We start from the raw sequence: 57,020 nt of genomic DNA on the forward strand, positions 1-57,020 counted from the left end.
GTCCGTCTCCGGCCCCGCCGCGTACGGGGCGGCCAGGTCGCACAGCTGCTGGACGTGCGGGAGCGCGGCGGGGTCCGGGACCTCGACGGGCGCGAGATGGATGTTCAACGGGGAAACCTCGGGATCGGTCATGGGGCGACCTCGGCCAGGGGAAGGGGCAGGTAGGTCGAGGTCCAGGCGGTCAGGTAGGCCGGCAGGTACGGCTGGAGCGGGCTGCCGACGGCGGTGGTCCTGAAGTCGATCTGACGGCTGGTGCGGGACAGCACGACGTAGTCGTGGAAGCGTTCGCCGATCCGGCGCATCGCCGGGTAGACGGCGCTGGGGATGAACCCGGCCGCCAGGAAGGCGTGCAGACCGGCGGTGTCGGACAGCGGCAGCAGCGTCTCGACGTAGTCGGCGCCCGCGCGGGTCACGGCCGCCATCAGCGGCTCCAGCGCACCGGTGACGGCGGCCGGGGAGGGGTGCACCGCCACCAGCGAGCAGCTCGCCGCGACCGGGTCCAGGTCGGCGTACGCCTCGAACGCGCCGTCCGGCGGAGTGAGGACGGCGTTCGGGACGTGCAGCGGGAAGAACCGCTGCGCAGGGTCGGGGAAGAGCTCCAGGAACCGGCGGCGGACGAAGGCGGGCGCGGTGATCAGCTCCATCGGCGCGGTCACCGGGGCGCTGCGCCCGCCGGGGGCGAGGGGGCCGTCCACCGGCTGCGGGTCGCCGTAGTGGACACCGGTGCTCTGCCTCGCGGCCTCCAGCAGGGGGAGCAGGGCTCCGGGCACCAGGTCGACGCTCTCGCGTCGGGCCAGGACGCCGTCGGCGTGCCGGGCGAACAGCGCCAGGCTCTCGCAGCCCGCCACCTCGACGGCGTTCGGCAGCAGGCCGAGGGCGCGGAAGCCGTTGCGGGCGAAGACCTGTTGCGGGCCCGGGGTGACCACCCGCACGGTCGCGTAGATCGAGTCCTGGGCGCCGCTCGCGAAGGCGTCCGCGCAGACCGCGGCGGTCAGCCGGCCGGCCAGGCCGCCGCCGCGCTGCTCGGGGTGGACGGCCAGGCCGACCAGCTTGCCGATCCGGCTGCCGGGGTCGGTCTGCACGGCCACCGACCCGACCAGGTGGCCGGTGTCCTCGCGGCGTGCGGTGAGCCAGTGGGTGTGCGGGTCGGCGATCAGGCGGCGCATCTCGGCCGGGTCGCTGCCGAGCGCGACGGGATAGCCGTGGCCGTAGACGTCGAAGTAGAGCTGGCGCAGCTGGGCGACGTCCTGGGGGGCCGCGGGGGCGATCGTCACGGGCATCGGGCGTCCTCGATCGGTTGCGCGGCCGGGGCTCCCTGCGGGGCCGGCGCGGGGTCGGGGGTGGCCGGTTCGCGTCGGCCGGTCCACCACAGGGCGGCGGCGACCGGGAGGACGCCGAGGGCCTGGACCAGGCAGAGCGTGCGCGGCGAGAGGTGGTCGCCGAGCAGGCCGAACACCAGGGAGGACACTGGGAAGGTGGCGCCCAGCAGTGCCTGCATCACGGCGAAGAAGCCTGGCCGGTCCCCGGTCGGCACCAGCCGCTGGAACAGCGCGACGAACCGGACACCGATCACGCCCACGCACCAGCCGGCGACCGCCATCGACCCCACCGCCGCGGCCTGGCTGTCGAGCAGGCCGGGCAGGCCGAGTGCGACGGCCAGCAGGCCGAGGCATCCGGCGCCGACCGCGGTGGGGGAGCCCGGGACGCGGCCGCCGGTGAACGAGCCCACCAGGGTGCCGGCGCCGAGGGCCGCCTCCAGTGCGGCGACGGTCGAGCCGTCGGAGTGCAGCACCGCGCGGGTGAACAGGGGCATCACCACGAACACCGCCGTGGTGAACAGGTTCGCCGCGGCGAAGCAGAGCAACACCCGCCGGACGAAGGGGAGTTCGGCCAGGATCCGGCGCAGTGGCCGTGGCGCGGAGGGTCCGCCGCCGTCCGGGGCCTGGGCGTCCGTGGCCTGCTCCGCGGCGTGGGCGTCCGGGCCGGTGGGGAAGCGGGTCGCGCCGATCAGGGCGGCCGCCAGCAGGTAGGCGCCGGCGCACCCGGTGATGATCCCCGCCGGCCCGGCCGCGTCCACCACCAGCGGGCCCAGCAGCCCGCCGGCCAGCCCGGCCAGCGACTGGGTGGCGAGCTCGAAGCCGGTTGCGGCCTCGATGTCGGCGTCCTCGACCAGCTCCGGCACGGAGGTGGTCAGACAGGGGTCGAAGAGCGCCTGGCAGCCCGCCAGCAGCAGCGCCGCGCCGTAGGCGACGGCCATCGGCAGCGCCGTGGTGTACGTCCACACGGCCGTGCCGAGGGCGACCAGACCGGCGGCGGCAGCCGAGCCGCCCAGCACCGTCCGGTGCGGGCAGCGGGCGATGACCCTGGCCACCAGTGGCGCCAGGGCGACCGCGGGCAGGGTGCTGACGGCGAGGAAGAGGCCGGATGCCAGGCCGCGGTCCGCGCCGCCGGCGTATCCCACCAGCCACCACACCGCGCCGACCTGGAACATCCGTCCGGCGGCCTGGGTGAGGACCTGGGCGGCCCAGACGGCGCCGAACCGCCGGTTGCGCAGCACGAGGGGCAGGCGGCGGCCGCCCGCGGCGGGGGCCGCTCCGGGGCCCGCATCGGGGGCTGTCCCGGCGGCCGTTCCGGTGGCTGTCCCGGGAGCCGGTCCGGCGGCCGTTCCGTGGGCCGTCACGAGTGCGGCCGTTCGTCGAGGACGCGGATCAGTTTGCCCGTCCGCGGGTTGACGGCGAGTTCCTGCTGGCGCACCCAGCTGACGGACAGCGGGTGGACGTAGCCGGCGGCGACCGCCTCCGGGTACAGCGGTCGCGCCGCGTGGATCCCGGCCTCGACGGCGGCGGCCAGCTCGGGGAGGCCGCTCGGGTTCCCGTCGCAGGCCAGCCGCAGCACCAGGCCGTCCCGGCCGTCCCAGCGGCGCACGACCAGCTGCACACCGGTGACCCGGCCGGCCGGGTCGGCGGTCCGGACGAGGTCGAGCACGTCCTGGGTGTACAGGGACACCGGCCCGACCCGGACTCCCTCCTGGGCCCGGCCGAGGATGCGGAACCGTCCGGCGGCGGGGTCGGTCCACTCGGCGCGGTCCCCGACGGGGTAGCGCAGGACCGGCATCAGCCGTCGCCGCAGGTCCGTCACCACGACCCGCCCCGGCACACCGGCCCGGGTGATCGGCTCGCCGGTGTGCTCGTCGAGGATCTCCACCACCGTCTCCGGGGTGAACACCCGGTGCACCCGGGTGTCCTCCCCGGCCACCGGTCGGCCGACCAGCCCGGCGTCGACGGCGGCGTAGCCGATCGAGGAGATCCGGGCGTTGGGGAAGACCTTGCCGAGCAGCGGTTCCTGGTCCTGGTACAGGCCCTCGCCGCCGAACAACAGCAGCTCCACGGAGGGGAGTTCGCGGCCGGTGGCCAGCAGGTGGTCGGCCAGTCCGCACAGCGTGGTCGGAGTGCCGGCCACCACCTCGACCGCGAACTGCTCCAGGGTCTGCGCGGTCGACTCCAGCGGCGCGGCCCCGCCGATCGGCAGCCGGACGTTGGCGACGGGCGAGCGGTGCAGGGCGTCGAGGATGAAGGTGTAGCTGGCGTACAGGTCGCCCGCGTAGAAGAGGTCGGCGACCCGGTGCCCCGGGCGCAGTCCGGCATCGACCAGCCCGGCGCCGAAGGAGGTGGTGAACTCCCGCCACTCCTCCCGGCTGTAGAACGAGAACTTCGGCGAGCCGGTGGTGCCACCGCTCTTGAAGACCACCGCCTCCTCCAGCGGACCGGTGAGCAGCCGGTTGTCGCGAGGCGTGTTGGCCTGCCAGAAGTCGGCCTGCGGGACGACCGGGAGGTCGGTCAGCCGTGCGGTCCGGTCCGGCAGACCGGCGTACAGCTCCGCGTAGAAGGGCGAATTGCGGCGCGCGAACCGTACGAGTTCCGCTATTGGTTGAACGGGCATCAATTCCTGCTCTGAGGCTGTGAGGAGAACGGACCGAGCGTGCCGCATCACGAATCCGGATGCGCACAGATCATTCGGTCGACACTGAGGCGAAGTCAGGAGGAACTGGCCTCCTACTCGCAGGAAGAGAGGCTAGCACCTTGATGGGCCTTCGGATCCCAGTCGACAGCCTGCCGTTGGGTTGGTGATGACGCGAACTGAGGCTTCATCAGCAGGATTTTCCGGCAGTCCGGAATGGAATGGTGACCTGCGTCTCAGTCGAGAATTCGACAGCCGCACATGAAATGTCTCGAATTCAACTAAAGCTAATCGCGGAGGATTTCGGCCACGCTCGGGGAGAGCCGGCCGCCCGGGGTGGGTGTCAGCAGGCGGCGGCGAGCGAGTCGACGAGGATGTCCAGCCCTTCCCGGGCCTCGTCCTCGGTCAGGGTGAGTGCGGGGGCCATCCGCAGGGCGTGGCCGTGGAGGCCGCCCTTGCCGATGAGCAGGCCCCGCTCCTTCGCGCGCTCCAGCACCCTGGTGGCCAGCGACGGGCTCGGCGATCCCGTGCCGGGGTCGATCAGGTCGACGGCGAACATCAGGCCCTTGCCCCGGACGTCCCGCGCGATCGGCAGCCGTTCCGCCGCCGCCCGCAGGCCGTCGATCAGCAGGCGGCCGAGCCGGTGTGCGTTGGTTTGGAGGTCGTGGGCGAGCAGGTAGTCGAGCGTGGCCCCGGCCGCCGCCGTCGCGATCGGGTTGCCGCCGAAGGTGGAGATGCCGTTGGCCGGGAGTGCGTCCAGCAGCGCGCCGTCCGCGACGACGCCGCCGATCGCGAAGCCGTTCCCCAGGCCCTTCGCGAAGGTCATGGCGTGGGGTGTCACACCGTGGGCCTGGATGCCCCAGAAGTGCTCTCCGGTACGGCCCCAGCCCGTCTGCACCTCGTCCGAGACCAGCAGGATCCCGTACCGGTCCAGGGTCTCCCGGTACCTCGCGAGGAGCCCGTCCGGTGCGGCGGTGAAGCCTCCGACGCCCTGGACGGGCTCCACGATCAGGCAGGCGACGTCGGTGGCGGTGGCCGTGTCGAGGACGTGCTGCAGGTCGTCCGCGCAGAAGGCCAGGAACTCCTCGTCGGACAGGTGCGGGAAGCGTGCGCGGTCGGCGCCGTGCAGGTAGTGCACGTTGACGGGGGAGAGCGAGGAGTTCTTCCAGCTCCGATTGCCCGTCACGGCCGTGGCCGCGTACGAACGCCCGTGGTAGCTGTTGCGCAGGGCGAGCACCTGGTCGGACCGGCGGGCGTGGGTGGCGAGCAGCAGTGCCGTCTCGTTGGCCTCGGTGCCGGAGTTGGTGAAGAAGACCTTGGCGTTCGGGATGCCCGACAGTTCCGCGATCCGCTCGGCCAGCTCCACCTGGGGGCGGATGAGGTACAGCGTCGAGGTGTGCGCGACCCCGGTGCGCAGCTGCCGTTCGACGGCCTCCCGGACCTCGGGCACGTCGTACCCGAGCATGTTGGTGAGGATGCCGCCGAAGAAGTCGAGGTAGCTGCGCCCGTCGGAGTCGGTGACGCGGCGCCCCCGGCCGCTCACGATCTCGATCGGCTCGTCGTAGTAGAGCGACATCCACTTCGGCATGACCGCGCGATGGCGGCCGAGCAGGTTCGACATGCGGGGCTCACTCTCCCTGCGACGGCATCGACTTGGTGTTCGACCGGACGGCCGGGACGCGTGGACGGCTGCCAGGGAAGAGAAGCTACCCGACCTCTGCTCCGCAAACCGGTCAAATCGGGCGCGACACGGGCCGCGGCTCCACCGGCCGCGACCCGCTGCCGCCCGGTTCCCCGGCCGGATTCGGATCAAGGGCGGGAGCCCTTATGGGCTTTGGTGCGATTTGTCCGTATTGAGAGAAAAGTGGTGGCTCGCAAGCCCGGTCGGGGAACGACTTGTGTGCCGAATCACAGCCGGCCGATGGCGGCATCCCGAAACCCCGCCCGACCAGGAGACTTGGCCAGGTGCATGATCAATGCCGCCGGTCCGGCCGGGGCATCGAGCTTGCATACGGACCATCCCTCCTTCAGGCTGCTGCGAGTCCACAGCCGAGGGGGGAACGAAAGGGTCCTTCCTCGTATGGCGAAACACTCGAAGCACCGCCGCAGCACGTCCGGCGGGCGCCGCTTCCTCGCGCTCGGGATCGCGCTGGCCGCCACCGGAACCGGCGCAGCCGCCTGGGCCATGCCCAGCAACTCGACGGAGCCGGTCGTGGTCGACTCGATCTCGGTCACGCCGACCGGTTCCGCCGCCGGCAGCCCGGTCACGGCCACCGCCAAGCTGCACGCCACGCGCCAGACCGCGGTCCAGGCGCTGACCATCGCGGTGCGGTCGGCCAACGGCGCCCACTACGACTTCCGCGGTGCGATCCCGGCCACCCTGACCTCCTCGCAGCTCACGTTCACGCCGGAGAGCCGCACGTTCCCGGCGGGCACGTACACGTACTTCGTGGCGTACGAGAGCGCCAACCGCTGGCACAACCTGAGCCCGGTGAACACCTTCACCTCGGGTGCCCCCTCGGCCCCGGCGTCGAGCCCGTCGCCCACGGCCACCGGGTCGGCCACCGCGTCGCCGTCTCCGACCGCCACCGCGAGCGCCACGCCGTCGCCGACCGCGACCGCCACGGCGAAGCCGTCCCCGACTGCCACGGGTACGCCCTCGCCCCCCGCCACCGCCACGCCGTCGCCGACCGCGACCGCCACCGGCACGCCCTCGCCCAGCGCGACCGCGACAGCGACCGCCACGGCCACGCCGTCGCCGACCGCCACGCCCACGGCGACCGGCGGCGCCTCCGCCGGGCCGGTCGGGGTCCCGGGCACCTGGCACCAGGTCTTCGCGGACGAGTTCAACGGCAGTTCGCTCGACGCCGCCAAGTGGAACCCCAACTGGTTCGGCTGCAGCACCTGCACGACCCAGCCGGTGAACTCCCAGGAGTCCGCCGCGTACTCCCCGTCCCAGGTCGCGGTCAACGGCGGCAGCCTGCACCTGACGGCGGTCCAGAAGCCGGCCACCGTGAACGGCAAGACCTACCCGTACACCTCGGGCCTGATCAACACGAACGGCAAGGCCCAGTTCACCTACGGTGCGTTCGAGGCCCGGATCTACCTGCCGCCGTCCGGCTCGCAGGTCGCCAACTGGCCCGCTTTCTGGACGGACGGCCAGAGCTGGCCGACCGACGGTGAGATGGACGTGATGGAGGGCCTGGGTGGCGAGGCCTGCTACCACTTCCACTCCGACGCGGGCGGCCCCGGCAGCTGCGCCCACGGGGACTACAGCGGCTGGCACACCTACGGCGCGGAGTGGGCGCCGGGCTCGGTCACCTACTACTACGACGGCGTGAAGGTCGGGCAGATCACCACCGGCATCACCTCGGCGCCGATGTACCTGATCCTGAACAACGCGGTCGATTCCAAGTACCCGGCCGTCACCCCGGCCGACATGCAGGTCGACTACGTGCGGGTGTGGCAGCACTGACCCACCGCCCTGACAGCGGCCCGGCCGCGCGGACTCCCACCGCGCGCCCGGGCCGCTGCGTCACACGTGCCGGCGCCGACGACCCCGGCCCGCGACGGCCCCCGTCCCGTCGGGACCCGCCCGAGGGGGCGGGCGAGGGCCTGCGACCACTGCCGCCGGTGCCCCGAGGGCGGCGGCCGGAACGAACCGGAACCGATCGCCCCGCCCGCACGTCATCTCCCGCGGGGTGTCGAAGACTTGACGTCCCCGCAGCTCTTCACCGCCGAGGCCCGAGGAGATCCATGGTCGACACCGTCAGCTCCCTGACCACCCGTCTGCACGAAGTGCTGGTGGAGTTCCTGAGCAAGGGGCCCGGCGTGGGGACCAGGGGCCTCCACGACGTCGTCGCCCGCGCCGGGGCGCTCGGCCCCGCGGGTGCCTGGCTCGCCGCGTCGGGCCACGCGAGCCTCGCCGGGCTGGCGTGGTCGCAGGGGCAGGTGGACACGACCGTCCTCCACCTGGAGGCCGCGGTGTCCGGGGGCTTCAACGACTGCGTGGCGCTCCACATGGCCCCCATGCTCCCGCTTCACCGGGACCCCCGCTTCCGGGCCCTGTACGAGCGGATGCGCATCACCCAGGCCGACCTCGACGAGTACTTCTGGCTGCACCGCGAGATGCAGATCATGGTGAGGGACGCCCAGGACGCGACCGTCGACAACATAGGCCGCCTCGACACCGGGGTGTCGCTGCTCCCGCAGGCCCCCCTGCCGACCCGCGAACCGAACACCCCGGGTGTCCTGATCACCCGCCTCGATGTCGCCGCGGCCCAGACCGCGATCCAACAGGCCGCCGTGAAGGCGGAGTTCCAGCGCAGCGCCGGCAACACCAGCCTCGATCTGATCGACGGCTCGTGGGACCAGCCCCGTGCGATGCGCGACGCCTGGTACGCGGACGAGCTGGAAACCCGGCGCCGGCGGGCCGCCGAGGCCCGGGCCTTCGTCGAACGCCCCGGCGCCGACACCACGCTCGTCCCCTGCCCACCGCTGGGCTCGATCACCTACCCGGGCTGATCGCCGCGGCCCGGCCGGGCCCCCGCAGCCCTGCGGGGGCCGCGGGGCGGTCACTCAGGCTCCGGTCAGCCACTCTTCTTCGAGACCGTGGAGAACGAACCCGTTCTCGAAGCGCACCTTGTACGTGATCCGAGCACCGGCGCCGCCGTCGTACGCCGAGTACTGGATGACTCGCTGACGGAGGTTGTCGATCAGGCTCGCCGCGAAGGGGTCGAACTGTTGGCCGCGGATCTGCTGGTCGAAGCTCGCGAGGTGGTCCTGGGCACCGCCGCCGGCCTCCTTCGCCGAGCCCGTGACGATGCCCTGCAAGCCCCCGGCCAGGAACAGCGGACCGGGGGAGCCGTCCCCGGCCACTGCGCCGTCCGCGGTGACCTGCACGTCCCTGGTCAGTTTCACCCTCGCGCCGGTCTCGTACGGCATGGGTGGTCCCCCCTCGTTCGATCGTGGCCTGACGCAGGCAAGCGTAGTCGGGGAGCCGTGGCGGGAAAGGGCGTTCGACGAGTCGGCGGCCCGTGGTCCGCGCCGACCGTGAGGTTGAAGACGAAACGACCGTGGGCTGCAAGGAGGGCGATCCCGCCGGGTGGGCCCGGGCCCGGGCTCCCGGGCCCCGTGGCGGACGGTCGCCTGGTCAGGGCGGGTCCGGCGGTCACATCGCGCGCGCGGGCCGAACATACCGGACAGTGGCAGCAGAAGGACTTTCATCGGACGGAGTCCGGCAGACCTTCGGAGAAACGGCATGGAGCGCTACCCACTCATCGCCGACCACGGCCTCGTGGGGGACCTGCAGACCACCGCGCTGGTGTCCGCGGAGGGCGTCATCGACTGGTTCGCGGCCCCGAGATTCGACTCGCCGAGCGTGTTCGCCGCGTTGCTGGACCACGACCGGGGCGGCTACTTCCGCCTGTCGCCGGAGCATCCCGAGGACACCCGCAGGCAGCTCTACTACCCGGACACGGCCGTCCTGGTCACCCGCTTCATGTCGCCGGACGGCGTCGGCGAGGTGGTGGACTGGATGCCGCCCGACCGCACCCAGCGCCCCACTGACCGGCACACCCTGGTCAGGCTGGTGCGGGCGGTGCGCGGCAGGGTCCGCTTCACCCTGGAGTGCCGGCCGCGCTTCGACTACGGGCGGGCCTCCCACGAGCTGCGGCTCGGCCCCGAGGGCGCCTCGTTCCGCGCACCGGGCATCGCCGCACACCTGCAGAGCACCTTCCCCCTGGTGCGGGACGGGGACGACGTCCGCGGCGAGGTGGTCCTGGACGCCGGAGGGTCCGCCGGGGCCCAGCTGACCGTCTGCGGACCCGACGGCGAGGCGCCCGCTCCGCTCGACCTCGGCGCACTCCACGAGCAGATGTGGGAGGTCGGCGAGTTCTGGCAGAACTGGGTGCGCACCTCCCACTACCGCGGCCGCTGGCCGGACATGGTGAACCGCTCGGCGATCACCCTCAAGCTGCTCACCTACTCGCCCACGGGCGCGCCGATCGCCGCCGCCACCATGGGCCTGCCCGAGCAGGTCGGCGGTGAGCGCAACTGGGACTACCGCTACTCCTGGGTCCGTGACGGCGCGCTGTCGGTCCGGGCGTTGCTGGACCTCGGGTTCGTCGAGGAGGCGGCCAGGTTCACGAGGTGGCTCGGGGACCGGATGCACGACCGGGCGGACTCCCCGGGGGAACGCCTGCAGATCATGTACCGCGTCGACGGGGACCCCAACCTCACCGAGGAGATCCTCGACCACCTGGAGGGCTACCGCGGCTCCCACCCCGTGCGGGCCGGGAACGCCGCCGCCGACCAGCTCCAGCTCGACATCTACGGCGAGGCGCTCTACGCGCTGGCGGAGGGGCAGGAGCTCGGCGCGCAGTCGGGCTACCACGGCTGGAAGGGGCTCGCCCGCACGGTGGACTGGCTGGCCGAGACCTGGGACCGGCCCGACGAGGGCATCTGGGAGACCCGCGGCGGGCGTCAGAACTTCACCTACAGCCGGGTGATGTGCTGGGTCGCGTTCGACCGGGCCCTGCACGTGGCCCAGCAGTACAGCAGGCCCGCGGACACCGTGCGCTGGACGGCGGCCCGCGACGCCATCCTCGAACAGGTCATGGAACACGGGTGGAGCCAGACCGAACAGGCGCTCGTCCAGCACTACGACGGCGACGTCCTGGACGCCTCGCTGCTGCTCATTCCCCGGCTGCGGTTCATCGCCCCGAAGAGTCCGGGCTGGCTGAACACGCTGGACGCCATGGAGCGCAAGCTGGTCTCCGACAGTCTGGTCTACCGCTACGACCCGGCCGCCTCGCCGGACGGCCTGCGCGGCTCGGAGGGCACCTTCAGCCTGTGCACGTTCCTGTACGTGGACGCGCTGGCCAGGGCCGGGCGGCTGCGCCAGGCGCGCTACACCTTCGAGAAGATGCACACCTACGCCAACCACGTCGGTCTGTTCGCCGAGGAGATCGGGCCCAGCGGCGAGCAACTGGGCAACTTCCCGCAGGCGTTCACCCACCTCGCGCTGATCATGGCCGCCACCACGCTGGACGAGGCGCTCGACAAGCAACAGCGGCGCGGATGACCGCCCGACAGGCCGCGCAGAGCGCAGCCGACTTCGGCGAGCTGTACCGGGCGCTGCGCTCGCGCTCGGCGTGGGCCGCCGGCGAGCGCGGCGCGCTGGTGGCGCTCACCCCCGCGCGCGTGGCGGCCGCCGCCGCCGAGGTGCGGACCGGTCGTGCGGTCGGCCTCGCCGCGCCCGTTCAGACCCGGCCGGGACCGGACGACCCCGAGCCGGCGCAGCACAGCATGACGGCGGTGCCGGACGGCCGGACGGGCGGGCTCGACTTCGCGATGGACCGATTCGCCATGAACGTGCACGGCGACGCCGACAGCCACCTCGACGCCCTGTGCCACGTGGTCTACGACGGGACGCTGCACGGCGGCGTGCCGGCGGACGTCGTCACGGCGTCCGGGGCCGCGGCGCTGTCCGTCGAGGCGGCCCGGGACGGGATCGTCGGCCGCGGTGTCCTGCTCGACGTCCCGAGGCTGCGTGGCGTGCCGTGGCTGGAGCCCGGCGACCACGTCGGCGCGGAGGACCTCGCCGCGGCCGAGGTCGCCCAGGGCGTCCGGGTGGGCGAGGGCGACCTGCTCCTCGTCCGGGTCGGCCACCGCAGGCGCCGCGCCGAGCTCGGGGCCTGGCCCGCCGCGCGGGCGCGGGCCGGGCTCCACCCGTCCGCGCTGGAGTTCCTGGCGGACCGTCGGGTCTGCGTGCTGGGCGGCGACGGGAACAACGACACCGCCCCGAGCCCGACGGAGGGCGTCGACTTCCCGGTGCACGTCCTGGCCGTGCACGCGATGGGGCTGCACCTGCTGGACTACCTGTGCTTCGAGGAGCTGGCGCCGCTCTGCGCGCGGGAGGGGCGGTGGGCGTTCCTCTGCGTGGTGGCGCCGCTGCGGCTGCCGGGCGCCACCGGGTCCCCGGTCAACCCGGTCGCCGTCCTGTGAGGGCCGTGGGGGTTGTGAGGGCCGGGGCTGTGAGGGACCGTGAGGCTACTCCGCCGACGTCCGGAAGTGCGCGGTGGTCAGCCGCAGCCGGAACACGTGGTACGTCCAGCCCTGGTAGGCCAGGACGACCGGCAGCAGGACGGCCACCACCACGGTCATCACCTTGAGCGCGTAGTGACCGGACGCGGTGTTCTGCACGGTCAGGTCGAACGCGGAGTCGGTGCTCGACACCATGACCCTGGGGTAGAGCTCGACGAAGAGCGAGATCACCGTGGTGGCCATCCCGACCGTGGTGGCGGCGAAGGCCCAGCCCTCGTGTCCGGCGCCGACCAGCCAGGCGGCGGCGAACACGGCCAGGACCGCGGCGAGTTCGGCGAGGTTGATCAGGACGCCGCGGCCGGCGGTGGAGTGCGTCCAGGTGACGAACGCCAGCACCACCAGGCCGACGACGGGGGCGGACCGCCGGGCCAGCAGGTTGGCCCGGCGGCGGAGGTCGTCGGTGCTCTTGAGCGCGATGAACGTCGCCCCGTGCAGGACGCACAGCGCGACCAGGGTGATGCCGGTGAAGACGCCGTAGCCGGTGAACAGGTCGGCGAACGACCCGGTGTACTCCTGGTCGGCCCCGATCGGCAGGCCGTGCAGCAGGCCGCCCAGCGCGATCCCGATCACCAGCGGCACGATCAGGCTGCCGGCGGTCAGCAGGACGTCCCAGGTGGAGTGCCAGCGCGCGCTGTCGACCTTGCCCCGGAACTCGAACGAGACCCCGCGGACGATCAGCCCGGCCAGCAGCAGGACCATGGCCAGGTAGAAGCCCGAGAACATGGTCGCGTACCAGCTCGGGAAGGCCGCGAACATCGCCGCCCCGGCGGTGATCAGCCACACCTCGTTGCCGTCCCACAGCGGCCCGATCGTGTTGATCGCGGCCCGGCGCCCGGCCTCGTCCCGCGCCAGCAGCGCGTGCAGCATGCCGACGCCGAGGTCGAAGCCCTCCAGGACGAAGAAGCCCGTCCACAGCGCGGCGACCAGGATGAACCAGAAGACGGCGAGTGCGTCCATCACGACCTCGGGGTGAGTCGGGACCTCAGTAGGTCACGGCGGGGACGGGCTGGTCCTCGTTCGGAGCCGCAGCGGCCTCCTTGCGGGCGTACCGCGCCAGCAGCACGCCGGCGACGGCGGCCAGCGCGGCGTAGAGCAGGAAGAACACCAGGATGCTGATCACGACGTCGGTCGTGTCGACGGACGGGGAGACGGCGTTCCTGGTGAGCTGCATGCCCTGCACGATCCACGGCTGGCGGCCGCTCTCGGTCAGCAGCCAGCCCGCGGTGTTCATGAGGAACGGCAGCACGACCGCCCACTGGGCGACCCGCAGGAAGAGGCGGGACGAGCCCAGTCGTCCGCGTCTGAGCAGCCACAGCCCCCAGACGCCGACCAGGAGGGCCAGCGTGGCGAGGTAGGCCATGACGCGCATCGACCAGTACTGGATGAAGACGTTGGGCACGTAGTCGCCCGGACCGAACTCCTGCTCGTACTGGCTCTGGACGGTGTTGAGCCCGAGCACCTGGCCGTTCCAGCTGTTGGTGGCCAGCAGCGAGAGCAGGTGCGGGATGGCGATGAACTTCGTCGGGTCCTGGTCGTTCTTGCCGCCGCCGATCTGGAAGACCGAGAACGCGCACGGCTGGCAGGTGTCCCACTGCGCCTCGGCCGCCGCGATCTTCATCGGCTGGTACTTGCCCTCGGTGACTCCCAGCTCGCTGCCGACGAGCATGGCGAACAGCAGGGCGGGCGTCAGCGCGACCAGGGCGAGCCGGGCGGACGGCCGGAACAGCCCGGGGTCGGCCCCCTTGCGCAGCTGCCAGGCCGAGACGGCGAGCATGACCATGGCCCCGGTCACCAGTGAGGCCAGCAGGGCGTGCAGGTAGCCCCGCAGGAACACCGGGTTGGTGAACAGGGCCCAGACGTCGCTCAGCTGCGGCCGGCCGGTGGACGGGTCGATCGTGTAGCCGACCGGGTGCTGCATCCAGGAGTTGGCCGCCATGATGAACGCCGCCGACAGCGCGCTGCCGCCCGCCACCGCCCAGACCGTCGCCAGGTGCACCCGCTTCGGCAGCTTGTCCCACCCGAAGATCCACAGCCCGAGGAACGTCGACTCCAGGAAGAAGGCCGCGAGCCCCTCCATCGCCAGCGGTGCGCCGAAGACGTCCCCGACCGTGCGCGAGTAGCCCGACCAGTCCATGCCGAACTGGAACTCCTGGACCAGGCCGGTCACCACGCCGACCGCGACGTTGATCACCAGGAGCGTCCCGAAGAAGCGGGTCAGCCGCAGGTAGTCGGGCCGTCCGGTGCGGTACCAGACGGTCTGCAGCAGGGCGATCAGGAACGCGAGGCCGATCGTCACCGGGACGAAGAGGAAGTGGTAGATCGACGTCATCGCGAACTGCAGCCGGGCGAGGTCGAGCTGACTCATCGTCCCAGGCAAGCAGCCCGGGGCGGGAGACGTGCGGTGACACGGCGAGCTCCGGCGGCCCGCCCACCGGATGGCGCAGCCCGCCCCACGCAGCCGGGCGCCCACGCAGCCCGCCCCACGCGGTCGACGTCACCGTCGGCGGTGCCGGGCGCGGCCGCGGGCCCGGTCGCGGGCCGGATCCGGAGCCCGCGCCGGGCGATCAGGTGAACGCGGACGCCCGCGGGGCCCGTCGCGCCCTGCCCCGCGCGAGCGCCCGTTACCTTCCGGTCTTGCAGTGAATGTCCGATGTCCCCACCGGCGCGAAGGGCGGGCCCGCGTGGCCGACGACCAGCACTACGACGTCATCGTGATCGGCACCGGCGCGGGCGGCGGCACGCTCGCCCACCGGCTCGCCCCCACCGGCAAGCGCGTCCTGATCCTGGAACGCGGGGACTACCTGCCGCGGGAGCGGGACAACTGGGACTCCACCGCCGTCTTCGTCCAGGGCCGCTACCGCGCCCCCGAGTTCTGGTACGACAAGCACGGCGACCGGTTCCCGCCCGAGGTGAACTACTACGTCGGCGGCAACACCAAGTTCTACGGCGCCGCGCTGTTCCGGCTGCGGCCCGAGGACTTCGGCGAGCTCCGCCACCACGGCGGGATCTCACCCGCCTGGCCGATCCGCTACGAGGACCTGGAGCCGTACTACACGCAGGCCGAGCACCTCTACCTGGTCCACGGACGACACGGCGAGGACCCGACCGAGGGCCCGTTCAGCGCCCAGTACGCCCACCCGCCGGTGGAGCACGAGCCCCGCATCCAGCAGCTCAGCGACGACCTGGAGAAGAAGGGGCTGCACCCGTTCCACCTGCCGATCGGGGTGAACCTCACCCAGGACGGCGACGGCAACGCCACCCGCACCAGCGCCTGCATCCGCTGCGACCGGGTGGACGGCTTCCCGTGCCTGCTCGGCGCCAAGTCCGACGCCCAGGTCATCTGCGTCGACCCCGCCCTGGAGCACGGCAACGTGTCGATGGTGACCGGCGCGAACGTACGGCGGCTGGATACCGACCCGACCGGACGCACCGTCACCGGGGTCGTTGCCGAGCTGACGGACGGGACGGTGACGACCTTCCGCGCGGACATCGTGGTGGTCGCCTGCGGAGCCGTCAACTCAGCAGCCCTGCTGCTGCGTTCGGCCAACGACAGGCATCCGGGCGGCCTGGCCAACAGCTCGGACGTGGTGGGCCGCCACTACATGCGGCACAACAACCTGGCGCTGATGGCGGTCTCCAGGGAGCCCAACCCCACCCGCTTCCAGAAGACCCTCGCCCTGCACGACTGGTACCTGGGCGCCGACGACTGGGACTACCCGCTCGGCGGCGTCCAGATGCTCGGCAAGTCCGACACCGACCAGATCCACGGCGAGGCGCCGCGCTGGGCGGGCACGGTCACGCCCGACCTGCCGTTCGAGGTGCTGGCGCACCACTCGGTGGACTTCTGGCTGTGCGGGGAGGACCTCCCGCTGCCCGGGAGCCGGGTCACCCTCGACCGCGACGGCGACATCCACCTGGCCCTCGACGAGAAGAACAACACCGCCGGGCTGGAACGGCTCCGGCACAAGCTCCAGGGCATGCTCGGCCACCTCGGCATGCACGAGCACCACCTGCTGCCGCACAGCATCTACCTGCACAAGGGCATGCCCATCGGCGCCACCGCCCACCAGGCCGGCACCGTGCGCTTCGGCGACGACCCCCGCAGCTCCGCCCTCGACGTGGACTGCAAGGCCCACGACCTCGACAACCTCTACGTCGTGGACACCAGCTTCTTCCCCAGCATCGGCGCGGTGAACCCGTCACTGACCGCCATCGCCAACGCCCTCCGGGTCGGTGACCTCATCGCCGCCCGACTGAAGTAGAGCAGGAGAGACCGAGATGGCGACCGATCGGATGGACGCGCTGGTGATCTTCGGTGCGACCGGAGACCTGGCCAAGCTGGAGACCTTCCCGGCCCTGGTCGGCCTGGTCGAGCGCGGGGTGCTCGACGTCCCCGTCGTCGGGGTGGCCAAGAGCGGATGGGGCCTGGAGCAGTTCCGCGACTACGCGGCGGCCTCGCTGCGCCTCAACGGCATGGACCCGGACACCGCAGCCGCGCAGAAGATGCTGGGACTGCTGCGGTACGTCGACGGCGACCTCGACGACGACGCCACCTACGCGGCGATGTCCGAGGCCATGGGCCCCGGCGGCAGCGCCCTGTACTACCTGGAGGTGCCGCCCCCGCTGTTCGGGCGCATCGCCCGGGGCATCGCGACGGCCGGCCGCGCCAAGGGCGCCCGGGTGATGGTCGAGAAGCCGTTCGGGACGGACCTGGAGAGCGCCGGGCGGCTCAACGCCACCATGCACGAGTACTTCCCGGAGGACGCGATCTACCGGGTCGACCACTGGCTCGGGCTCGACCCGGTGGAGAACGTGCTGTTCGCCCGCTTCGCCAACTCGGTGGTCGAGCCGCTGCTCAACCGCACCCACGTGGAGAGCGTCCAGATCACCATGGCCGAGGCCTTCGACGTCTCCGACCGCGGCCGGTTCTACGACCGCACCGGCGCGATCCGCGACGTGGTGCAGAACCACATGCTCCAGGTCCTGGCGAGCGTCCTGGCCGACCCGCCGTCCGGGTCGGGGCTGTCCTCGTGGCGGGACGCGAAGGCCCAGCTGGTGTCCTCACTGCGCCCGCTCAGCCCCGCGACCACCGTGCGCGGCCAGTACGAGGGCTACCAGCAGGTGCCCGGGGTCGAACCGGGGTCGACCGTGGAGACCTTCGCCGCCGTCCGGCTCGCGTCCGACTCCTGGCGCTGGGCGGACGTGCCGATCGTGATCCGGGCCGGCAAGTGCCTGCCGGTCACCGCCACCGAGGTCCGCCTCAAGTTCCGTGCCGCGCCGCACGACGTCTTCGGCCTGCGGCCGGGGCCGGCCGCCAACGCCCTGAGGTTCCGGGTCTGGCCGGAGACCCAGGTGGCGCTCACCCTCGCCGGGAAGCGCCCCGGTGCGGGCTGGGCGGCCCAGCACGAGGAACTCTCCTTCGCGCAGCAGCCGGGATCCGACATGCGCCCCTACGACCGGCTCATCGGCGCGGCCCTCGACGGGGACCGCTGGCTGTTCGCCAGGCAGGACACCGTGGAGGCCGCCTGGCGGATCGTCGACCCGGTGCTGGGGGACGCCACCCCGGTGCACCCGTACGCCCGGGGCAGCTGGGGCCCCGGGGAGGCGGACGCGCTGCTGCCCGCGGGCGACGCCTGGTACGACCCGATCGCCTGACGCCCGGCCCGGCCCAGCCCGGGTCAGCCCGGCCCGGCCCCGGCAGGCCGGGCCGGGCCGAGCAGGACCAGGACGTCCCCGGCCTCCTCGGCCGGCGCGCGGCCGCCGACGACCGGGGCGAGCGAGCCGTCGGAGCGGATCCGGAACAGCAGGTCGTACCCGGCGGGGACGGTCCCGCCACCGGAGCTCGCCACCACCGGCGCCCCGTCGGCGTACCGGCGGTCCAGCGCCGGCCGGACCAGGGCTTCGCCGAAGAGGATCTCGCCTCCGGTGTACGGGGCCACCACCCCGTGGCTGCCGTGCGGCGGCCCCAGGCGGTAGACCGGGCCCTCGACGCTGCCCTGCAGGATCGTCGAGGCGAGCGCGTTGAAGTCGTCCTCGTCGGTGAGCAGCAGGACGGCCGTGATGCCCTCCAGTTCCGCGCCCTGCCCGGTGGCCGCCGCCAGCAGCTCACCCGGCGCCAGCTGGAGGCCGGACTCCCTGATCCGTTCGCGCTCCGGTTCGAGGCCGGCCCACATCAGCACGTCCAGGCCCGCCGACCGGAGCACCCGGCCGAGTTCCACCACCCAGTGCGCGCCGCCGACCAGCAACGGCCGGGAGCGGGCGGAACGCCTGACGTCCAGCAACCGGGCGGCCGGCACCGCGGTGAACCCGTAGACCGCCACCGTGGTGACGATGACCAGGAAGGTCGCCGGAAGGATCTTCGCGGCTCCGCCGACGCCGTCCGCGACCAGCGTCGTGGAGAACGTCGAGGCCGTGGCGGCCGCGACGATGCCGCGCGGGGCCATCCAGCCGATGAACGCGCGTTGCCCCTGCGGGAGGTCCGTTCCGAGCGTGGACAGCGCCGCCACCAGCGGTCTGACGACGACGACCAGCACGGCGACCAGGCCGAGCGTCGGGAGCACGACGTCGACGAGCGTGTCGGGGGTGATCGTCGCCGAGATGGAGATGAACAGCAGTCCGATGATCAGCTGGACGAGCGTCTCGAAGAACGGGTTGCGGGAAGGGACGTCGAAGGACGGGACGTTGACGACGGCCATGCCCATCACCACGGCCGCGATGAGTCCGGTGTCGTCACGGAGGGTGTCGCAGACCGCCGCGGTGCCGATCACCGTGGCCAGCTGCACCGACGTACCGAGCGGCTCGGGAATCCGGAACCTGCCCAGCAGCAGCCACAGCACCACCGATCCGACCAGGCCGCCGGCGAACCCGACCGCCAGGCTCAGCAGCAGCTGGCCGGCCCGCTCGCCGAAGTGGTCATGGGTGCTCGCGACGATCGAGTGGAAGACCAGGGCGCCCAGGATCGCGCCGATCGGGTCGATCAGCGAACCCTCCCAGGTGAGGATCCGCTGGAGCCGTTCCACCGGCCGCACGAAGTTGAGCAGCGGCCCGACCACCGTCGGACCGCTCACCACGAGGATCGCGCCGAGCATCAGCGCGGCACGGGAGGACATCCCCAGGAACTGCGCCGCGAGCAGGGCGGCCGGGATCCCGGTGAGCACCACGCCGAGCAGGAGCAGCCTGACCACGACGCGCCGGTCGTGCCCCCGGAGGTGCCTCAGGTCCAGACCGAGCCCCGCGTCGTAGAGGATCAACGCCACGGAGAGCGACACCAGGGGGGAGAACGTGGCGCCCAGCAGCCGCTCGGGGTCGATGTCGTCGGTGAGCGCGCCCGCGGTGAACCCGACCGGCAGCAGGACGATCAGTGCGGGGACGCGCAGCCATCTCGCCAGCAGCTGGGAGCCGACCGCGAGCACGACGGTCAGCCCCAGACCCAGGAAGATCGCGTCGGTGGTCATGGATCCGCACTGTGCTGGCGCCGACCACACGAGTCAAGCACGACACGGCCGTACGGCGCCGACCGGCCCCGGGGGGGAGTCGGCGCCGTCCGGTGCGGTCCGCCGCCGGGGGAGCGCGCGTCAGTGCAGGTCGGCCTGTGCCCGGGTGTCGTCGAGGAAGCCGCCCGACTGGTGCTGCCAGAGCTTGGCGTACGCGCCCTCCGAGGCGAGCAGCTCCTCGTGGGTGCCCTGCTCGACGATGCGCCCGCGGTCGAGGACGACGAGCCGGTCCATCCTGGCGACCGTGCTCAGCCGGTGCGCCACCACGAGCGCGGTGCGCCCCTTCATCAGCTCCCAGAGCGCCTCCTGGACGAGGAGTTCGCTCTCCGAGTCCAGCGCGCTGGTCGCCTCGTCGAGCAGCAGGACGGGCGCGTCGCGCAGGATGGCACGGGCGAGGGCGACCCGCTGCCGCTGCCCGCCGGAGAGCTTGATGCCGCGCTCGCCGACCATGGTGTCGAAGCCGTGCGGCAGGGCGTCGGTGAACTCCGTGACGTGTGCGGCCTCGGCGGCCCGGCGGACCTCGGCGTCGGTGGCGTCCGGCCGGGCGAACGCGATGTTCTCCCGCAGGGTCCGGTGGAACATGGCCGGGTCCTGCGGGACGTAGGCGATCAGGCTGCGCAGGTCGGCCTGACGCAGTCGGCTGATGTCCTGACCCCCGATCATGATCCGGCCGCCGTCGATGTCCGTCATCCGCAGCAGCAGCCTGGTGAGGGTCGTCTTCCCGCCGCCGGAACGGCCGACGAGCCCGAACTTCGCCCCGCCCGGCACCGTGAGGTCGAGGCCCCGGAAGATCGGATCCGCGCCCGCGTGGGCGAAGTCCACCTGCTCGAAGCGGATGCCCGAGCCCCGGTGCAGCAGCGGTTCCGGCGAGGCCGGGTCGAGCACGGTGGGCGGAGTCAGCAGCAGCTCGGTGAACTGCGCGGCCTCCGTGAGCGATCGCTCCAGCCGCCGGTAGATCTGGTTGAACTCGAACATGATCCGCGTCGCGTTGCTGTAGTAGGTGAAGGCGACGACCACCGCCTCGACGCCGTGCCCGCCCCCGCCGAGCGCCACCGCGAGCAGGAGGCCGAGGGCGTTGGTGAGCACCGACAACGGCGCGACCAGGGTGTCGATGCGCAGGTTGCCGTAGTCCCACGAGCGCAGGGAGAGCCGGCGCGACTCCGCGACGCGGGCCCGGTGCTCGGCGGCCTCGCCCTCCTCGGCCGCGAACGCCCGGACGGTGTCCATGTTCATCAGGCTGTCGGCGACGTGGCCGGAGACCCGGGCGATCGACTCCTCGCGCTGGTCGACCAGCGCCTGGCGGCGGCGGACGAGCGGCGCCACGCACAGCGCCGTCAGCGTGATCATCGCCAGCAGCCCGACCACGAGGAGCGGTTCGTAGCGCCACAGCACCACCGAGCCGAAGAGCAGCGGCACGAGGCTGCCCACGACCGAGAACGTCAGCGTGTCGACGAACTCCTCGAACCGGGAGGCGAAGCTCAGCACCCGTTTGGTCAGCGACCCGGCGAAGTTGTCGTGGAAGAACGCCGCGTCCTTGGCGAGCAGTTCGTCCATGCCGATCACGTACAGGTGCTCGATCCCGAGGGCGTCGAGGCGGTTCAGGTGGTGCAGGCCGACGCGCCACAGCGCCTCCCCGGCCAGCAGGGCGGCGGCGAAGCCCAGGACGTACGGCAGCATCGAGCCGAGGTCCGTCCCGCTCCGGCCGGAGATCCGCCCGACGAGCTTCGCCACGGCCAGGGGCGCGAGGTAGTTGATGCCGATGTTGCCCAGGGCCGGCAGCAGCATGCCGGGCAGCGTCACGCCCGGGCGCCGGAACAGCTCCCGGCCGTAGTAGCGGAGTGCGAGGAGGACCGAGCGCTTGCCCGGCGTTCCCCGGAGTGATTCGGACGATCCCATCCGGACCCCATGGTGTCGTGCGGAAGGCCATCAACTGCCCGTTCCGGAAGTGGCCGTGACTGTTCGTCAGGAACACTCGGAGAGGGCAGGGTTCGCAGTCTCCCGCGAGAGTGCCGGAGGAGTCCACGCGTTTTCCGTCCGCCCGGTGCCGCCCGCGGGGGCGGTCCGCCGCCGGCGCGGCGCCGGCGGAGGGCCGACGTGGCGTCCGCGCCCGGGCCGCCTTCCTTGGGGGAGCATGGCCTCCATGGACACCGAGACGGTCGTACGCACCCGCCGCGCCCTGCACGCGGTGGCCGAGCTGGTCCTGGCCGGGCCGCAGTACCGGGCCGGCGGCACGATCCGGCTGCGCGCCTGCGCGGGCGGCTTCGCCACCACGGTCGAGCCGAGGCTGCGGGTGGTCGGCGCGGAGCTGGTCGCGGCGGGGCGGGTCATTTCACTCGAACGGACTACCTGCACCGTCATCGGCGCGGCCCTCGGGATCACGGTCGGGGCGCCCGCGGGGCTGTACGGGGAGGGGTCGGGCAGCGCCGGCGACCACACGATCGAGGTGGACCCGACCGCCGCCCGGTGGCTCGCGCACTGCTTCGCGCTCGGCGACGCCGCGCTCGACGGGCTGTTCGCGGGAGCGGACCCGGTCATCTGGCCCGAGCACTTCGACATCGGGGTGACCGTCGACGGCGTGAACTACGGCGTCTCGCCCGGCGACGCGTCCCGGCCGGAGCCGTACGCGTACGTCGGCCCGCACACCCCGCGGCAGGGCGGGTTCTGGAACGCGCCGTTCGGTGCGGCCCGGACGATCCGTGAACTCGGCGGCGTGGCGGGCGTCACGGCGTTCCTGGACGAGGGCCGCAGGCTGGCGACCGGCGCCTGACGGGCGGCCGTCCCGGCCGGTTCAGCGGCCGCCGGCGACGGCCCGGACCCGGCGGAGCACCGCCGCGGACGGCGCCCCCGCGGTCAGGCGCGCTCCAGGTAGCGGCGCCCCGGTATTTGCTCGAAGATCAGGTTGGTGCGGGTCTGGGCCACCGCCGGGTGGGTGGTGAGGTGGTCGACGACGAAGTCGCGCAGGGCCTCGGGGCCGGCCACGCCGACGTGCAGGAGGTAGTCGTCGGAGCCGGCCATGTGGAAGACGGCCAGGACGCCGGGCAGGTCGGGGGCGGTGCCGCGGAAGCTCTCGTTCTGCTCGCGGGTGTGGGCGCGCAGCCGGACCGAGATCATCGCCTGGAGCGGCAGGCCGATGGCCGCCGGGTCGATCTCGGCGCGGTAGCCGCGGATGACGTCGCGCTCCTGGAGGGCGCGGACGCGGGCCAGGCAGGTGGAGGGGGCGATGCCCACCTGCTCGGCGAGGGCGTTGTTGGGGAGGCGGGCGTTGTCGGCCAGGGCACGGATGATCGCCCGGTCGGTGTCGTCGATGGGGGTCCGCCCGCGCTGCGGATTGTTCGGCATACCCGCCAGGATTCCAGCCGGTTCCGTCGATGAGCAAACCTGTTCGGGCTTCGACCGAATCTTCTTCGGGAGAGCTTCCGGGATTCGCCGGAAAGTTCCATCCTGGGCGCGAGCGGCGACCGCTCCTCGACCTCCCACCACGCCCGGAGTGCCCCGCCCATGAGCCCGACCGCCACCTTCGCCGCACCCGACACCGACACCGCCGCCGGGACCGCCGCGGCGACCGCCGTCGACCCGGGCCCGGAGCTGGACTGCGGTGACTTCGTGCTCCCCGCGACCGGGCTGGACGACGGGCGGCGGCTGCGCGCCCTGGACACGGTGGACGAGTACCTGACGCGCAAGCGCAAGCACCTGGTCGGCTACCAGGCCACCCAGGACATGCAGGGCACCGCGCTGGACCTGGCCCGGTTCATGCCGAACAACATCAACAACCTCGGCGACCCGTTCCAGAGCGGCGGCTACAAGCCGAACACCAAGGTCATCGAGTGCGCCGTCCTGGACTACTACGCGAAGCTGTGGCACGCGGAGCGCCCGCACGACCCGGCCGACCCCGAGTCGTACTGGGGCTACATGCTGTCCATGGGCTCGACCGAGGGCAACATGTACGCGCTCTGGAACGCCCGCGACTACCTCAGCGGCAAGGCGCTCATCCACCCGCCGACCGCCCCCCGGGACGAACTGCGCTACGTCCAGGCCGCGCCGGACCGGCACAACCCGAACGCGCACCGTCCGGTCGCGTTCTACTCCGAGGACACCCACTACTCCTTCGCCAAGGCCGTCCGCGTGCTGGCCGTCGAGACCTTCCAGGCCGTCGGCCAGGAGCTGTACCCGGACGAGTGCCCGCTGGTCGACCCGGCCACCGGGCGCCGCGAGTGGCCGGCCGAGGTGCCGTCCCGCCCCGGCCCGTCCGGGTTCGCGTGGGACGGCACCGGCGAGATCGACGTCGACGCGCTCACCCTGCTGGTCGAGTTCTTCGCCGCCAAGGGGCACCCGGTCTTCGTCAACCTCAACCTCGGCAGCACCTTCAAGGGCGCGCACGACGACGTCCGGGCGGTCTGCGAGCGCCTGCTGCCGATCTTCGAGAAGTACGGCCTGGTGCGGCGCGAGGTGGTGTACGGAACGGACGAGCTGACCGGCGAGCCGCTGGTCGACGTGCGCCGCGGCTTCTGGATCCACGTGGACGGCGCGCTCGGCGCGGGCTACGCACCGTTCCTGCGGATGGCCTCCCAGGACCCGGCGTACGGCTGGACGCCGGAGACCGAGCTGCCCGAGTTCGACTTCGGGCTCGCCCTGCCCACCGCCGGACACGGCGAGGTCGACATGGTCTCCTCGATCGCGATGAGCGGCCACAAGTGGGCCGGCGCGCCGTGGCCGTGCGGCATCTACATGACCAAGGTGAAGTACCAGATCTCGCCGCCGTCCCAGCCGGACTACACGGGCGCGCCCGACACCACCTTCGCCGGCTCCCGCAACGGCTTCTCGCCGCTGATCCTCTGGGACCACCTGTCCCGCCACTCCTACCAGGACCAGGTCGACCGGATCCGGACCGCGCAGGAGCTCGCCGACTACCTGGAGCGGCGCCTGCAGGCCATGGAGCAGGAGCTCGGCGTCGAGCTCTGGCCGGCCCGCACGCCGGGCGCCGTCACCGTGCGCTTCCGCAAGCCGAGCGCCGAACTGGTCGCGAAGTGGTCGCTGTCCTCGCAGGACGTGCTGCTCGTCCCCGGCGACGAGTCCACCCGGCGCAGCTACGTGCACGTGTTCGTGATGCCCTCGGTCGACCGCGCCAAGCTGGACGCCCTGCTCGCCGAGCTCGCCGAGGACCCGGTCCTCCTGGGCTGACCCGCCCGGACGCGTCCGGACCCGCCCGGACCCGCCCGCTCCGGTCGGGCCCCGGCGGGCACGACGGGACGTACGGTGCGGGCCGGGCCACTATGGGAGGGGGCCTACGGGCCCACTGGTCGGCTCGAATGGGGTGCTCGTGATGGGCGTGCCGCGGGATCGGTCGCCGGGGCCCGGACACCTGGCCACCGGGGCACCGGCCGGACGCGGTCTGGACGCGGCCGCGGAGGTCCTGCGGTCGGCGCAGGCCCGGCTCGACGCGCACAGCGGCGGGCTCTACCTGCTGTCGGAGGACGGGCAGCTGCTCGAACTCGCCGTGACGCTGGGGGCCGCCCGGCAGTTCACCAGGCCGTGGCGCCGCGTCGGCCTCACCGCGCCCGTACCGGTGGCCGACGCGGCGCGCAGCGGCCGGATCGTCTGGGTGGGCGGCACGGAGCACATGGCGCGCAGGTACCCGAGGGTCGCGGTCGCCATGCCGTACGCGTTCTGCCTCGCGGCCGCTCCGGTCGTCTCGCGCGGCACGTTGTACGGGGTCGTCTTCGTGCTCTGGCCGGCCACGCACCCGCCGGAGATGTCGGCCGGCGAACGGGAGCGGTTCGCCGCGTTCGCCGGGCGCCTGGCCGACGTGCTGGCCGACGAGGCCGCCGCCGGCCGCCCGGCCCGGGCCGGGCCGCGCCCCGAGCCGGCCGAACGAGGCGCCCCCGCCCCGCTGACCGTGATGGCGGCGCGACTCCCGGAGGGCGTGTGCGGCATCGACCTGGACGGCAGGCTGGCCGCGGTCACCCCGACCGCCGCCGAGCTGCTGGGCGAACCGGTCGAGCGGCTGGTGGGCGCTCGGCCGTGGACGGTCCTGCCGTGGCTGCGGGACCCGGTGTACGAGTACCACTACCGGGCGGCGGTGATCAGCGGGCAGGCCACCTCCTTCGTCGCGCTGCGCCCACCGGACCGCTGGCTCTCGTTCGAGCTCTACCCGGACCCCTCCGGACTGACCGCGCGGATCGTCCCCGCCGACGCCGCCGGCCGCTCCCGGCCCGCCGGCGCCCCGCCCGAGCGGGCGACGCACACCCGGCCCGGAGCGCTGTACCACCTCCTCCACCTGGCCGGCGCGCTCACCGAGGCCGTCAGCGTGCAGGACGTGGTGACCATGGTCTCCGAGCAGATCGTGCCGGCCTTCGGCGGCCAGGCCGTGGCGGTGCTGCTGGCGGAGGGGGGCCGCCTGCGCATCGTGGGCCATCGCGGCTACCCGCCCGGGCTGGTCGACCGGTTCGACGGCACCCCGCTGACCGAGTCCACCCCCGGTGTCCAGGCGTCCACCAACCCGGTGCCGGCCTACTTCGAGACCCGCGAGGACCTGGAACGGCTCTACCCGGGCCGCGAGGAGACGCAGGACGGGATGGCCGCCTGGGCCTACCTGCCGCTGGTGACCTCGGGCCGGCTGATCGGCACCTGCGTGCTGGCCTTCGCCGAGCCGCACCACTTCGACCTGGAGGAACGCGCCGTCCTCACCTCGCTCGGCGGGCTGATCGCCCAGGCCCTGGACCGCGCCCGGCTGTACGACACCAAGCTCGGCCTCGCCCAGGGCCTCCAGGAGAGCCTGCTGCCCCGCGCGCTGCCGGACGTCCCGGGCCTGGAGGTCAGCGCCCGCTACCTGCCCGCCACCGAGGGCATGGACATCGGCGGCGACTTCTACGACCTCATCCGGGTCGGCCCCGACAGCGTCGCCGTCGTGATCGGCGACGTCCAGGGCCACAACGTCAACGCCGCCGCGCTGATGGGCCAGGTCCGCACAGCCGTCCGCGCCTTCGCCACCGCCGACGCCGATCCGAGCACGGTGCTCTCCCGCACCAACCGGCTGGTGGCCGACCTGGACACCTCGCTGCTGGCCAGCTGCGCCTACCTCTGCGTCGACCTCGCCCGCCGCGAGGCCTGGCTGGCCGACGCCGGCCACCCCGTGCCCCTGCTCTACGGCCCGGACGGGCGGGCGCGCGCACTGGAGCCGCTCGTCGGCATGGTGCTGAACGTCGACCCCGCCGCCGACTACCCGCAGATCCGGATCGGCCTGCCGATCGGCACCACCCTGGCCCTGTACACCGACGGCCTCATCGACACGCCCGGGGCGGACCTCGACCGGGCGCTGGCCGACCTGACCGCCACGCTGGCCCGGCACGGCGGCGAACCGCTCGACCGGCTCGCCGACGCCCTCGTCGACCGGGCCGGCCACGGCGAGTACCGCACGGACGACGTGGCGTTGCTGCTGATCCGGGCCGTGCCCCGCTAGTCGTGTCCGGTTCCGGCCGGGGCGGGACCATGGGTGTATGGCGAAAGACACGGATCCCGACCCCCGGGCTCCGGGCGCCGCGACTGGTCGTCGCGGGCGGCAGCATCCACGCCCGGTCCCGGGGGACCCTTCGGTACGGCGTCTGCGGTCGGTGCTGAGCATCCGCAGTGTCGCCGGTCAGATGTTCCTCCTGCAGGTGACGATCGTGCTGCTGCTCGTGGTGGCCGCGGTCGTGGCGCTCCTGGTGGAGTCCCGCAGCGACCGGTTCGCGGCGGCGCGCGACCGCTCGCTCGCCGCGGCCGAGGCGTTCGCCCACAGCCCCGGCCTGGTGGCGACCATGCAGGGCCCCGACCCCAGTGCGGTGCTGCAGCCGCTCACCGAGGCGGCCCGCAAGGACGCCAACGTCGACTTCATCGTGGTGACCGACCGGAACGGCATCCGCTACACCCACCCCGAGCCCGAGCAGATCGGCAAGAAGTTCGTCGGCACCATCGGGCCGTCGCTGCACGGCCTGGTCACCGTCGAGCAGGTGCACGGCCCGCTCGGCCTGGAGTACCAGGTGGTCGTCCCGGTGGAGGACGGCCACGGCGGGGTCGTGGGCATCGTGTCCGCCGGCATGAAGGTCGCCAACGTGAGCAGCGCGATCGACCGCCAGCTGCCGGTCGTCCTCGGCGCGGGCACCGTCGCGCTGGGCCTGGCCACGGCCGGGACGGCGCTGATCAGCAGACGACTCCTGCGGCAGACCCACGGCCTGGGGCCGGAGGAGATGACCAGGATGTACGACCACCACGACGCGGTGCTGCACTCCGTGCGCGAGGGCGTGGCCATCGTCGGCGGCGACGGCCGGGTCCTGCTCGCCAACGACGAGGCGCGCCGGCTCCTGGACCTGCCACCCGACGCGGAGGGGCGGCCCGTCACCGACCTCGGCCTCGACCCGCGGACGACCGAACTGCTGCTGTCCGAGAGCGCGGTCACCGACGAGGTGCTGCCCGTGGGCGAGCGGCTGCTGGCCGTCAACAACCGGCCCACCGACAGCGGGGGAGGCCCTCCCGGCAGCGTCACCACGCTGCGGGACTCCACCGAGCTGCGCGCCCTGGCGGGGAAGGCCGAGGTGGCCCGCGGCCGGCTGAGCCTGCTGTACGACGCGAGCTTGGCCATCGGCACCACCCTGGACGTCCGGCGCACCGCCGAGGAACTCGCCGAACTGGCCTCCCGGGAGTTCTGCGACTACGCCACCGTGGACCTCGCCGAGGAGGTCCTGGCCGGCGAGGAGCCGCGGACCCTGTCGGTCGGCACCCCGGTGGAGCTGCAGCGCGTGGCCGTCGCCGGCATCCGGGACGACTCGCCGCTGTACCGCCCGGGGGAGCTGGTCACCTGGGCCGGGAGCACCCCGCACGCGGCGGGCTTCGTCAGCGGGCACTCCGCGCTGGTGCCCGACGTCGAGGCCGACGCCGGGTGGCGCCGGCAGGACTCCGAGCGCACCCAGGCCGTCCTGGACTTCGGCCTGGTGTCGCTGATCGCCGTCCCGCTGACGGCACGGGGCGTGCTGATGGGCGTGGCCTGTTTCTGGCGCGGCCGGGACCGGGGCCGCTTCGAGGAGGACGAGCTGTCCCTGGCCGAGGAGCTGGCCGCCCGGGCCGCCGTGTCCGTCGACAACGCCCGCCGCTTCACCCGCGAGCACACGATGGCCGTCACCCTGCAGCACAGCCTGCTGCCGCGCGCGCTGCCCGAGCAGAGCGCCCTGGACGTCGCCTACCGGTACCTGCCCGCCCAGGCCGGGGTCGGCGGCGACTGGTTCGACGTCATCCCGCTGCCGGGCGCCCGGGTCGCCCTCGTCGTCGGCGACGTGGTCGGCCACGGCATGCACGCGGCCGCGACCATGGGCCGGCTGCGCACCGCCGTCCAGAACTTCTCCACGCTCGACCTGCCGCCGGACGAGCTCCTCGGGCACCTGGACGAACTGGTCGCCCACCTGGACCAGGAGGCGGCCGCGGCCGGCGGTGAGCTCGCGATCACCGGCGCCACCTGCCTCTACGCGATCTACGACCCGAGCACCGCCACCTGTGCGCTGGCCCGGGCGGGCCACCCCCCGCCCGCCCTCGTCCACCCGGACGGCACGGTGGAGCTGCTGGGCCTGCCCGCCGGTCCGCCGCTCGGCCTGGGCGGGATGCCCTTCGAGGCCGTGGAACTGCGACTGCCGCCGGGCAGCAGCCTGATCCTCTACACCGACGGCCTGGTCGAGGACCGCACGCGCGACATCGGGGCCGGGCTGGACCTCCTCACGGGCGTCCTGAGCGGCTCCGAGCGGTCCCCCGAGGAACTCTGCGACGCCGTGCTGGACGCCCTGCTGCCCGCCCGCCAGAGCGACGACATCGCCCTCCTCGCCGCCCGCACCCGCGTGCTGGAGCCGGACCGGACCGCCGAGTGGGCGGTGGAGTCGGCTCCGGAGGCCGTGGCCCGGGTCCGCGCCGAGGCCACCCGGCAGCTCGCCGCGTGGGGCCTGGACGAGGCCGGCTTCGTCACCGAGCTGGTGCTCAGCGAGCTGGTGACCAATGCCATCCGCTACGGCACCGAGCCGATCCGGGTGCGGCTGCTGTACGACCGCACGCTGATCTGCGAGGTCTCCGACAGCAGCAGCACCGCTCCGCACCTGCGCTACGCGGTCGAGGACGACGAGGGCGGCCGCGGCCTGTTCCTCGTCGCCCGGCTCACCGAACGCTGGGGCGTCCGCTACACCCCCGCCGGAAAGATCATCTGGGCCGAGCAGTTCCTCTGACGGACCGCCGGTCCCGGGCGGGCGGCGGGGGGCGGAGGCGCGCCCTACGCCCCCTCGCCCAGTCCGGACAGGTCGACGTTCCATTCGAAGTCCCCGGCCGGGCGGGCGGTGATGGCCGCCTCCTGCTCGGGGTTCTCGGGGTCGAACTCCGAGACGATGGTGTGGGTGACCTCGGGGCTGGTCCAGGCCTCCAGGTTCCGGTTCCAGGGGCCGTTGTTCCTGGCGACCTTCCAGCGGAACGAGACGGTGTAGGACTTCAGCCAGTACCCGGACGTCATCTTCACCGTGGTGGAGAAGCCGGGGTTGTCGTTGAAATCGATCTTGTCCTGGCCGTCGGTGATGACCGAGTTGGTGTACTTGGGCCGGTAGGGGCCGTCCTGGACCCACGCGCGGCTGGAGGGGTGTTCGCCGTACCCGTCCTCCGACTCGATGATCTGCACGTTGGAGTCGCGGACCTCCTGCCAGAAGTGGTAGTTGCTGGAGACCCGCTGCGGGGCGCCCGCCGGGTTCTTCAGCCGCGCGACCTGCTGGAACCCGATCGACTGAGCGGCGTGCAGCCGCTGGTTCGCCGGCCCTTCGTAGCTCGACTCGAACTCCAGGGTGGGCCGGTTGAGGTCGAGGTTCTCCGCGCGGGCCTTGCCCCGGGTGCGGCGGCCGGAGGGCGGACTGCTCCCCCTGACCTCGGCGGTGTCCGCGTTCCGCTTGGGGGGCATCCGCTGCACCGCCGCCCCGGCGCGGGCGGACGGGCCGGTGTGGGCCTCGGCCTCCGCCTCCGTTTGCGCGGGCGGGGTCGACAGCGCGCGGACGGCGTTGGCCTCCGCCTCGCGCTCGTAGCGGTCCGAGGGGTCGGAGACCCGCAGACCGTCGCCGCGGTCGGTGCCGGCGACCGGCCCCCGGCGCTGCTGGATGACGTGGGTGAGTTCGTGCGCCAGGGTGTGGCGGTCGCCGCCGCCCGCGCCGAGGACCACGTGGTTGCCCGAGGTGAAGGCGCGGGCGCCGATCTCGGCCGCGGAGGCGTCGGCCGTGCTGCCCGTGTGCAGCCGTACGTCGGAGAAGTCCGCGCCGAGGCGGGACTCCATGTCGCGGCGGGTGCTCCCGTCCAGCGGGCGTCCGGCGGTCCGCAGCACCTGGTGCACCAGGGAACGCTGGAGCGGCAGTTCGTCCTGGTCGGCGCTGCCGCCGGCGGCGCGCCGCTGCTGGACCAGGCGGGTCACCGCGGCGTTCCCGATGGTCCGTTGCAGGGCGAGGGCCGCGCCGGCCCCGGCGCCGGACCGGACGGCGCGGGTGGCGGCGGGGGAGGGGGCCCGGGTGGCCCGTCGGTCGGGTTCGTGAGCGCGCACGGCGATCGGGTTCCTTCCTCCTGGCGGCGGTTACGGCGGTTGCTGCGGTTGCTGGTCGGCCCGGGTGCGGCCGCCGGTGACGCCCGGTGCGGGAAGGGCACCACGCCACGGTCGGCCCGACGGGCCGTCAGCGTTGCACGGGGCAGACTTCGCCGTCCGCGGGGGACGGACCGGTTGCCCTCGGGGGCAGGCGCGGTTGCCCTACGGGGACAGGCGGGCAGAGCTGGTGCGGTCCGGGCGGGTCGTCGGCGGGTGCCCGGACCAGCGACGGAACCCGCTGGGTGTTGACATGGTCACGGGATGTGGGAGGAGATACGGGAGGGGGAGAGATCGGGGACGAACGGGCCGTGAGGGATTCGTCGACATCGTTGGGTCGTCCGGCGCGCCCTTCCCGGGCCGGACGCCCGGGAAGGGAAGGTAGTCCTGCACACCGAATCAGTTCCCCTGCCTGATGTCGCTCAGCGTGCCGCTGAGGTTGAGGAGTTCGTGGCAGGTGGACGCCTGCTTGCCCGAGGCCGGAGTGCCCGGGGACTCGCAGGTCACGTTCGCCGTCACGGTCTGGTCCTCGGGGACCTGGATGGGAGTCACCCAGTGGTAGTCCTGGTTGCGGAAGGTCTCCAACGCGATGGTCGTGATCGTCTGATTGCCGGCCGTGATGGTCAATAGACCTTGGTCACCCTGGAAGTTGGCGGCCACGATGTCCGTGATGTCGAAGACCTTGCCGTGCGGCACCTGGTAGGTGCCCACGGCGTTCCCGGCGTTCGCGGTCTGCACGTCGATCGTGGCGGAACTCTGCAGTCCCGTCCCCGGCACCGCCAGGCCCGGACCGCCGCGGGAGCCGGGGGCCGGCTGCCCGCCGCCCGGCTTGGCCTGGCCGCCCGGACTGCCCGCGGAGGGGTTCCCGGCGGAGGGGGCCGTCGGCGCGCCGCCGTCCGGGCCACCGGCGGACGGCGCCGGGGCGGGGGAGGCGCTCTGCTGGGCGACGGCCTTCTCGGCGGCCTGCTTGGCGGAGCTGCGCACCGCCGGGCGGACCAGGGCGAACCAGGCCAGCAGCAGCGCGATCAGCGCTGCCAGGAGAGCGAGCAGCCACTTGGGGAGGATCGGCAGTTGAATGAACTCGCCGTCCAACAAAGGTTTCTGAATGACAGTCGGATGGTCCGGACGGGCGACGGCCCCGGCCGGGCCGTTCCCGGCGGCGCCCCTGCCGCTCGTGGCGTTGCCGTCCGCGCCCTGGCCGTTCGCCGCCCTGCCGTCCGTGCCCTGGCCGCCGGTGCCCGCGCCGTCCGGGCCCTTGCCGGCCGCGGGCTCCTCCGGGCCGACCGTGACCTCGAAGGGCCAGGACGTCGGCTTGCCGAACCAGACCAGCTTGCGGGCGCGCGCCTGCAGGCGCAGCTCGCCGGACTCACCGGGCTGCAGGCCGAGCCGTTCCGGGGTGACCCGGAACCTCAGGTCCTCGCCGTCCTGCCCGGGGGTCAGCGCCACGGTGCCGGGGGTGTTCCCCAGGTTGCGCACCGAGGTCCGGTAGCGTCCGCGCAGCCAGCCGCGACGGCGGCGTGGTGCGAGGGCGGCCTGCAGCTCGTGGAACGGGGTCACGGTGACGGTGGCCTCCGGGACCGTCACCAGCTCGGGGCGTTCGGCCGGCAACACCCGGATGCCGAGCGGGAACTCGCCGGCCCGCGCGGCGGGCGAACGCGGCGGGGCCAGGCGCACCGTCACCGTCTCGGACGTCCCCGGGAACAGCGAGACCCGGGCCGGCTCCACGGTCGTCCACGCAGCACAGTCGCCGACCACCTCCAGCGTGTACGCCTCAACGATGTCGAGATCGTTGCGTACCGTCAGGGTCGTGGTGGCCACGCCACCGGGCGCCACCGTCATTGCGGGCAGGCCGAGTTCGGCGGATGTGGTCATAGCGTGACGGTAGGGCCGCGTCACGCTCCGAGGAGAGGTCCGTGCGGGCAAGCTGTGGGCACACCCCTTGCCCGTGCGGACCGACCGCCCTTGCCCGGCACCGTCGGTACGCACCCGTCGGCCCGGCCGGCCCGGGCGGAGTACGGACCGCGAAGACCCGCGGTCGGCTCCGCCCCGCGGCAGCCGGCCGCCCGCCCCTCCGGACCGACGACGGCCCCGCCCCGCAGCGAGCGGCCGTCACCAGCACAGTTACCCTTGAGATTTGGAGCAGTTCGATGACGTCGACCGACACCTCCCGTCCATGCCGTGAGGAAACCGTTGCCGCCCGCCGGACAGTGCCGCCGCAGGCGTCCGCCGCCGGCCGGTCCACCAGCGGCCTGCGTTCGACCGGCGGCCCCCGGCCCTTCGGCACCGCCCGTACCTCCGGGGCCGGCGGGGCCGCCTCCCACCCCCGCGGCAAGCCGGCCCAGGTGCGCGTCGCGGTGTACGCCGAGGACCTCATCCTGCAGACCGGCGTGGTCCAACAGCTGCGCCAGCGGCCCGAGGTGGAGCTGCTGAGCGAGAGCGAGGCGGCGCAGGCCGAGGTCTCCCTGCTGGTCGTCGACGCCATGACCGAGGCGGTGGCCGAGCACCTGCGCCGGCTGCGGCTCGCCACCTCGGGCGCGATAGGCCTGGTGGTGGGGCAGTTCGAGGCCGGCGGGCTGCAGACGATCGTCGAGTGCGGGGTCGCCGCCGTGCTGCGCCGCTCGGAGGCGGACCAGGACCGGCTGGTGCACCTCATCACCGCCCTGGCCAACGGCGAGGGGGTGATGCCCGGGGACCTGCTCGGCGAACTGCTCGACCGGATCGGGATGCTCCAGCGGACCATGCTCGACGGCCGGGGCCTGACCCTGTCGACCCTGACCGCCCGGGAGGCGGAGATGCTCCGGCTGGTCGCCGAGGGCTTCGACACGAGTGAGATCGCCGCCAAGACCTCCTACTCCGAACGCACCGTCAAGAACGTTCTGCACGAGATCATCACGCGGCTGGGACTGCGCAACCGGGCGCACGCGGTGGGGTACGCCATGCGGCGCGGCCTGATCTGAGGGGCCGAGGGCCGTGGCGGCCTGCCCTTCGGGGACACCGGTCGTTACCCCCGGCTCGGGTGTCCGGGCTCTGTTCCCGGGTGCCCGGGCCGGGGAGACTGACGGCCAGACCGCCCCTGCCATCCTGAGAGGTCGAGCGTGATCGGCGCCACCGGCACTCCCCGCTCCATCCGGCGGCCGGCCCGGGCCGCCGTCGCGGTCCTGCTCGCCCTGGCGGCGGCCGTGCTGACCCTGGGCTCAGCCGCCCCCGAGGGGCGGAGCGTCCCCGCAGCCCCGGCCGCCGCGGTCGATCCGGCCGCCGGACGGATCGTCTACGCCGGCACCAACCACCGCGGCCTCGGCCGGGTGACCGGTGCCGACGCGAGCACCCCGCTGTTCGGGCCAGGCCCGATCCACTTCGACCGGGACCCCTCGGCCCGCGGCGACGAGCTGGTCTTCACCAGCCTGCGGGACGGCCAACTGCCCCAGGTCTACCTGCGCGACGCGGCCGGCGCGGTGCACAAGCTCACCAGCGGCATGGACACCTCCCAGCCCGCGCTCGCCCCGGACGGCAAGGCCGTCGTCTTCGTCGCCCTGGAGCCCACTGCGACACCCGGCAGGTCCCAGAGCGTCCTGTGGGTGGTCAACCGGGACGGCAGCGGGCTGCGCCGGCTGACCGACGGCGCGGCCGACGAGACGCACCCGACCGTCTCGCCCGACGGCAAGTGGGTCGCGTACTCCTGCACCGGCGACCCGGCGCACCGCCAGATCTACCTGCGGCCGTTCGCCGGCGGTGCGCCCGTCAAGATCACCGACGTGACCGACGGCGACGCCGTCGACCCGACCTGGAACCCGCTGAACGACGACGAGCACCGCAACCAGATCGTCTACACCTGGGACCAGGGTGCCCAGGGCCGGACCCTGAGGCTCACCTCGCCCACCGGCGGGGACAAGGCGTTCTTCCTCCGCACCGGCTCCACCTGGAAGACCGGCTCCGCCGCCTGGCTGGCCGACGGCACCGGGGTGCTCTTCCTCAGCGCCGACCGGCTCCCCCAGAACCCCCCGGCCGACCCTCCGCCGCCGCCCGTGGTCAACCTGTACCGCGCACCCACGTGCTCCTGCGACGACCCCAAGCCGCTCTACAGCACCGACCGGCTGATCGCCGCGCCGACCTGGCTCGGCAACCAGAAGGACGGCGGGCCGGTGGTGGAGCAGACCAGCGCCTCCGCCGCCAACGTCGCCGACCTGCAGGACGTCCGCCCCGACGGGGCCGACCCGCGCGACCTGGGCATCAGCGTGCTCAGGGAGGACCCGGCCGCCGACACCAACACCGACCCCGCCCCGGGCGCCGACCCGCTCTTCCACCCCCGCCCCGGCTACGACCCGTGGTTCGAGCGGCAGGCCTACACGCCCGACGGCCGGCAGATCGTGGTCACCCGCTACGAGGACTCGCCGGCCGGGCGGATCCAGCGGATCTGGCTGGCCGACGCCGACGGCGCGAACCCGCACCCGATGAACCTGGCCGGACGCCGCCCGCTGGACCGGGACACCGACCCGTCCGTCTCACCGGACGGCCGGCTGATCGTGTTCAGCCGCAGCTCCCCGGGCGGCGGCCAGGAGCCGGCCCGCCCGGGCCGGATCCTGATCGCCCAGGTGTCCACCGGGGCGATCGTCGGCACCGTCGAACCGCCGGCCGGCGAGCCGGGCGCCTCGGACGGCCAGCCCTTCTGGTCCCCCGACGGCAAGCTGATCGTCTTCTCCCGGAGCGAGGTGATCAACGGCAACCCGGGCAACCTGCACCTGTGGACCGTCCCCGCCGACGACCTCGCCCGGCAGTCCGACCTGAGCCGGACGGCCTGCCCGGGCAGCTGCAACGTCATCGACGACAGCCCCGCGTTCTCGCCCGACGGCCGGCGCATCGCCTTCAACCGCAAGGCCGGCGACGGCGGGAACAACCATCGGGACGGCGTGCTGGTCGTCTCGCCCACCGGCGGCGACTGCACCGTGATCCTGCCCGCCGCACTGCGCGGGCAGAAGGACGCCTGCACCCGGCCGCTGCCGGAGACCTCCGACGCCGGCCCCTTCCAGCCCCGCGACGTCGCCTGGACGGCGAACGGCGCGCAGCTGGTGCTCACCTCCCGCCGCGCCCTGCCGCCCAACTCGCCGGAGGGGCTGGCCGTCTACGACCTCGCGGCCGGCACGCTCACCCCGCTCGACCGGCGGCTGCCGGGACGCCAGAAGGAACCGGCCGTCCAGCAGTCCGTCGACCTGGCACTGAGCGCACCCGAGCGGACCCCCGCCGTCCCCGTCGACGGCGGCACCGACGTGACGATCACCGTCACCAACAAGGGCCCGGCGCCCTCACCCGGCACCGTCCTCACGGCCTCGGTGCCCACCGGCGCCCGGCTCGGCACGCTGACCACCCCGGTCGGGCAGTGCGACGCGGGCGCCCTGCGCTGCGACCTCGGCACCCTGGCACCGGGCGCGGTGGTCCGGGTCACCGCCCGGCTGATCGGCACCCGCACCGGCACGCAGGAGTTCGGCTGGACCGTCACCGGGACGGTGGCCGACCCGAACCCCGGGGACGACTCCGCCCGGACCTTCCTGCCGGTGCTCGACCCGCCGACCCCCTCGCCCACGCCGTCGCCGTCCGCCTCACCGACCCCGACCCCGACGCCCACCCCGGCCCCGACAGCGTCCACCACGCCCGCGCCCGCACCGCCGCCGCCACCACCCCCTGCGCCCGCCCCGGCCCCGCCGCAGGCCGGCCCCGGCGTAGCGGTCGACGCCCAGCCGGACCCCGGCTACGTCGGCGGCCACGTGACCGTCAGCTACACCGTGCGCAACACCGGCCAGGCCCTCGCGACGGGGCTGCGCCTGACCCTCGGCCTGCCCGCCGGAGTGCCCACCGAGGCACTGCCGCCCGGCTGCCGTACCGGGGGCTGCGCACTGGCCGACCTGGCGCCCGGCGGCAGCCAGGTGGTCCGGGTGGTGCTGTCACCCGAGGCGCCGTTGCAGACCACCATCACCGCGGAGCTGACCACCACCGGCACCGACGCCACCCCCGGACCGCACCGGGCGAGCACCCCGCTGCGCATCCTGCAGCCCCGCATCGTCGCGGTGCCGCCGATCGGCAAGCCCGGCTTCGTCACCTCCGTGCGCGGCGTGGACTTCCCGCCCGGCGTGCCGGTGCGGTTCACCTGGCAGCCCGGCATCACCGCCGCCGCCGCGCCCACCTACCCGCGGGCCGACGGGACCTTCGCCGGCCAGCTGCTCATCCTCCCCAAGGACGAGACCGGCCCGCGGACCATCACCGCCGACGGCCCCGGGTTCTCGCCGGTCACCACGCCCTTCCTCGTGGTGGAGGGCAACATCGGCCCGCCGGGGGAGGTGGAGCGACGGTGATCCACGAGGTCGACGAGGCGCTGCGGCTGCTGCTCGCCGAGGCCGGGCTGCCCGAACGCGGGGTCGAGGTGGTCTTCGACGCGCCCACCCGGGACTTCGCCGCCCGGCGCACCGCGCCGACGGTCAGCGTCTTCCTCTACGGGATCCGCGAGGAGACCGACCGGCGGCAGGCCGGCGCCGTCGCGGAGTACGACGAGGACGGCCTGGTCGTCGGCCACCGGGCCGCGCCCCGGTGGTTCGAGCTGGCCTACCTGGTCACCGTCTGGACCAACCGGCCGCAGGACGAGCACCGGCTGCTGGCCGAGGTGCTGCAGTGCCTGACCGCCGTGGACGCGCTGCCCGCCCGGACGCTCACCGGCGCGCTCGCCCGGCTCGGACTCACCGTCGGGCTCGACATCGCCGGGCGCGACACCGGCCTGCCGTCGGTCTCGGACGTCTGGTCCGCGCTCGGCGGGGAGCTGCGGCCGTCGATCGACCTCAGGGCGCTCGCCCCGCTGCCCGGCGGGTACAGCCCTGCGGGGCCGCCGGTCACCGAGGGCCTGGTGCTGCACGTCGAGGACACCGGGCGGGAGGCCGGGTCCGGCCCCCGGGAGGGCACCGCACCCGCGGACGGCCCCGGCCGCCGACTGCGCTACCACGGCGGTACGGACCCCGGACCGGACGGCTTCGCCGCGCCCCGGGACCGCGAGCTGCCGCCCGGCCGCCGGGCACGGGGCAGGGCGCGATGAGCCTCGACCTCGGACCGGCCGCGCCGGCGGCGGTGACCACGGTGGTTCCGGACAGCCCGGACAGCCCGGACAGCCCGGACGTGCCGGCCGGCGCCGATCACCTCTGGGTACGGCTGCACCGAATCGAGCAACGGATCCGGACCGCGGTGCGCGAGCGCCGGGCCGACGACCCGGATCCGGACGACCCGTACCGCGGCCAGTACCTCAGCCCGGAGGCGGTGGAGCGGATCCTCGCGGCGTCCGGCGCGGCCCTCCGCGGCGGCGACGCCCCCGAGGACCGGCCGGCGCCGCCGCCCGGCTCGCGGCTCGCCCGGCTCTGCGCGGCCTTCGGCCTGCTCCCGGTGGACCTCGAACTCCTGCTGGTGGCCCTCGCCCCCGACCTCGACACCCGCTTCGAACAGTTCTACGGCTACCTCAACGACGACCTGACCAGGCGCCGGGCGACCGTCGGGCTGGCGCTCGAACTCTGCGGGCTGTCGGGAGCCGGCGCCGGCCGCTTCCGGTTCGCCGCCCGGGCCCCGCTGATCGCCGGCGGCCTGCTGGAGGTCGCCGAGCCCGAGCGCCCGCTGCTCTCCCGCACCCTGCGGGTGCCGGACCGGGTGACGGCCCATCTGCTCGGCGACGACGAGCCGGACGGCGCGCTCACCGGGCTGGCCCGACGAGCCGCCCCCGGGGCGGTCGCCCGCGCCGGAGCCTTCGCGGAACTCGTCGACCGGGTGCGCGCGGCCGCGGCGGACGGCGGACCGGTGCACCTGCTGGACCGGGACGGGCACGCCGGACCGCCGGCGGCGGCCGCCCTCGCAGCCGGTGGCCGGCCGGCCCTGGTCGTCGACGCGGCCGCGCTGGCCGCCCACCCGTCGGCGGGCGTCGTCCGGGTGCTCGCCCGCGAGGCCCGGCTGAGCGGGGGCGGTGTGGTGCTCGGGCCGCTGGACCGGCTGGAACCCGAACGGCCCGAGCGGGCAGCCCTGTTGCGCGAACTGTGCGCGGCCCTGGCCGGTGTCCCGCTGATCGTGCACGGCCCGCAGGTGTGGGACCCGGCGTGGTCGCGGGAGAGCCCGGTGGTGGTCACCGTCCCGCCGCCGGACGCGCAGGCCCGGGCCGAGCGCTGGGCGCGCGCGCTCGCCGGGGCCCGGACGCCTTCGGGTGGGGAGCCGGGCGGGAAGCCGACCGAGGAACCGGCCGGGGACCTGCCCGGAGAACCGGCCGGAGAGCTGACGGAGGAACTGGCCGAGGCGGTGGCCGCCTACCGGGTGGACCAGGAGAAGCTGGAACGGGCCGCCGCCGTGGCCGCCAGGACGGCGGCCGCCGAGCGGCGCCCGGTGCGCGCCGAGGACGTACGGGCCGCCGTGCGCGCGCAGAACGCCGCGGGCCTGGCCCGGCTCGCCCGGCGGATCGAACCCGCCGTCGGCTGGGACGACCTGGTGCTGCCCGGGCCCACCGCGGGCCGGCTGCGCGAGCTGGTGCTGCGCGCCCGGCACCGCGACCAGGTGCTCGGGCAGTGGCGGATGCGCCCGGGCGGTGGTCGCGGGAACGGCGTGATCGCCCTGTTCGCGGGGGAGTCGGGCACCGGCAAGACGATGTCGGCCGAGGTGGTCGCCGCCGAGCTCGGCATGGAGCTGTACGTCGTGGACCTCTCCACCGTGGTGGACAAGTACATCGGCGAGACCGAGAAGAACCTGGAGCGGATCTTCACCGAGGCCGCGCAGGTGAACGGCGTCCTGCTGTTCGACGAGGCGGACGCGCTGTTCGGGAAGCGCTCCCAGGTCAAGGACGCCCACGACCGCCACGCCAACGTGGAGACGGCCTACCTGCTGCAGCGGATGGAGTCCTTCGAGGGCATCGCCGTGCTGACGTCCAACCTGCGCGCCAACCTCGACGAGGCGTTCACCCGCCGGCTCGACGTCATCGCGGAGTTCCCGCTGCCCGACGAGGCACAGCGGCGGGTGCTCTGGGACCGCTGCCTGGGCCCGAGGCTGCCCCGCGGGGACGACCTCGACCTGGACTTCTGCGCCCGGCACTTCGAACTCACCGGCGGCTCCATCCGGGCCTGCGCGGTCTCGGCGGCCTACCTGGCCGCCGGCACGGGCACCCCGCTGGGCATGGCGCAGCTGGTCGCCGCCGTGGTCGGCGAGTACCGCAAGCTCGGCCGGCTGGTGCTGGAGAGCGAGTTCGGGCCGTGGCTGGGCGTCCTCGGGGAGCCAGGGCGGGGCTGACCCTACCGGCGGGTACCGGGGAGGTGCCCGCCGGGGGCAGTCGTTCTTGCCCTCGCTCCGGGACCTGCGGACATGTCCCCGGACGGTGCCCGGGCAGCAGACTCGGGGACGACTGACCGGCCACCCGAAGGAGCAGGAATGCCGTCGTACCTCACCCCGGGCGTGTACGTGGAGGAGGTCCAGTCCGGTGCCCGGCCGATCGAGGGCGTCGGCACGGCCGTCGCCGCCTTCGTCGGCTTCGCCGAGACCGGCCCCTTCCACGAGCCCACGCTGGTGACCAACTGGGACCAGTACGTCCAACGGTTCGGCGGGTTCACCGAGGGCACCTACCTGGCCCACGCGGTGTACGGCTTCTTCGCCAACGGCGGCGGCTCCGCCTACGTCGTGCGGGTCGGCGACCCGGCCCGGCAGGCGCCCGGCGCCGCCGCCCCCGCCGTGAGCGCGCCCGCGCCCGTCGCGATCTCGGGCTTCCTCTTCTCGGCGCTGCCCGGCGCCGGCGGCGAGGTCTCCGTCGAGATCGCCGACGTGGAGGGCGAGAACGTCCCCGAGGACCGCTTCCGCCTCCTGGTCCGCCGGGGCGCCGAAGTCGTCGAGACCTACGACGTCTCGACCCGCAAGAGCACCAAGGGCTACGTCGTCACCCAGCTGCGGGAGTCCAAGCTGGTCGCCGTCGCCGAGCAGCCCGGCACCGCGCCGAGCCGCCCCGAGCGCCGGACCCACGCCCTCGCCGCCGCCGCCGCGCCCGCCACCGGGCCGGTCGCGGCCGCCGCCCGCCTCGACCCCGCCGAGTACGTCGGCGACGCCGCCGCCCGGACCGGCTTCTCGGGCCTGGAGGCGATCGACGAGATCACCATGGTCGCGGTGCCCGACCTGATGAGCGCCTACCAGCGCGGCGACATCGACGCCGAGGGCCTGCGCACCGTCCAGCTGGCCGTGATGTCCCACTGCGAGCAGATGGGCGACCGGATCGCCGTCCTGGACCCGCCGCCCGGCCTCAACGCCCAGCAGATGCGCACCTGGCGCAACGACGAGGCGGGCTTCGACTCCCGCTACGCCGCCCTGTACTACCCGTGGATCAAGGTCTTCGACCCGGCGAGCGGCCGCAACGTGATGGTCCCGCCGAGCGGGCACGCCGCCGGGGTGTGGGCGCGCAGCGACGCCGAGCGCGGCGTGCACAAGGCGCCGGCCAACGAGGTCATCCGCGGGGCGGTCGACCTGGAGATCCGCCTCAGCAAGGGCGAACAGGACCTGCTGAACCCGATCGGCGTCAACTGCGTGCGGGCTTTCCCCGGACGCGGCATCCGGATCTGGGGCGCGCGCACCCTCTCCTCCGACCCGGCCTGGCGCTACCTCAACGTGCGCCGGCTCTTCAACTACCTGGAGGAGTCCATCCTCCTGGGGACCCAGTGGGTCGTCTTCGAGCCCAACGACGACCGGCTGTGGTCCAGCATCCGCCGGAACATCACCGCGTTCCTCACGGAGGAGTGGCGGCGCGGGGCGCTGTTCGGCCAGACCGCGGCCGAGGCCTTCTACGTCAAGTGCGACCGCGACAACAACCCGCCGGAGTCCATCGACCTCGGCCAGGTGATCTGCGAGATCGGGGTCTCGCCGGTGAAGCCGGCGGAGTTCGTGGTGTTCCGGCTGTCCCAGTTCTCCGACAGCACGAGCCTCGTCAACGAGTGACCGGCACCCGCACCCGGTACCCGGTCGGACCCCATCGGAAGGTGACAACTAGCCATGGCTGAAGGCGATCCGCTCTCCACACACATCTTCGGCGTCCAACTCGGCGGCTACAACGTCGAGTCCGTCAAGGAGATCAGCAACCTGACGGTCGACCAGGAGGTCGTCGAGTACAAGCAGGTGACCCAGGAAGGGAAACTGATCGTCCGCAAGCAGCCGGGCGCCCGCATGCCCGGCGAGGTGACGATCACCCGCGGCCTCGACAAGAGCAGCGCGTTCTCGAACTGGATCAAGGAGACCCTCAACAACGGGGCGATCAACACCGCGCGGCAGAACCTCACCATCGAGGTCAAGGACACCACCGGTGCCACCCTGCGGCGCATCCAGCTGACCAACGCCTGGGCGAGCCGCTGGGAGGGCCCCACGCTCACCGCCGGCGAGTCCAGCGCCGCGTCGGAGACCGTGACCATCGTGTTCGAGGAGATCAGCGTAGAGTGAGGCGGAAGATCGGCCTGGAGGAACTCCTCGAACGGGCCCCGGCCGCGCAGCACGCCGCGCCGCCGGCACAGCAACCCGCGGGGCCGTCCGGGCCATCCGGGCCGTCCGGCCCCCAACGGCGGGCGCCGCACACCGAGTTCGAGTTCGAGCTGCCGCTCGGCTACGTCGACGACGAGGGCACCGTCCACCGGCACGGCACCATGCGCCTGGCCACCGCCCGCGACGAACTGATGCCGCAGATCGACCTGCGGGTCAAGGAGAACCCGGCCTACCTGAGCGTGGTGCTGCTCAGCCACGTGATCACCAGGCTGGGCGACGTCACCGACGTCCACGCCGGGATCGTCGAGCGGATGTACGCCACCGACGTGGCGTTCCTCCAGGACCTCTACCAGCGGATCAACAGCGAGGGCCACACGCGCGCCGCGGTGACCTGCCCGCACTGTGACGGCGCCTTCGAGGTCGACCTCGCCGGTGGGCGCCTGGGGGAATCGTGACGTACGCGCCTGCTCGGCTGTACGAGGAGATCGCGTACATCGCCTACCACTTCCACTGGCAGCGGGAGGACATCCTCGACCTGACCCACCGTGAACGCGGGCAGTGGGTGCGCGAGATCGCGCGGATCAACACCCGTGTCAGCGAAGGCGGGTGAGTCGGATGGGGCTTCGGGACTGGATCGGCCGCCGGCGGACCGGCGAGGCGGCGGGCGGCCGTACGGGCGGTGCTGCAGCCGGCAGTGCTGCCGGCAGTGCTGCCGACGGCGCCGCGGGCGCGGACGCCGGCTCCGGCCACGGCGCTGACGGCGGCGCCGTTCGGCGTGCCCCGGCGGCGACGGGCGACGGTGGATGGCGCGCGGTACGGCCGCTCGTCCCCACCCTGGCCGGGCCGGCGCACGGCGTCAGCGACGGCCTGCGCTTCCGGTCCCGGCTCGCCTCGTGGCAGGACCCCTCGCTGAGCGGCCCGCTCGGCCACGCGGTCCTCCCGTCCGCCCCGGCGGGGATCCTCCGGGCGATGGCGCGACCGGTCGCGCCGCCCGCCGCCGTCGGGGGCGGGGACGGACTCGCCATGCCGGTGGTCGCGGATGCGCCCGGGGCCGGCGAAGCGCCGCCGACGACGGACCCGGGCGAACCGGGTGCGGCGGCTGCATCGGGTGCGCCGGGGGGAACCGGGCGGGCGCGGGCGGTCCAACGGTCCGCGCCGGTCCGGCGGCTTCCCGTGCGGTCGGCGGCGCGAGCGGCCCGCCCGGACGGGGCCGGCCGGCCCGCGGCTCCGGCCGGCGGTCGGGCGGGCAGTCAGGACGGCGGTCAGGCGCCCGGTCGGGACGGTGGCGTCGGTGGTGGCGATGCCGGCGCTGGTGCGCCGACGCCCGCCGAGGGTGCCGTGACGTCGCCTTCGCGTGACGCGGCGGGCCGGGCCCGCCCGGTACGGCCCCGTCGCGTAGGTGGATCGCTCGTCGTGGCTCGGCGTCCCCGGACCCTGTCCGCGCGTCCGGTGACGGCGCACCCGAGCCGGGACCGGACGGGGGGTGTCGACACCGAACCGCCGAGCCGCGCCACGGATCGGACCGTCGGGGTGGGCTCGCCCGAGCAGGGCGGCGCTGCCGCACGAACGGCCACGGGGGCGGACCGCACTGCTGCGCCCGCGGCTGAGTCCGCGCCTGCGTCTGAGTCCGCGCCTGCGTCTGAGTCCGCGCCTGCGCCTGAGTCCGCGCCTGCGCGGAACGATCGGGCCGGAGGGGCCGTCCAGCGGGCGGCCGCCGCCGGGCCCGCCCGTCCGGTCCTCGGTGCGCCCCTGACCTCCCTCCCCGCGAGCGCTTCACCTTCGCGTTCGTCTTCTCCTTCGCCTTCGTCTTCGCCCGTGATCGCCACCGGACCGCAGGATCGCGACACCGCGTCGGGTGCGCCGGCCATGCCGGTCGTGTCGGCCGCTGCGGCCGGTGTGCTCGGCACGCCGACCGGCGGCGCCGAACAAGGCCGTCCCGACGTCACCCCCGACCGGAGCGCCCGTACGGCCGCCGAGCCGGGCGGTACGGCACCGTCGCGCTCCGGGCGGGGGGCGGCCGGCGCGACACCCGTCCAGCGCGCGCCGTCCGGGGCCGGTTCGTCCTCGCAGGTACCACCGGCATCCGGGTCGTCCTCGTCGACCACCGATCGTGTCGGCCAGAGCCGTCCGGACCCGGCCCCCGCCCGCACTCGTGGGGGCCTGGGTGCGCCGCTCGACGCGCTGCCGCCGACGGCCACCGCGCCGGGCCGCACCGCCCCGCTGCTCGGCGGGCGGGCACCGGTCCGACGGATCACCGGTCCGACGGCGGGCGCTGCCACCGGCGGCACCAGCGGGCGCGCGGCCGAACAGGGCCCACCTGCCACGCCGGCCGCGCCTGCCACGACGCCCCCGGCCGGTGAGGCGATGCCGGTGCAGCGTGCCTTCCGGGCCTCCGGTGACGGCCCTGCGGAGCCGATCGCTGGGCCTCGGGGCGGCGACGGTGGGCGAACCCTGTCTCAGGGACGCCCTGTTGACGGTGCTACGGCAGCGCCTACCGTCCGGCGTTCCGGTGGCGGCTCGGCTCTGCCCGGATCCTCCGCCACCGCCGGCGGGCCGGCGGCCGGCGAGGGGCCGCGTGTGCAGCGCGCCACCCGGCCCGGTGGCGATGCCCCGGCAGGGCCGACCGCCCCTGCCCGGAGCGGTTCGGTCGGCGCGGGTCCCGACGCGCGCACCAGTTCCGGACCAGGTGGGAGTGGACCGGCGGCCGGGGGAGCGGGACGGTCCGAGGTGCCGCCGTCCGGCACCGGTCACGCGCACCGAGCCGGCGCTGCGCCACAGCCCGTCGGCCCTGCGGCCCCGACCCGCCCGGCCGGAGTCCCCGGCCAGGGTGACGCTCCCAGCGGAGCCGGAGCCGGAGCCGGAGCCGGAGCCGGAGCCGGAGCCGGAGCCGGAACGGGAACGGGAACGGGAACGGGAACCGGTCGGGTGGTGGCCGCGCGGCCGGTGACCGCGGGGTGGGGTGTCCAGCGGGCCGTGGCACTCAGCGGCCCGAGGCGCGGACTGATCGGCGAGTGCCCGATGAGGTTCACCCTCGCCACCCCGTCGAACTCGCCCGCTCCCGGCGCGCGCAGCGGCCCGAAGCCGCCCGCGCCGGCACCACCCGTGGTGCCGGCCGTCTGGCCCAGGGCGCTCCAGCCGCGTACGGACGGTGAACCGGCTGCCGGATCGGCCACCCAGTCGGCGCCGCGCGACGGCCGGGGGCGTGGATCCTCGGCCGCCGCGCCGCGCTCGCGGCACACGCTCGGCCCGCGCGACGGCGGCGCCGCACCGGTGCCGGGTCGGCCGTCCGCTGCGGGCGCGCTGCGCGGGGTCGCGGGGGCGGTGCAGCGTTCGGCGGCGCACGTCGGCGGTCAGGCCGTGGCCGGTTCCCCGTCTGTGCAGGGGAGTTCGGTGCCGGGCCGGTCGTCCGGACCTGGCGTGGTGCGCGGGCTCGTGGCTGCGGTGCAGCGTTCGCGGGCGCGGCGTCCGTCGGCGCGCGGCGGAGACGGGACGGTGGCTGCCTCCGATTCCCCTTCGGCGCACGGGGGTTCGGCGGCGCAGCCCGTACCCGTGCCCGAGCCCATGCCCGAGCGCCTGTGGCGTTCGTCGGGCCGGAGGGACGGTCGGGCGGGCCCCGGCTCCTCCTCGGGGCACGGCACTCCGGTCCCGCCGGTCGGCACCGTCGGCGCCATCGGGCCGACGGACGCGCCGCGCGTCCGGCCGGGCCGCCCCGACCCGGCGGTCCCGCACACCGGTGGCCCGGTGCCGTCGGCGACACCGCAGCCGCAGCTCGGCGACCCGGGAGCCGATCTCCCGGCCGTGCAGCGTGCCGTCGCACCGGCGGCCGCAGGGAGCCCGGCGCCCGGCCGCTCCGCTGCGTCGTCGGCGGTGGCGGGTGCGCCGCGCCCGCCCGTGGTCCGGCTCGCACCGCCGACGGCGCCGTCGCTCCAGCGGCTTCCGGCGCCCTCCCGGCCCGGGCAGCCCGCTCCGCAGCTCTCCTCGCAGCTTCCCTCGGGATCCTCGTCCTCGCCCGTGGCGCTGCGCACCCTCAGCGCTCCGTCGGCTCCATCTGCTCCGTCCGTACCGTCCGTGCCGGGGGCGTTCGCACCGCCGTCGCCCGGTACGGCGCGGGTGTTGCAGCGGGTGGCGGAGCAGGCGGGCCTGACCGGGGTGCCGTTGACCGCCGTACCGGCCCGTACGCCGACGACCACGGTGCAGGCCGCCCCGCAGACCACCCAGTCCACCCGGCCCGCCCGGACGGCGTCCCCGCCCGACACGGGCGGACCGCCGGTCGAGACGGGCGGTCACGAGCCGGCCGACCTCGACGAACTGGCCCGGCGCCTGGTCGAACCGGTCGGGCGGCTCCTGCGCACCGAACTGCGCAGGGGGAGGGAGCGCGGCGGGCGACCGTACGACGGGCGCCGCTGAGCGCGGACCGCGAGCGGCGGCCGACCGACTCCGGCACCAGCCGGAACGAGGACCCGAAGCAGGAACAGGAACGGGAAACAGGAATCAGGATGCGGAACCCATGACCGACAACATCTTCGCGACGAGTGTGTTCTTCAGCCTGACCATCGGCGGCAACGACCTGGGGGAGTTCACCACCTGCTCGGGGCTCGGCGCCCAGGTCGAGATCGAGCAGTACGCGGAGGGCGGCAACAACGGCTTCGCCTGGCAGCTGCCGGGCCGCATCACCTGGTCGAACATCACGCTCACCCGCGCGGTCACCGCGGACACCGCCAAGATCGCCCGCTGGCTGGGCGAGATCGTCCGGAAGGTCGAGCCGAAGGACGGCGAGATCGTCGCGCTGCGGCCCGACCTGAGCCGGATCGTCGGCTGGCAGGTGCTCGGGATCGTCCCGGTGCGCTGGGAGGGGCCGTCCTTCGACCCCTCCAACTCCCAGGCCGCGATGGAGACCCTGGAGATCGCCCACGTCGGCCTGCGCCCCTCCTGAGGACGCCGAGGTGCCGTCCGGCGGGTCCCACCCGACCGCACTCGGCCGCGCCCCGCACAGCACAGCCGTTCCGACCCAGCTGCCCCCCACCCAGCCGCCCCACCCACGTAAGGAGCACCAGGATGTCCTCGGCGGTCCCCGCGAGCGTCACCCGGGCCCAACTGACCATCATGGAGCCCCCGTCGACGGTCGGCGCCCAGCCCGGCGGAACGCTCGCGCAGCTGCGGCTCCAGTTCAACCCGGCGACCCTGGTGCTGCGCAAGACCACCGAGTGGCGGCGCACGCCGTCCCGGATGGCGGGCGAGTCGGCGCTGCCGGAGTTCGTCGGCAGCGGTCCGCGCTCGCTCTCCCTCGACGTGTTCCTGGACTCGACCGCGACCCACGACAACTCGGTGGAGCGGGCGGTGGAGAAGCTGATGACGGCGTGCGTGCCCACGGCGGCCAGCCTGGCCCGCAAGACGCCGGCCAGCCCGTGGATCCGGCTGGACTGGGGCACCCTGAAGACGACCTCGTTCAACGGGGTGATGACCGGTCTCTCGGTCACCTACACGCTCTTCGACGTCAACGGCAGTCCGCTGCGGGCGGTCTGCTCGCTCACCATCGACGAGGCCAGCGTCGACCCGGCCGGCCAGAACCCGACCTCCGGCTCGCCCGAGGCCCGCAGCACCCACCGGGTGATCGCGGGCGACAGCCTGCCGTTGCTCGCCTGGCGCGCGTACGGGGACGCGACGGCGTGGCGCACCATCGCGGAGGCCAACGACATCGACGACCCGCTGGTCCTGGTGCCGGGCTCGGAGCTGATCGTGCCGGGGATCGACGAGCTCACCCGGGTCGGGCAGTCATGACCACCCCCGAGGCCCGGGGCGGCCGCTCCTTCGCCGCGGATCCGGTCGTCGAGGCGCCGGGCCCGCTGCCGCCGATCTGGGCGACCCAGCTGGTGTCCTGCGACATCGAGGAGAGCGTCGGCCTCCCGGACACCGCTGTCCTGAGCTTCCGGGACGCGGACCACAGCTTCCTCGCCGCGACCGGGATCACCATCGGGACCAAGCTGCGGGTGTCCGTGGTGACGGTGCAGGGGAACACCCGGGTACGGCTGTTCACCGGCGAGGTGACCGCGCTGGAGCTGGAGGTGGACACCACCGGCTCGTACACCGTGGTGCGGGCGTCGGCGGTCACCCACCGCCTGATGCGCGGGCGCCGGGTGAAGGCGTTCCGCAACATGACGACGGCCGACATCGTCCGGGAGGTCGCCTCGGGCGCGGGCCTGCCCTGCGGCCGGATCGACTCCTTCCCGGTCGTCCACCAGCAGCTCTCCCAGGCGAACGTCCCGGACTGGGAGTTCCTGCAGTTCCTGGCGCAGGAGAGCGGGGCCCAGGTGCGGGTGGACGACGACGGTCGGCTGGAGTTCGTCCGGCCCGAGCCCGCCTCCGGGGCGCCGGCGCCCTCCACGCCCGCGCCGCAGAACCCGATGGTCCTGGAGTACGGCCGCAACCTGCTGGAGCTGCGCGGCGTGCTGACCGGCGCCGCCGGTGCGGACACGGTCGAGGCCCGCGGCTGGAACGTCACCACCAAGAGCGCCCTGGTCGCCACCGAGCCGTCGGTGACCTCCCGGACGGTGCTGCCGGGGATGAGCCCCGCGCAGGTGGCCTCCGCGTTCCCCGGCCGGGCCCGGCTGACCGTCGCCGACACCCCGTACCGCACACAGGCGGAGACGACCGCCGTCGCGCGGTCGCTGGCCGCCTCGGTGGCCTCCGGCTTCGGCGAGCTGGAGGCCGTCGTCGAGGGCAACCCGCGGCTGCGGGCGGGCACCGCCGTCGCCCTCGGGAACGTCGGTGCCGCCTTCTCGGGCCGCTACACCGCCACCGGGGTGCGCCACCTGCTCGAACCGTTCCGCGGCTACCGGACCACCGTGGTGGTCAGCGCGTCGCCCGACCGCTCCCTGGCCGGGCTTGTCACCGGCGGCAACGCGCCGCCGCGCGGTCCTCGGATGCCGGGCCTGGCCGTCGCCGTGGTCACCGACGTCCGGGAGCCGGGCGGCGGGCAGCGCGGCTGGGTGAAGCTGAAGTTCCCCTGGCTGGACGACACGTACGTCTCCGACTGGGTGCGCACCGTGCAGTTGGGCGGCCACGGGGGCGGCGGCGTGGTCAGCCCCGAGGTCAACGACGAGGTGCTGGTGGGCTTCGAGCAGGGCGACCTGGACAGCCCGTACGTGCTCGGCGGGCTCTACAACGGCGTCGACCGGCCCTCGCCGCACGACGTACCACTGGTCGACGCGGGCTCCGGCAAGGTCAACCGCCGCTCAGTGGTGTCCCGTTCGGGCCACCGCCTGGAACTGCTGGACGTGCCGGGCGGCGCCTCCGGCGTCCGGCTGGCGAGCGGGGACAAGAAGCTGGAGGTCAAACTCGACCAGCAGAACGGGGAGATCGTCCTGACCGTCCACGGCGTGGGCGGCGCGGCGGGGAGCACGGTGCGCCTCGACTCCGCCGGCATCACCCTCGACGCCGGCACCGGAACGGTGAACGTGCGCGGCGGCTCGGTGACCCTGCGGGGAACGACCGCGGTCACCGTGGACGGCGGCGCCGAGGCCGTGGTCAAGGGAGCGTTCGTGCACATCAATTGACGATAGGTCAGTCAGCAGTCAGCAGTCAGCAGCGAGCAGCGAGCAGCGAGCAGCCGGCGGCCACGTGCCCGCCGGCACCACCGGAAATGGAGACCGTACATGCCCCCCGCAGCCCGGACCGGCGACCTCACCGATCACGGCGGCGCCCTCACCACCCCGCCGCCGGGCGCCCTCAGGGTGGCGACCGTGCTGATCGGCGGCCGCCCCGCCGCGGTGGTCGGCAGCATCCACGCCTGCGTCCCGCACGTGGAGATGGGCCCCGCCAACCTCGTCGAGCCCGGCCTGGGCACGGCGACCAGGGGAGTGGTCCTGATCGGCGGCCTCCCCGCGGCCCGCATGGGCGACAAGACGACCTGCGGCGCCACCATCACGAGCGGCGCGTTCAACGTGCTGATCGGAGGCGTCGCATGACCAGCAGCTTCATCGGCCGGGGCTGGGCCTTCCCGCTGCGGGTCAACGCCACCGGCGGCATCGGCATGGTGGACCGGGACCGGGAGATCGCGGAGGCCGTCCGGCTGATCCTCGGCACCGCCCCCGGCGAGCGGCCGATGCGCCCGGAGTTCGGCTGCGGCATCCACGAGTACGTCTTCGCCCCGGGCGACTTCACCACCGCCGGACGGATCGCGCGCGAGGTGCGCATCGCACTGGAACGCTGGGAGCCGAGGATCGAGGTCGACGACGTGGTGATCGCCTTCGACAGCGTCGACGAGGGCACGCTCTACATCGACGTCCACTACACCGTGCGCGCCACCAACGACCGCCGCAACCTGGTCTTCCCCTTCTACACCATCCCGGAGTCCCCGGCCGCGGTGAACGGGGGCGAGAACTGATGGCCCTGCCCTCCCCGAACCTGGACGACCGCCGATTCCAGCAACTCGTCGACGAGGCCAAGCGGTACGTCCAGCAACGCGCGCCGGAATGGACCGACCACAACGTCTCCGACCCCGGCGTCACCCTCATCGAAACCTTCGCCTACCTGGTCGACCAGCTGCTCTACCGGCTGAACCGGGTACCGGAGAAGAACTACTCCGCCTTCCTCGACCTGCTGGGCATCCGGCTCTTCCCGCCCGCCGCGGCCCGGGCCGACATCGACTTCTGGCTCTCCGCCCCGCAACCCGAGACGGTCCTGCTACGGGCCGGCACCGAGGTCTCCACGCTGCGCACCGAGACCGATGACGCGGTGGTCTTCTCCACCGCCGACGACCTCCCGATCGTCCCCAGCTCCCTGGACCGGCTGCTCACCGTCAGCGCCTCAGGGGAGCAGACCGACTGCACGGGCCGACTGACCGACGGCGCGGACGTCCGGTGCTTCCAACCGCACCCGGTGGTCGGGGACGCCATGCTCTTCGCACTGCCGGCCGTGGTGCCGCGCTGCATCCTGGTAGTCCGGCTGGACAGCCGGGTGGAGGGCGTCGGCGTCGACCCGCGCCAGCCGCCGCTGGCCTGGGAGGTGTGGGACGGCGCGCGCTGGACCGCCTGCGAGACCGGCAGCGACACCACGGGCGGCCTCAACCGTCCCGGCGAGGTCGTGGTGTTCGTGCCCGCCGGGCACACCGCCTCGGTGGTCGCCGGCCGCCGCGCCGGCTGGCTGCGCTGCCGGGTCACCGAACCGCAGCCGGGCCAGCCGTTCTACTCGGAGTCCCCGACCATCCGCCGGGCCGAGGTCTTCACGGTCGGCGGCACCGCCACCGTCGTCCACGCGCAGACCGTCACCGACGCTCCGCTCGGCACCTCGGAGGGCGTCGCGGGCCAACGGTTCGGACTCTCCCGGCCGCCGGTGCTGCTCGACGGCGAACCCCCGGTGGTCGAGGTCGCGGCCGGCGAGGGCTGGGAGCCCTGGACGGTCGTCGAGCACTTCGGTGAGTCCTCGCCCGTCGACCGGCACGTCGTGCTCGACGCGACCACCGGCGAGTTCCTCTTCCCGCCCGCGGTGCGGGAGCCCGACGGCAGCCTGCGCGCCTTCGGTGCGGTGCCGCCCAAGGGCGCCCGGCTGCGCGTCCCGCACTACCGCACCGGCGGCGGCACCGCGGGCAACGTCGCCCGCAGCACCATCACGGTGCTGCGCAGCTCCGTCCCGTACATCGCCCGGGTCGACAACCGCGAGGCGGCCAGGGGCGGGGTCGACGGCGAGACCGTGGAGAACGCCAAGCAGCGCGCCCCGCACCAGCTGAGGCTGCAGGAACGCGCCGTCACCGCCGGTGACTTCGAACTGATCGCCCGGCAGGCCGCGCCGTCCGCCGCCCGGATCAGCTGCGTGCCCGCGACCGGCGGAGAGGCCGGCGCGGTACGGGTGCTGGTCGTCCCCGACGCCGTCCCGGACGACGGCGAGCGGCTGCGGTTCGAGCAACTCATCCCCGACGAGCAGGTGTTGGCGGCCGTCGCCACGGCCCTCGACGAGCGACGGCTGATCGGCACCCGGATCGTCGTACAACCGCCTGCCTACCAGGGCGTGACGGTGGTCGCCCGGCTCACCACCCGCGCCGCCGACCCCGACCGCGTCCGCGAGGAGGTGCTCGCCGCCCTGTACGGGTACCTCAACCCGCTGCGCGGCGGCGCCGACGGCGCGGGCTGGCCGTTCGGCCGGGCCGTCCAGTACGGCGAGGTGTTCGCCGTCCTCCAGCGGGTCGCCGCCGTCGCCGGCGTCGAGGAACTGCGGCTGTTCCCGGCCGACCCGATCACCGGCCGCCGGGGCGCGCCCGCCGAGCGCGTCGAGGTCCTGCCGGACGCCCTGGTCTTCTCGCACCAGCACCAGGTCGTGGTCACCGCGGCCGCCGAGGACGGCAGGTCATGAGGGCCGCCGTCCCGGGCCTGCCCAGCCCGCACCCGATCGGCGAGCTGCTTCCGGCGCTCTTCGCCGACGACGACTTCGCCCAGCGGTTCACGGCCGGCCTGGACACCGTCCTCGCCCCGGTCTTCGCCACCCTGGACAGCCTGCCCGCCTACTTCGATCCCCGGCTCGCGCCGGCCGACTTCGTCGACTGGCTGGCGTCCTGGGTCGCGGTGGACGTCGACCCGGCCTGGCCGGTGGAGGTGCGCCGGGCGGTGGTCGAGCGCGCCGTGGAACTGCACCGCTGGCGCGGCACCCGACGCGGACTCACCGAGCGGCTGCGGCTGGTACTGGGCGCCGGCGCCGAGATCGTGGACGGCGGCGGCACCACCTGGTCCACCGCCCCCGACGCCGCCCCGCCGCCCGCCACGAGCGGTGACGTACTGGTCCGGGTCTGGCCCTTGCGCGGCCCGGCACCGGACGAGGACCAGGTGCTGTCCGTCGTCAGGGCGGGCTGCCCGGTCCACCTGACCTGCCGGGTGGAGATCCTGCCCGGCCCACCCGGGCGAGCGGAGGGCTGACGGATGCCGGTGTGCCCCGAATGCGGGACGGCCAATGCGGAGGGGGACGACTTCTGCGGCAACTGCGGTGCCTACCTGGGGTGGTCGCACGGTGCCGCCGCTCCGGCGGCTGCGGCTACGGCCTCGGCCCCGGCCCCGGCCCCGGCTGCGGCCCCGGCTGCGGTGCCGGCAGCGGCGTCCGCTGCGCCCGCCGACCCGGCCGCGTCCGCTGAGCCTTCTGCGCCACCCGGGCCCGAGACCGCGCGCACCGGGTCCACGTGGCGGAACGTGTCACGACGGATGACACGCGGCAGGAGGGAGCAGCCGCCCGCCGCGGACACCGGGACGCCGACCCCGCCCGCGGTCGAGACGCCGACCTCGCCGGCCACCGAGCCCCCGCACGAGTCCGCCACCCGGGTACGGCCGGCTTCGGTTCTGTACCCGGATCCAGACCCGGACCCGGACCCGGACCCGGACCCCGACGTGGCCCCTGCCCCTTCCTCCGCCCCTGCTTCGGACCCCGCCCCGGCCGCTGCCCCTACGCGGACGCCTGACCCGGCGCCGGCGCGGACGCCCGAACCGCCCCCGGCACCGACACCCGACCCGGTTCCGGCGCGGACGCCCGAAGCGCCCGCGGCTCCGACCCGGGCCGTGCAGGCCGACCCGGTGGCCGTGCAACCTGCCAAGCCCGTCGCGCCCCGCCCCGTCGTCAGAACGGCGGCGGCCGACGCCGCCCAGGACGGCCCGCCCTGTCCCCGCTGCGGCACGCCCAACCTGCCCGAGCGGAAGTTCTGCCGCCGTTGCGCGGCCCCGCTGACCGTCACTGCGGCCGCGCCCAGGCTGCCGTGGTGGCGCACCCGTTGGCCGTTCCGGCGCCGGGTGCGCATGGGCGGTTCGGGCAACGCGCTGCGCCGCACCATCGCCCTGCTCGTGCTGGTCGCGGTGGTGGTGGCGGGCATCCTGCTGTACCCGGCCGGGAAGAAGGCCTTCCAGGACGTGCTGGACAAGCTCGGCAGCACCGCGCCGATCACGCCCTCCCAGACCTCGGCGAGCGCCGCCGTGGAGGGACGTCCCGCGAGCGCCGCCGACGACGGCCTGACCAACACCTACTGGGGAGCGCCCGCGGTCGGGGACTCGATCAGCTTCGACTTCCGCACGCCGTTCCGGCTCGTGGACCTGATCGTCCACACGGGCGACTCCACCGACCCGGAGCGCTTCCGGCAGCAGGCCCGTCCCATCGTCCTGTCCCTGGAGGTCACGTCCAAGGACGGGGAGCTGCACCGGAAGCAGATCTCGCTCAACGACCAGCCGGGCCCGCAGACCGTGGTGACCGGGATCAGCGACGTCGTCCAGGTGAAGCTCACCGTCCGCGAGGCCGCCGGAACCGGCCCCGGCCGGGCGATCGCCCTGGCGGAGGTGGAGTTCTTCAAGCGCACCTGAGCCCGCCCACCTGCCCACCCGCCCACCCGCCTGTTCGGCGACCGGCGTGTCCGCTCTTCCGCTTCTCGACGCACCGGAAGTCGGCCGTCGGGATGCTCAGCTCCATGCGACCTGGTCACCGAGGCGTTCGCCGTAAGTCCTTGAAGGGTCCGGGTCCGGCCGGCGGTCGCCGGGCGTCGTCCGTCGCACCTCGGTGATCAGCGCACGGAGTGCGGCGGCCACGGGCGCCGGGCGCTCGTGCATGGCGACGTGGCCGGTGTCCGGAAGGGTGAGCAGACGGGCGTCGCGGACCTGCCGCCGCACGTAGTCGCCGTGCGCCTCGTCCGCGCCGGTCATCGGCATGCCCTTGTGGTTGGGCGCGAAGATGCACCCCAGGCACACGCCGAGCGCTGCCCCTCCCGCGAACGGCCCCCGGGGTGCGGAGTGGGGTGCCGGGTGCCGAGTGGGGCGGGGAGGGACGATCGACCACCAGTTGTGCTGTATAGCCGTCATTTACCGTACGTCGACGTACAGTTGGTGTGCTTGGCATGCACACTTCAGGAAGTCCGGACGTGAAGGAGCATCTCTCGTGACCACTCACCTCAGGCGTCCCGCCCTCCGGCGCACGGTACCGGCGCTGATGGCGACACTGTGCGGGATCGCCGGCGTCGCCACCGTCGGCGCGACCCCGGCAGCGGCAGCCGACCAGCGGCACGCGATCTACGCGATCGCGCACCGGGTCGACACCGTGGAGGGCGTGGACGCCGCCCTCAAGCACGGCGCCAACGGCATCGAGATCGACGTCTGCGCCTGGTGGAACCCGAACGAATGGCGGGCCTACCACGACTGCTCCTCGGCCGGGGAGAACCGTCTGGGCCCCAGCTTCGACAGCATGATCGACCGTATCCTCTCCAACGCCAACGCGGGGCGCCGGCTCTCCCTGGTCTGGCTGGACATCAAGGACCCGAACTACTGCGGGGAGCAGCCGAACCGCACCTGCAGCGTCGCCGGGCTGCGGGACAAGGCCCAGCGGCTGACGGCCGCCGGGATCCAGGTGCTCTACGGCTTCTACGAGTACCACGGCGGCAACACCCCGGACGTCGGCGGCCGGGGCTGGAAGAGCCTGGAGGGCAAGCTCGGCCCCCTGGAGGGCATCACGACGACGGGGAGCCGCGACACGGTCCGCAGCGCGTTCGAGCGTTCCGGCTCCGGCTTCCCGACCGGCCACCGGGCGATGGACTACGGCGACAGCGACATCACCAAGGGGTTCGGCAACTGCACGGAGCCCACCTACAACACCTGCACGGAACTGAAGAAGGGAGCGGCGGACCGCGCCTCCGGGCAACTCGCGGCCACGCTGTCCTGGACGACCACCTACAACGACCCCTGGTACGTCGACAAGCTGCTGGGTGACGCCCGGGTGGACGGCATCATCGCCGGCTACGGCGCCTTCACCGGAGTGCGCGAGTACGACGACAGCTGGCAGTGCGCCAACGCCGTCAACCTCGTCCGAGACTGGGTGAACCGCCACGGCTCCACCCACCGCATGGCCACCAGCGGCGACCGCCTCTTCAAGTAGGGGACGACCTCCGGCCGCGCCCGGCCCGTACTGGGTGCGGCCGGGTGTGGCCGGGTGCGGCGCGGGCCGGGGCATTTGTTCTCGGGCACGGGGTAGGAGTAGTGTTCCCTAGTCGCTCGGCAGGGAGCACCGGACACGCATCGGCGCGGACGGTCCCGGGGCGGCCAATCCTCTGAAACACCACTTCCCAGGTTCGGGCTGGGTTGCGTTCGCATTCCTGCGTCGCGGCTCGGCATGTATTTGGCGTGTCGTTTTATCGGATTGCGGTCGATTCGCCTTTAGGGGCAGGGATCGGCTAGAGTTTGAAACGTCGGACGGGGCGTCAAACCCCGGAAGACACCGGCGAGTCGGATGAACGAAGCCCCGGAAACGGAGCGGAAAACATCTGATAAGCTGGAAACACGAAAGAACGAAGCCCGGAGGGTCCGCTGGAAGGCGGTCCGAAGGAAGCGTCCGTTCCTTGAGAACTCAACAGCGTG

The 57,020-nt window shown here is 73.9% G+C and carries 41 protein-coding genes and 2 pseudogenes (1 of these 43 cut by a window edge); 29 read left to right on the forward strand and 14 right to left on the reverse strand.

Annotated elements, in window-relative coordinates; translation table 11 throughout:
• The 5 genes from ACZ7KX_RS17805 to ACZ7KX_RS17825 form a co-directional block, all read right to left on the reverse strand.
• On the reverse strand, window positions 1-108 hold the start of the coding sequence (locus ACZ7KX_RS17805) for a LuxE/PaaK family acyltransferase (RefSeq protein ID WP_350524416.1). It extends 1,059 nt beyond the left edge of the window; only the first 108 of its 1,167 coding nucleotides appear in the window; the start codon lies at window positions 106-108; its stop codon lies off the left edge, out of view.
• A 20-nt stretch (window positions 109-128) separates the two neighbouring features.
• A complete protein-coding gene (locus tag ACZ7KX_RS17810) occupies window positions 129-1,280 on the reverse strand; it encodes a GNAT family N-acetyltransferase (RefSeq protein WP_470327225.1) in 1,152 nt (383 codons plus the stop codon).
• Window positions 1,271-2,557 (reverse strand): MFS transporter, encoded by a 1,287-nt coding sequence (locus ACZ7KX_RS17815; protein ID WP_470327226.1) that lies wholly within the window; start codon window positions 2,555-2,557, stop codon window positions 1,271-1,273. Before ACZ7KX_RS17815 ends, ACZ7KX_RS17810 begins: the two co-directional genes overlap by 10 nt.
• A 119-nt stretch (window positions 2,558-2,676) precedes the next feature.
• Complete coding sequence (locus ACZ7KX_RS17820) at window positions 2,677-3,939, reverse strand: phenylacetate--CoA ligase family protein (RefSeq protein WP_470327227.1); 1,263 nt, start codon at window positions 3,937-3,939, stop codon at window positions 2,677-2,679.
• Window positions 3,940-4,300: 361 nt separating this feature from the next.
• Complete coding sequence (locus tag ACZ7KX_RS17825; protein WP_470327228.1) at window positions 4,301-5,578, reverse strand: aspartate aminotransferase family protein; 1,278 nt, start codon at window positions 5,576-5,578, stop codon at window positions 4,301-4,303.
• A 459-nt stretch (window positions 5,579-6,037) separates the two neighbouring features.
• Between ACZ7KX_RS17825 and ACZ7KX_RS17830 the strand changes: the two genes are divergently transcribed.
• Together ACZ7KX_RS17830 and ACZ7KX_RS17835 are read left to right on the forward strand one after the other, a co-directional pair.
• On the forward strand, window positions 6,038-7,432 hold the full coding sequence (locus ACZ7KX_RS17830; RefSeq protein ID WP_470327229.1) for a family 16 glycosylhydrolase: 1,395 nt from the start codon (window positions 6,038-6,040) through the stop codon (window positions 7,430-7,432).
• Between the two features lie 281 nt (window positions 7,433-7,713).
• A complete protein-coding gene (locus ACZ7KX_RS17835) occupies window positions 7,714-8,481 on the forward strand; it encodes a hypothetical protein (RefSeq protein ID WP_470327230.1) in 768 nt (255 codons plus the stop codon).
• Window positions 8,482-8,535: 54 nt separating this feature from the next.
• On the opposite strand, the gene ACZ7KX_RS17840 is transcribed toward ACZ7KX_RS17835, so the two are convergent.
• The gene (locus ACZ7KX_RS17840) at window positions 8,536-8,901 is read right to left on the reverse strand and encodes a hypothetical protein (RefSeq protein ID WP_470327231.1); all 366 of its coding nucleotides are present in this window, start codon (window positions 8,899-8,901) and stop codon (window positions 8,536-8,538) included.
• A 316-nt stretch (window positions 8,902-9,217) separates the two neighbouring features.
• On the opposite strand from ACZ7KX_RS17840, the gene ACZ7KX_RS17845 reads away from it, so the two are divergent.
• Both ACZ7KX_RS17845 and ACZ7KX_RS17850 read left to right on the forward strand, forming a co-directional pair.
• Window positions 9,218-11,041 carry a glycoside hydrolase family 15 protein gene (locus ACZ7KX_RS17845; RefSeq protein ID WP_470327232.1) on the forward strand — a complete coding sequence of 608 codons (1,824 nt, stop codon included), beginning with the start codon at window positions 9,218-9,220 and terminating at the stop codon, window positions 11,039-11,041.
• A complete protein-coding gene (locus tag ACZ7KX_RS17850) occupies window positions 11,038-11,964 on the forward strand; it encodes a cyclase family protein (protein ID WP_470327233.1) in 927 nt (308 codons plus the stop codon). The genes ACZ7KX_RS17845 and ACZ7KX_RS17850 overlap by 4 nt, the downstream gene beginning before the upstream one ends.
• Window positions 11,965-12,009: 45 nt before the next feature.
• On the opposite strand, the gene cydB is transcribed toward ACZ7KX_RS17850, so the two are convergent.
• Together cydB and ACZ7KX_RS17860 are read right to left on the reverse strand one after the other, a co-directional pair.
• Entirely contained in the window at window positions 12,010-13,020 is a 1,011-nt protein-coding gene (gene cydB, locus ACZ7KX_RS17855; RefSeq protein WP_470327270.1) for a cytochrome d ubiquinol oxidase subunit II, read from the reverse strand.
• A gap of 25 nt (window positions 13,021-13,045) precedes the next feature.
• Window positions 13,046-14,428 carry a cytochrome ubiquinol oxidase subunit I gene (locus tag ACZ7KX_RS17860; RefSeq protein WP_470327234.1) on the reverse strand — a complete coding sequence of 461 codons (1,383 nt, stop codon included), beginning with the start codon at window positions 14,426-14,428 and terminating at the stop codon, window positions 13,046-13,048.
• A gap of 316 nt (window positions 14,429-14,744) precedes the next feature.
• Between ACZ7KX_RS17860 and ACZ7KX_RS17865 the strand changes: the two genes are divergently transcribed.
• Window positions 14,745-16,325, forward strand: coding sequence for a GMC oxidoreductase (locus ACZ7KX_RS17865; RefSeq protein WP_470327235.1), 1,581 nt, complete (start codon window positions 14,745-14,747; stop codon window positions 16,323-16,325).
• Between the two features lie 16 nt (window positions 16,326-16,341).
• On the forward strand, window positions 16,342-17,718 hold the full coding sequence (zwf, locus tag ACZ7KX_RS17870) for a glucose-6-phosphate dehydrogenase (protein ID WP_470327236.1): 1,377 nt from the start codon (window positions 16,342-16,344) through the stop codon (window positions 17,716-17,718).
• Window positions 17,719-17,741: 23 nt separating this feature from the next.
• On the opposite strand, the gene ACZ7KX_RS17875 is transcribed toward zwf, so the two are convergent.
• Together ACZ7KX_RS17875 and ACZ7KX_RS17880 are read right to left on the reverse strand one after the other, a co-directional pair.
• Window positions 17,742-19,517: a cation:proton antiporter gene (locus tag ACZ7KX_RS17875; protein WP_470327237.1), complete on the reverse strand. Its 1,776-nt coding sequence runs from the start codon at window positions 19,515-19,517 to the stop codon at window positions 17,742-17,744.
• A gap of 120 nt (window positions 19,518-19,637) precedes the next feature.
• Window positions 19,638-21,452 (reverse strand): ABC transporter ATP-binding protein, encoded by a 1,815-nt coding sequence (locus ACZ7KX_RS17880; protein WP_470327238.1) that lies wholly within the window; start codon window positions 21,450-21,452, stop codon window positions 19,638-19,640.
• A 244-nt stretch (window positions 21,453-21,696) separates the two neighbouring features.
• Here ACZ7KX_RS17880 and ACZ7KX_RS17885 point away from each other — a divergent pair, with 244 nt between their 5' ends.
• Complete coding sequence (locus tag ACZ7KX_RS17885) at window positions 21,697-22,323, forward strand: hypothetical protein (protein ID WP_470327239.1); 627 nt, start codon at window positions 21,697-21,699, stop codon at window positions 22,321-22,323.
• An 83-nt stretch (window positions 22,324-22,406) separates the two neighbouring features.
• On the opposite strand, the gene ACZ7KX_RS17890 is transcribed toward ACZ7KX_RS17885, so the two are convergent.
• Window positions 22,407-22,895, reverse strand: coding sequence for an Lrp/AsnC family transcriptional regulator (locus ACZ7KX_RS17890; RefSeq protein WP_350524432.1), 489 nt, complete (start codon window positions 22,893-22,895; stop codon window positions 22,407-22,409).
• Between the two features lie 159 nt (window positions 22,896-23,054).
• Here ACZ7KX_RS17890 and ACZ7KX_RS17895 point away from each other — a divergent pair, with 159 nt between their 5' ends.
• The 3 genes from ACZ7KX_RS17895 (at window position 23,055) to ACZ7KX_RS17905 (ending at window position 29,788) form a co-directional block, all read left to right on the forward strand.
• Window positions 23,055-24,734, forward strand: a complete 1,680-nt coding sequence (locus tag ACZ7KX_RS17895) for a PLP-dependent aminotransferase family protein (RefSeq protein WP_470327240.1) — start codon at window positions 23,055-23,057, stop codon at window positions 24,732-24,734.
• A 142-nt stretch (window positions 24,735-24,876) separates the two neighbouring features.
• Window positions 24,877-27,012, forward strand: a complete 2,136-nt coding sequence (locus tag ACZ7KX_RS17900) for a SpoIIE family protein phosphatase (RefSeq protein WP_470327241.1) — start codon at window positions 24,877-24,879, stop codon at window positions 27,010-27,012.
• Window positions 27,013-27,193: 181 nt separating this feature from the next.
• The gene (locus ACZ7KX_RS17905) at window positions 27,194-29,788 is read left to right on the forward strand and encodes a SpoIIE family protein phosphatase (protein ID WP_470327242.1); all 2,595 of its coding nucleotides are present in this window, start codon (window positions 27,194-27,196) and stop codon (window positions 29,786-29,788) included.
• Window positions 29,789-29,832: 44 nt separating this feature from the next.
• Here the strand turns inward: ACZ7KX_RS17905 and ACZ7KX_RS17910 are convergent, their stop codons facing one another.
• Both ACZ7KX_RS17910 and ACZ7KX_RS17915 read right to left on the reverse strand, forming a co-directional pair.
• Window positions 29,833-31,128, reverse strand: coding sequence for an eCIS core domain-containing protein (locus ACZ7KX_RS17910; protein WP_470327243.1), 1,296 nt, complete (start codon window positions 31,126-31,128; stop codon window positions 29,833-29,835).
• A 435-nt stretch (window positions 31,129-31,563) separates the two neighbouring features.
• A complete protein-coding gene (locus ACZ7KX_RS17915; protein WP_470327244.1) occupies window positions 31,564-33,036 on the reverse strand; it encodes a COG1470 family protein in 1,473 nt (490 codons plus the stop codon).
• A gap of 275 nt (window positions 33,037-33,311) precedes the next feature.
• On the opposite strand from ACZ7KX_RS17915, the gene ACZ7KX_RS17920 reads away from it, so the two are divergent.
• The 18 genes and pseudogenes from ACZ7KX_RS17920 (at window position 33,312) to ACZ7KX_RS18005 (ending at window position 54,983) form a co-directional block, all read left to right on the forward strand.
• A complete protein-coding gene (locus ACZ7KX_RS17920) occupies window positions 33,312-34,121 on the forward strand; it encodes a helix-turn-helix transcriptional regulator (RefSeq protein WP_470327245.1) in 810 nt (269 codons plus the stop codon).
• A 138-nt stretch (window positions 34,122-34,259) separates the two neighbouring features.
• Window positions 34,260-37,505, forward strand: coding sequence for a hypothetical protein (locus tag ACZ7KX_RS17925; protein WP_470327246.1), 3,246 nt, complete (start codon window positions 34,260-34,262; stop codon window positions 37,503-37,505).
• A complete protein-coding gene (locus tag ACZ7KX_RS17930; protein ID WP_470327247.1) occupies window positions 37,502-38,233 on the forward strand; it encodes a Pvc16 family protein in 732 nt (243 codons plus the stop codon). The genes ACZ7KX_RS17925 and ACZ7KX_RS17930 overlap by 4 nt, the downstream gene beginning before the upstream one ends.
• Complete coding sequence (locus ACZ7KX_RS17935; RefSeq protein WP_470327248.1) at window positions 38,230-40,446, forward strand: ATP-binding protein; 2,217 nt, start codon at window positions 38,230-38,232, stop codon at window positions 40,444-40,446. The genes ACZ7KX_RS17930 and ACZ7KX_RS17935 overlap by 4 nt, the downstream gene beginning before the upstream one ends.
• Before the next feature lie 138 nt (window positions 40,447-40,584).
• Window positions 40,585-42,129: a phage tail sheath family protein gene (locus ACZ7KX_RS17940; RefSeq protein WP_470327249.1), complete on the forward strand. Its 1,545-nt coding sequence runs from the start codon at window positions 40,585-40,587 to the stop codon at window positions 42,127-42,129.
• Between the two features lie 54 nt (window positions 42,130-42,183).
• Window positions 42,184-42,624 carry a phage tail protein gene (locus ACZ7KX_RS17945; protein ID WP_350524442.1) on the forward strand — a complete coding sequence of 147 codons (441 nt, stop codon included), beginning with the start codon at window positions 42,184-42,186 and terminating at the stop codon, window positions 42,622-42,624.
• Entirely contained in the window at window positions 42,621-43,118 is a 498-nt protein-coding gene (locus ACZ7KX_RS17950; protein WP_470327250.1) for a hypothetical protein, read from the forward strand. Before ACZ7KX_RS17945 ends, ACZ7KX_RS17950 begins: the two co-directional genes overlap by 4 nt.
• Window positions 43,115-43,273 carry a DUF6760 family protein gene (locus ACZ7KX_RS17955; protein ID WP_360509020.1) on the forward strand — a complete coding sequence of 53 codons (159 nt, stop codon included), beginning with the start codon at window positions 43,115-43,117 and terminating at the stop codon, window positions 43,271-43,273. The genes ACZ7KX_RS17950 and ACZ7KX_RS17955 overlap by 4 nt, the downstream gene beginning before the upstream one ends.
• A 3,512-nt stretch (window positions 43,274-46,785) precedes the next feature.
• Entirely contained in the window at window positions 46,786-47,070 is a 285-nt protein-coding gene (locus ACZ7KX_RS17960; protein ID WP_470327251.1) for a hypothetical protein, read from the forward strand.
• 100 nt (window positions 47,071-47,170) lie between these two features.
• A complete protein-coding gene (locus ACZ7KX_RS17965; RefSeq protein ID WP_350524446.1) occupies window positions 47,171-47,596 on the forward strand; it encodes a phage tail protein in 426 nt (141 codons plus the stop codon).
• Window positions 47,597-47,718: 122 nt separating this feature from the next.
• Window positions 47,719-48,441 (forward strand): CIS tube protein, encoded by a 723-nt coding sequence (locus tag ACZ7KX_RS17970; RefSeq protein ID WP_470327252.1) that lies wholly within the window; start codon window positions 47,719-47,721, stop codon window positions 48,439-48,441.
• Complete coding sequence (locus tag ACZ7KX_RS17975) at window positions 48,438-50,216, forward strand: VgrG-related protein (RefSeq protein WP_470327253.1); 1,779 nt, start codon at window positions 48,438-48,440, stop codon at window positions 50,214-50,216. Before ACZ7KX_RS17970 ends, ACZ7KX_RS17975 begins: the two co-directional genes overlap by 4 nt.
• Window positions 50,217-50,315: 99 nt before the next feature.
• Window positions 50,316-50,627, forward strand: coding sequence for a PAAR domain-containing protein (locus ACZ7KX_RS17980; protein WP_350524449.1), 312 nt, complete (start codon window positions 50,316-50,318; stop codon window positions 50,625-50,627).
• Complete coding sequence (locus ACZ7KX_RS17985) at window positions 50,624-51,046, forward strand: GPW/gp25 family protein (protein ID WP_350524450.1); 423 nt, start codon at window positions 50,624-50,626, stop codon at window positions 51,044-51,046. The genes ACZ7KX_RS17980 and ACZ7KX_RS17985 overlap by 4 nt, the downstream gene beginning before the upstream one ends.
• On the forward strand, window positions 51,046-53,007 hold the full coding sequence (locus ACZ7KX_RS17990) for a putative baseplate assembly protein (RefSeq protein ID WP_470327254.1): 1,962 nt from the start codon (window positions 51,046-51,048) through the stop codon (window positions 53,005-53,007). Before ACZ7KX_RS17985 ends, ACZ7KX_RS17990 begins: the two co-directional genes overlap by 1 nt.
• Window positions 53,004-53,564: a phage tail protein I gene (locus ACZ7KX_RS17995; protein ID WP_470327255.1), complete on the forward strand. Its 561-nt coding sequence runs from the start codon at window positions 53,004-53,006 to the stop codon at window positions 53,562-53,564. The genes ACZ7KX_RS17990 and ACZ7KX_RS17995 overlap by 4 nt, the downstream gene beginning before the upstream one ends.
• A 3-nt stretch (window positions 53,565-53,567) precedes the next feature.
• A pseudogene (locus tag ACZ7KX_RS18000) lies at window positions 53,568-53,636 on the forward strand (zinc-ribbon domain-containing protein); the annotation flags it as partial.
• 573 nt (window positions 53,637-54,209) lie between these two features.
• Entirely contained in the window at window positions 54,210-54,983 is a 774-nt protein-coding gene (locus tag ACZ7KX_RS18005) for an NADase-type glycan-binding domain-containing protein (protein ID WP_396552389.1), read from the forward strand.
• 96 nt (window positions 54,984-55,079) lie between these two features.
• Here ACZ7KX_RS18005 and ACZ7KX_RS18010 read toward each other — a convergent pair.
• Window positions 55,080-55,379, reverse strand: a pseudogene (locus ACZ7KX_RS18010) (alpha/beta fold hydrolase); the annotation flags it as partial.
• Window positions 55,380-55,551: 172 nt separating this feature from the next.
• Between ACZ7KX_RS18010 and ACZ7KX_RS18015 the strand changes: the two are divergent.
• Entirely contained in the window at window positions 55,552-56,541 is a 990-nt protein-coding gene (locus ACZ7KX_RS18015; protein WP_470327256.1) for a PI-PLC domain-containing protein, read from the forward strand.
• Window positions 56,542-57,020 lie beyond the last annotated feature (479 nt).

The sequence above is a fragment of the Kitasatospora sp. NPDC038210 genome (genome assembly GCF_055600605.1).

Bases quoted from the DNA above. Each gene is read 5' to 3' on its own strand.
- ACZ7KX_RS17810 (WP_470327225.1), bottom strand. From the start codon at position 1,280: ATGCCCGTGACGATCGCCCCCGCGGCCCCCCAGGACGTCGCCCAGCTG.
- ACZ7KX_RS17820 (WP_470327227.1), bottom strand. From the start codon at position 3,939: ATGCCCGTTCAACCAATAGCGGAACTCGTACGGTTCGCGCGCCGCAAT.
- ACZ7KX_RS17825 (WP_470327228.1), bottom strand. From the start codon at position 5,578: ATGTCGAACCTGCTCGGCCGCCATCGCGCGGTCATGCCGAAGTGGATG.
- ACZ7KX_RS17830 (WP_470327229.1), top strand. From the start codon at position 6,038: ATGGCGAAACACTCGAAGCACCGCCGCAGCACGTCCGGCGGGCGCCGC.
- ACZ7KX_RS17835 (WP_470327230.1), top strand. From the start codon at position 7,714: ATGGTCGACACCGTCAGCTCCCTGACCACCCGTCTGCACGAAGTGCTG.
- ACZ7KX_RS17840 (WP_470327231.1), bottom strand. From the start codon at position 8,901: ATGCCGTACGAGACCGGCGCGAGGGTGAAACTGACCAGGGACGTGCAG.
- ACZ7KX_RS17845 (WP_470327232.1), top strand. From the start codon at position 9,218: ATGGAGCGCTACCCACTCATCGCCGACCACGGCCTCGTGGGGGACCTG.
- ACZ7KX_RS17850 (WP_470327233.1), top strand. From the start codon at position 11,038: ATGACCGCCCGACAGGCCGCGCAGAGCGCAGCCGACTTCGGCGAGCTG.
- cydB (WP_470327270.1), bottom strand. From the start codon at position 13,020: ATGGACGCACTCGCCGTCTTCTGGTTCATCCTGGTCGCCGCGCTGTGG.
- ACZ7KX_RS17860 (WP_470327234.1), bottom strand. From the start codon at position 14,428: ATGAGTCAGCTCGACCTCGCCCGGCTGCAGTTCGCGATGACGTCGATC.
- zwf (WP_470327236.1), top strand. From the start codon at position 16,342: ATGGCGACCGATCGGATGGACGCGCTGGTGATCTTCGGTGCGACCGGA.
- ACZ7KX_RS17875 (WP_470327237.1), bottom strand. From the start codon at position 19,517: ATGACCACCGACGCGATCTTCCTGGGTCTGGGGCTGACCGTCGTGCTC.
- ACZ7KX_RS17880 (WP_470327238.1), bottom strand. From the start codon at position 21,452: ATGGGATCGTCCGAATCACTCCGGGGAACGCCGGGCAAGCGCTCGGTC.
- ACZ7KX_RS17885 (WP_470327239.1), top strand. From the start codon at position 21,697: ATGGACACCGAGACGGTCGTACGCACCCGCCGCGCCCTGCACGCGGTG.
- ACZ7KX_RS17890 (WP_350524432.1), bottom strand. From the start codon at position 22,895: ATGCCGAACAATCCGCAGCGCGGGCGGACCCCCATCGACGACACCGAC.
- ACZ7KX_RS17895 (WP_470327240.1), top strand. From the start codon at position 23,055: ATGAGCCCGACCGCCACCTTCGCCGCACCCGACACCGACACCGCCGCC.
- ACZ7KX_RS17900 (WP_470327241.1), top strand. From the start codon at position 24,877: ATGGGCGTGCCGCGGGATCGGTCGCCGGGGCCCGGACACCTGGCCACC.
- ACZ7KX_RS17905 (WP_470327242.1), top strand. From the start codon at position 27,194: ATGTTCCTCCTGCAGGTGACGATCGTGCTGCTGCTCGTGGTGGCCGCG.
- ACZ7KX_RS17915 (WP_470327244.1), bottom strand. From the start codon at position 33,036: ATGACCACATCCGCCGAACTCGGCCTGCCCGCAATGACGGTGGCGCCC.
- ACZ7KX_RS17920 (WP_470327245.1), top strand. From the start codon at position 33,312: ATGACGTCGACCGACACCTCCCGTCCATGCCGTGAGGAAACCGTTGCC.
- ACZ7KX_RS17935 (WP_470327248.1), top strand. From the start codon at position 38,230: ATGAGCCTCGACCTCGGACCGGCCGCGCCGGCGGCGGTGACCACGGTG.
- ACZ7KX_RS17940 (WP_470327249.1), top strand. From the start codon at position 40,585: ATGCCGTCGTACCTCACCCCGGGCGTGTACGTGGAGGAGGTCCAGTCC.
- ACZ7KX_RS17945 (WP_350524442.1), top strand. From the start codon at position 42,184: ATGGCTGAAGGCGATCCGCTCTCCACACACATCTTCGGCGTCCAACTC.
- ACZ7KX_RS17965 (WP_350524446.1), top strand. From the start codon at position 47,171: ATGACCGACAACATCTTCGCGACGAGTGTGTTCTTCAGCCTGACCATC.
- ACZ7KX_RS17970 (WP_470327252.1), top strand. From the start codon at position 47,719: ATGTCCTCGGCGGTCCCCGCGAGCGTCACCCGGGCCCAACTGACCATC.
- ACZ7KX_RS17975 (WP_470327253.1), top strand. From the start codon at position 48,438: ATGACCACCCCCGAGGCCCGGGGCGGCCGCTCCTTCGCCGCGGATCCG.
- ACZ7KX_RS17980 (WP_350524449.1), top strand. From the start codon at position 50,316: ATGCCCCCCGCAGCCCGGACCGGCGACCTCACCGATCACGGCGGCGCC.
- ACZ7KX_RS17985 (WP_350524450.1), top strand. From the start codon at position 50,624: ATGACCAGCAGCTTCATCGGCCGGGGCTGGGCCTTCCCGCTGCGGGTC.
- ACZ7KX_RS17990 (WP_470327254.1), top strand. From the start codon at position 51,046: ATGGCCCTGCCCTCCCCGAACCTGGACGACCGCCGATTCCAGCAACTC.
- ACZ7KX_RS17995 (WP_470327255.1), top strand. From the start codon at position 53,004: ATGAGGGCCGCCGTCCCGGGCCTGCCCAGCCCGCACCCGATCGGCGAG.